Below are 53,061 nucleotides of genomic sequence, written 5' to 3' on the forward strand. Positions count from 1 at the left end.
ATAGATGATGCGCGGCCCGAGATCACGCACCGGATTCAATGCTGCACCCGTCTGGCCGCCTGCAGCAAGGCACAGCATGAATACGATAAGGGCAACACCGAGATAGCCGAGTCCAGAATTGCCGAAGTTGAATACACCGCCTGCCACATACGAACGCGGCGAATCAAGAATCCAAGCAACCAGCACAGTCGTGCAAAGCGCCTCAATAACGACAGCCTGCACATACGACACACGCGAAACCGTGGCGAACCAGCCCACGAGATCCTTCTGCTCGCGGCGTTCACGGAGTTCAGTCCAAAACACCATCGCTGCAAATGCAGCGCCCGCGCAGGCTCCGAAAAATTGGCCACATAGATAGAACGGCACCTGCTTCCATACAATTCCGCCGGTCAGCACCTGAGCCAAGGTAATTGCTGGGTTGAGATGGGCACCACTGTGATCCCCTATGCTGGCACCGGCAAACACGGCGCAGGCCCAGCCGAGCGCCCCCACCGCCTGGTCTGCCTTCCTGAGAGCTACTGCGATGGAAACCATGACCCCAGTAAAAATCATGACCATCGTCCCCAAGAATTCTGACATGACGATACTGCTAGCGCTGATCATGCAATGTCTCCTCTACACCATTGGCAAACCCATGCACGCGACGAACCCGACCTAGCGATCTCACTCGTTGTCGCAGAAACTTGCGGCTACGATGCATCGCATGGGAACATGCATCGATTATCGTGCCGCGACATTGCTTCACCCTGCAAGGCTTGTGCAACGAAGCAGTCATACCCGCCACCATGTCCAAGATACCGCGTTCGACACCGCAACCCCAATTCATAACCCCTCATACCAGTCGTACCAGCCCTGGCATCGCTGGGGGCACTGCCGCAGTGCGGTCAGTGTCAATCAGCCATACCGCACGATTCGGCACAGCGGAATGTGAGCTGGACTCCGAAATCTCTGGTCAGCGTCATGACTACTGTCTATTGACCTATTGACCTGTTGACCTATTGGCATCACACTTGGTACGTCATCTCTTGCTGCAGCCTGATGACCACCAAGCTGCGTAAGCTGTCGGATATCTTCGCATCGCTCCAATTCACTGCGATACTGTTCCTTGATATCCGCAGCTACATGGCCGGTTTGCGGATCCATATGGATTGACTCCGTACCAGCTTCGATAGAGGTTTTGTAATACCATTTCTTGTATCTGAGAAAATCCAGCTGCCCCTGAAGCTCGGCAATGCGCCCTTCAAGAGCACGTTCCTCCCCGTCGAGATAGTCGTAGCGTTCATGCAGCGTGGCGTCGCCCTGCATGCAGAGACGAACAAAATGACCAATATCCTTGATCGGCACACCGCTTTTCTTCAGACAGCAAATGGCTTCGATAAAATTCAGATCGTCCTGCTGGAACACTCTTCTTCCGGCTGAATCACGGTGAACAAAGGGAAGCAAGCCCTTGCGGTCATAGAAACGTATCGCAGAGGTGCTCAGACCCATGATCTGCGCAACCTCACCGATTGAATATCCTGTCATGGAATACCCTTTCATCTATCACTCCACAGCGCCATATGCACCACAGCATCATTTGACTTTAACCTTAGTATAAGTCGTAGCGTTTTCTGTGAAAGGTAGGTACACACTATGACACAGCAAACTTGGTTCGTCACCGGCACTTCAACCGGTTTCGGAAAATCATTGGCCACTCTGCTCGCAACGAAGGATGACGTGAATCTGGTCGCTACGGCCAGAAAAACTGAGCAATTGGATTATCTCGACCAGTACGATCACGGCCAGATTCTTCGTCTCAAACTTGATGTCACCAATCCTGACGAGATCGCGGCATCAGTGAAGGCAGCGCAAGAACGATTCGAGGGCATCGACGTTCTGGTAAATAACGCAGGTCTGGGATATTTCGGCACCTTCGAGGAAAGTGACGAGAAGACGGTACGTTACATGTTCGATGTCAATGTCTGGGGTCTGGTTGACATGACGCGAGCAGTGCTGCCACTCATGAGAGCGAAGCGTTCGGGCATCATCGTGAACTTCTCTTCAGTCGGCGGATTGTGCTCATTCCCGACACTGTCCTTCTATCACGGCACCAAGTATGCCGTGGAGGGGCTGAGCGAATCGTTAAGCCAAGAGGTCAGCGCCAGCGGCATCAAGGTACTCATCGTGGAGCCAAGCGGATTCAGAACAGACTGGGCAGGGCGCTCCTCCGCCAAGAAGGAACCGGAAATCGAAGATTACAAGCAATTTGCTGATTTCATTCAGAGCAATGCCACAGGAGCTCACCATGAGGCCGGTGACCCCGATAAGGCTGCCGAGATTATCTATGACCAGGTTGCGCATCACACTGAGTCTCTGCCCTTGAGACTGCCTCTCGGTAAGTTTGCAAACGACGCTGCAACGAAAAAGTTCAAGGACAACTTGGAGTTGTTCGGACAACTCAAGGATCTCTCCGAATCGGCGGATCAGCCGGAGTAAGGACCGCACAACAGCAATAAGCCGCACGAGATAAGCAATAATGCCTGCCGGTCAGACCATCAGTTCATGAGGTCTGACCGGCAGGCATGTGCTATATGGGCTCAGTACGCAGCGCTGCCTCACCACTGCCCCGCAGCTCTACTGCTCTACTGCTTTACTACTTCACAGCTTCACAGCGATTTGATAACCCGCGCCGGAACCCCCGCAACGATGCAGTCGCTTGGAACATCCTTGGTTACCACCGCACCTGCGGCAATAATCACGTTATCGCCTACATGCACGCCGGGAAGCACCGTGGCGCTACCGCCAATCCATACATCGTTGCCTATGCTGACAGGCACGGCCTTGGCGAGGTATTCCCTTCTTTTCTTGGCGTCCAAGGGGTGAGTAACTGTGAAAATATTGACGTTCGGGCCGATCATCACATGATCGCCTATGCGCACTTCAGCTATGTCAAGAACGGTGAGATTGTAGTTGCTCAAGAAATTGTCGCCCACATGAATGTTCTTGCCATAATCACAGTTGAACGGTGCCTGGACGGAAACGTTCTCCCCAGAGGAACCGAGTATCTCACGTATTTTCATTTCCTGCTTATCAGCTTCAGCGGCAGATATGGAGTTAAATTCCTGACAGAGACGAGCAGCACGAGCCTTGCGTGCAGCAACCTCGGGGTCGAGGAAGTAATACCAATCGCCATGCTTCAACTTTTCTAATTCACTTACCAATCAACACACCTCCACTTTGAGCAAAGCACTTATACCAAGGATGAAGTCAAGCTCTTCATACGATGCAGCCAATTTGTCGTCCATGCGAGCGCTCCTTACAACTCCGCATAGCCACCCCCAGTGCAATGGCTGCTGACATTGGCTGCACTGTTCATCGTAACGCAATCACATATCCAGCAGTCAACGATGGGTCGGGCATGCAGCATCCCAACGCAGACTGTTGTAGGCCCAATGCGTATGGGCGTGTCCCGTGGTGTGCATAGGCTTTGTGTATCTTGATGAAACAGCCGCGCGGGGGAGGATGTTTTGGAGCATTCGCTGTTCTTTGGTGTTAAGGACAACCATGCGATGGATCAGTTGGCATTTTCGTACTGTGGCATCTCGCAAACCGAAGCAGGACATGCCTACGGACCTTCACTGAACAGCGCTTGGGTGTTCCACGTCGTTCTCAGAGGCCAAGGTAAAGTTTCAACCGAAGATTTTACTTACAAACTCGGGGCGGGCGATGGTTTTTTGGTGCGTCCACAATCCTCGACACGGTATTCATCATCGGCTTCCGACCCTTGGGGATACCTATGGTTCGGCGTTCAAGGCGATTTGGTCGGCAAATACCTCAATGTCATCGGCATGCGCTCCGAACAGACAGTATTTACGGTAAAGAACGTCTATCCTTTTCTTTCGATATTGTCACGTTGCTTGAAATACACGTCGGGAAGCATCAGCGATGAGCTGGAACTCAATGCGCTTTCGTTGAGTTTCCTGTCGTCATTCGCTCGCGAGCTGAGTACCACAGAGCACGAGCCCATTGCCACCGCGCATAACGAACTCGTGCGTGAAGCGGTGCATGTGATCATCCATGAGTGGCGTCCTGGCATCACGGCAGCGTGGGTGGCGAATCGCGTGAATGTGGATCGCAGCCATCTTTCCCGTGTATTCCACCGCGATACCGGCATGACCATCAAAGCGTACATCGAGCATATCCGTCTCTCACGCGCCCATGATCTGTTGGGCATGACGGAAATGAGCGTGGCCGATGTCGCACAGGAATGCGGCTATGCAAGCGTTGAAGCACTCACGAGGAATTTTCATGAATCTCAGGGCTTCTCACCGAGCGAATTCCGTAAGGCCAATACGGGCGTTCTCAATAATCTCGGCGTTGGCATCGATTTTTTGTCGGCTGCATTCTCACTCCCCCCATCGCACTGATTCGATAGGGTGCTGCACACTATTCGCCACCTACTGCTTGCCGTCAGAACAGGTCATCATGGCTTCCAGTGGTGACCAGAATCAGGGTAAGCGTTTCATGCTCGATACTGTAAATGAGCAGCCAGTCATCTTGAACGTGCAGTTCACGAAACCCCGCAAGATTCCCAGCGAGGGCATGATCCTTGTACCGCGTAACCAGCAAGTCAATATTTCGAGACATGATGCAACGAATGGCTGACTCAAGTACATCGAGATCGTAATGTTTGCGCTTCATTTTTTTCATTTGCCGCAGGAATGAGGCCGGTCGCTCGATGTGCTTAAGCATCGCGCACTTCCTTCATCAAAGCTTCAACGCTGTCAACTCGTTGCATTGGTTCGCTGGCGGCCTTGAGCACAGAACGCTCGAAGGGAGTCAAACCCGGCTGAAACGGCAACCGATGCTCACTGATGGTCTGGCGCAAAAACATGTTGATGGCCGTCGTCATATCCATCCCCATATCCTTAAAGAGCTCCTGAGCCTCACGCTTGGTCTCGACATCGGTACGAATCGCTATCGTCGCAGTATCACTACTCACACTGCATCACCTCCCTCCCACACATAATCAATGACAACTCTCAATATACATGCTTATGTATATCTATCATATATATTATAGACATACAGCAGCATGCATAACAGTGTTGCACACTACAGGCAGGAAGAGCAACACACAAAGAAAAAATGCGGGTAGTCACCTTTGCCAGGTGACTACCCGCATCACTATCAACGATCCGCTGCATCAAGTCTGCGTATTAACAAGGCGTTGCTGCCTCAGTAGCCTCTCTTGCGGCAGATATCATCGTCAGTGCATCCTAGTCGGCGATTTTCTGCGGCTCCTGTGTTGAAGATTCGCGCGATGACTCTTTATGAGATACCTTGCTGCGTGCATCGTGAACGATGATCCCTATAAGGATGATGCCGAAAATGGCTGCAAATACGGGGAATGGCGCAACCAGCGCGTCAGTGCCCAAGATGGCCTGGATCAGTCGCATCGTCAACGGTGCAATGAATGAACCGGTATTCGTACCGATGAAAATCATGGATGTAGCGAAGGCGATGGTTTTCTTGCTCGTGATATCGCCCATGCCATTGAAAATGTAAGGGAAGCACCATGCGCATGGAATGCCTGAGATCAGCATGCCCAGAATTACCAACACGAGGTTGCCGTTGGAAAGTCCGATGCACAGGTTGGCAACGATGTATGAGATCAGACCGAGATAGAGCGCGCCCTTGCCCGTCCACTGATAGAGTTTTCCGAAAACGATGCCGGCGACGATGCCGACGAGCGGCATCAAGGAAAGTACCAGCCCTGAATTGAAGCCTATTCCCTCGATGCTGTCCATGATTGAGGGGAAACGCACCTGAATGGCAATGGAGTTGAGCACAAGCAGCACAGCAAACAATGCGAGTGCATATACAAAGGGATTGGTTTCCTTGATGATGGAAGCATATCCTGCCTTCGGCTGCTCTTCGCCCTCGTCATTGGCTTTCAGATCGATGTCAGGGACGATGAACCAGAAGAACACTGCAACAGGGAATGCGGCGAAGTAGATGGCGAAGGACCAGTGCCAGCCCAATGTCAGCAGGAGTCCAGCCAAGGCCATGAAGATTGACTGTCCGACATTCTCAGCAGAACCGCGCAGACCAAGAAGATTGGCACGAGTATGACCGGTGTACAAGGCATTGATTATGGATACTGCCAAAGCGTTATACAGACCCAAGCCCACGCCCATGATGAGTCGGCTCATGAGAATAATCGGGTACGAATTCACAAAAACAGGCACGATACCGCCGAAGCCCAGAAGCAGAATGCCCACCATTATGGTGCGCTTCACCCCGAAATGTTCCGCAATCCAACTGGACAGCAGCACGAAAACAGCCATAGCGATATTCGGTACCGTCGAGAGCATTTCGCTCTGCGTGGTGCTGATGCCCAGAGACGCACGTAACTGAGGCAGGGCACTGCTGATGGCAACAGAACTCGTGAGAATCAATGAAATTGACAGAACAGCAGACTTGGTAATAAGACTCTGCGGTTTGATGGTCATTATTTACTTCCTTGTAGAAGCAGCGCTGCGCCATGCAGCGCTGCATTAATCATTACTCTTGTGTTCACTCACACACTGCGACTGCTGTATTCACCGAGCAGTCAGCACGAACAGACGTGAATCGAAATCATGGGATGCACCAAGATCGTTCGCATCCTCAACTTCACCACTGGACGAACCAGTTGAAGCATCGGAGTCAATCATGCCGATATTCATCAGTTCATCACCATGGAAGGCATGACCGCGGATGGAACTGGCCCCACCAATGACATCGACGTCATACTCCAGTTCAGGATCCAAGCCCTCAAGATACAGCCTGCTGAATGGAGACATCGGATGGGAAAGCATGGTGTAGTCACCGACAATCGCCGTGCGCTTGTCCTGTGAAACGACCATCCATGCGACCTTGCCGCCATTGTGTCGGTTGCTTTCAAACGGAGAGACAAGGCGATAGAAGCTTCCGGTGTGGATGACTTCGCGGTAGCGCTTGCAGAATGCGACATTCTGCTTGACTTCCTCGAACTCTTCCGGTGAGAGCTTCGCCAGGTCAAGTTCGTAGCCGAAGGTGCCGAACAGGGCGACGTTGGTACGTGTGTTCAGCGTGGTGATGCGGTTGGTCTGATGGTTCGGCACGATGGAAACGTGAGCCCCAATGGAACTCAGCGGGTACACCATGCTGGTACCGTACTGGATGCTCATTCTCTCTACTGCGTCGGTGTCATCGCTGGCCCAAACCTGTGGGGAGTAATAGAGCATGCCCAAATCGAATCTGCCGCCGCCTGATGCGCAGCCTTCGATGATGAGATTCGGGAAGGCCTTCAGCAGACGCTCATTGAGGTCATACATGCCGAGAATGAAGCGGTGGTACACCTCGCCCTGATGCTCGCTGCCGCGCGAATTGTCGAATGCCTCGGTGATGTAACGATTCATGTCCCACTTGATGTAGGCGATATTTGCGCCCGACAGCACCTTGTACATCTGTTGGAAGATGTTATCGACCACATCCTTGTTGGCAAAATTGAGCACATACTGGTTGCGGCCGTGGCTCATGCTGCGCCCTGGCGTTGCCAGCACCCATTCGGGGTGATTGCGGTAGAGATCCGAATCCTTGTTGACCATCTCTGGCTCGAACCACAGGCCGAACATCATGCCCATATCGTTGATGCGGTCGGCAAGACCCTTCAAACCATCGGGCAGACGCTTGGTGTTCGGCGTCCAATCGCCCAAACCGGCAGTGTCGCCGTTACGTGCGCCGAACCAGCCATCATCCAGCACGAAGAGTTCGACACCGGCTTCCTTTGCCTTCGAAGCAATGGCTACCAGCTTGTCTTCATTGAAGTTGAAATAGGTGGCTTCCCAATTGTTGATAAGAATCGGGCGTTCCTTGTCTCTCCAAGGGCCGCGCACGATATGACGATGTATCAACGTGTGGAAGGCTTGGCTCATGCCGTTGAAGCCTTCATCGGAGTAAACCAGCACTGCCTCAGGTGCCTGGAAGTTCTCGCCCGGTGCGAGATGCCAGTCGAAATCGAAATCGGCAATGCCCATTTGCATGCGTGAAACGGCGAAGGAATCGACCTCCACCTGCGCATCGAAGTTACCGGAATATACCAGTGCAGCGCCCAATACCTCGCCACTGGCTTCGGTGGTGGAAGGTCTGGAAAGCATGATGGCAGGGTTATGCTCATGTCCTGATGCCGATCCACGCAGCGAACCAATCTGCTGAATGCCGGGATGCAGTGGGCTGCGGATGATGCTGCGCTCACGAGCCCATGAACCGCTGAGCTGGGTGAACTCGTAGTTGTCGTCAGGCAGGTCAAGGTTCATGCTCATTACGCGTTCGATGTCTACGGCATCGGAACCTTGGTTGGCAATGTTCACCGAACGTGCGATAACCGGAATGCCAGCGAAGACGGTATACGACAGCGTTGCCGTGACACCGAGCAGATCGTCGCTGAGCTCGATACGCAGGGTGGCGGCTTGATTGTCCTCGTCCACATAGGTCGATGGCAGCCCTTCCAAAGTGGGTTTGCCGGAAAGCACGCTGTAGCCGCGGTAACGGAAGTTCGTTATGCGCGAACCATTCGGCTGGGCGATGCTGATCGCAGGCATGCGATAGTCGCTCGTGCCATATTCGGGATATTCCTGACGCAAATGCTCAAGCGAATACGAGGCGTTGCCTTCAATCGGGCAGGATGCCGTTGTGCGCCGCTGCACCTCGACAAGGTAACCGAAATCTTCCCTGTCCGCTACTGCCTTGCCGTAATAAAGCTGCATGAGATGGTCTTGGTCATCTGCCTTGATGATATAGCTGACCAGGCCATTGCTGATATGAAATTCGCGATTCTTCTCATGAACGAGAATCCTTGGATCGTTACGTGCCATATGCTGTCTCCTTTGACCGTATTGTTTCGAGTCTGTTTCACTGCACCGGATACCAGTATGCCTCGGTGCATGTGGGGATGACAGTCAAAGTTGTGGGAACAATAATCGATTGTGTGACGTATTCTCTGAGTCCCGTGAAACTCGCATCGCACAAGGACTGCACTGGAATTGCATTGAGACAGCATGGACCTTCGTGCAGGAACGATGCGTGCAATGGACAGCTTTGTGACTTCTGTGCGTAGAAGTGTGAGGTAGGGCACACTGTATTTTTCCACACTCTATATATTCAACAGTGGAGTTATCCAACAGTGGGGTGCGCGCGTTGCCCAGTTATTCCGTCGGCACCGACGGGGACAGGCCGAGCACCATTCTCAGCGTCTCAAGATCAATGGGAATGTTGGAAACCCGAGCCTGCATATCGTGCAATTGCCGATAATTTCGGGGAGACATCGAGTGCACGCGTTTGAAATTATCCGCAAACACTTCCACATTGCGATATCCCGTCTGCTTGGCGATGCTTTCCAGACTGATATCAGACATCAGCAGCAGATCAGTGGCTTTCGTGATACGAATGTGGTCAATGTACTGCTTGATGGTCATTCCTGATATCTTGTGGAATTCACGGGATAGATAGCTGCGGTTGCTGTGCAATGCGTTCGATATGTTGGCTATGTTGATCTGCTCGCTGTAATGCTGGAGGATGAATTCCTTGACACGATTGATGTTGGGGTTGGATTGCGCGACGATCCGCATGCCGCTTTCGAGCGTCATTTCCTTCGATAGCAGGTACAGGAAATGATAGGCTATGGCGTTCAGTTCCAGTTCGTCGGTCACACTGCCGCTGGTATGCGACAGACAGTCCACGACCAGACGAAGGAACTGCATGGGATATCTGACAAAAAACACGTCATGTCCATGAGTAAGACCGATGTTCTGCAGCAATGGCTCACTCAGCTGATCGGCAAAGGACATCCAAATGAATACGCACGAATGCAGGGAGAAGGACTGTTGGATTTCCACAGATTGTGGACGGGTGAGAAAGCCGTTGCCTCGCCTGAGCATAAAGCGCATTCCCGAGGTATAGAGTTCATCCTCACCACTGAGCATGAGTCGAATCATGTTGGTATTTTTCCCGCGATTCAACGGATCATGCGTATGCTGGGCGTTGGCCCCTGACAGCCCACAGGAAACGAACAGCGTGGGGTGTGCAATTTTTTTAGGATCAAGCGAGTATTGGATGAGTGAACTATTCATATCATTGGCCTCTTCGCTCTACGATGGACTGCTCATTAATCCTCTGGCTTGCCAGCACAACACCTTCCACCAGAAAATCGCTTGAGCCGCACAGTTACCATCGTATATGCCTTGGCACATTTACGCTTGTTGACCAAAGTGTATGGACAGTATCTAGGGCGTTGCGGCTCAAGCGTTCATCTCGGACTATCGACTCATATGGCTTGCTCCACCATTGTCTTCTGAGGCTGCTTGTCTTCGACACCCTCCGCCGAATCCTGCCTGTCTTCGGCAGCCCGTTGCTCCAGATCCTTCATGATCTGAGCATGGAAGGCGGTGTTCAGCTTGAACTTCTTCTGGTACACGAACATGGACAGCAGCAACAGCGCAATGGGCAAACCGCACATGATGGTCTTAAACACCACGATGTTGCCCGATGTGATATCAGCGATAGAAGCCGCTCCTGTCATGCCGCAAACCAAGGCGACCAAACCGACCACGCCATTTGATAAAGCTCCGGCGAATTTGTCGAGCAATGGACGAACCGCCAAGGTGATACTCGCATTGCGCTTCCCGGACTTCCATTGCCCATAGTCAATGGTGTCGGTGAGCTCAAGCAGGAAGGAGGTGAAGATGATGGGCTGCGGAAGCAGGAACAGCACCGAAGCGATCACCACCATCACCGTATTGTTTCCTGCGAAGGTGAAGAATGCGAGTGAAACAATCATCACGGACAGGGCTACGAACAGTACCTGCTTGCGTGAGAATCGACGTGTGAGCCACGGGTAGAACAGGATGGACACAACAACGACCAGTGTGGCGGTGCCGAAAATCGTCGAATAGCTGGCGGCATTGCCATACACATACTGGAAGTAGTAGGTCATCAAGGTCGATACCAAGGCAAGCGAGAAGTAGTAGCACCAGTTTGGCAAGGCCAGCCAGGCGAGCTGATCATTCTTGAAAATGACGCTGAACACTTCCGTAAACTTGGTCTTCTCATTAGGCGTGTCAATGGCCGATTCATGTTCCTTGACGCCGATGCATGTCAGCAGTGCGGTCAAGCAGGTGCAGACGAGAACAATAATGGCGAAGAACAGCCATCCTGCTTGCTCGCTGCCGAACAGATTCTTGCCGAGAATGATGCTGGGCATCACGAAAATGGTCAGCAAGGCTTGGCCGATGCCGGCACCAAGACGCGCGACCGTACCGATTCTGTTACGTTCTTCGTAGGTGGTGGAAATCGCGGGAATCATTGACCACATGGCAATGTCATAGAGCGAATACGATCCATCCATGATCAGGAACAGAACGAGGAACATGCATAGATACAGCACCGGATGCGTGAGGTTCGTTCCGCCAAGAGTGGTGAACAGCAGAACGAAGCTGCTTGAGCAGACCACGCCTCCGAGCATTATCCAAGGCTTGTACCGGCCAAAACGTGATTTCGTGTTGTCAATCAATGCCCCAAGGAACGGGTCAAGCACCAGCTCAACCACACGTATCGTCACTATTGCGCCAGAAATGGTGGCCACCATCGTATCGGTGTAATGGCCGTCAGCGCCGGTGAACAATGCACTGGTGATGAACTTGATGATATAGAGAGTGAACGCGAAATAGAAGAAATCGTGCCCAAGCAGTCCTATGAGATAAAAAATACTATTCCGAAGATTTGAATGCTTCATTGTTTCCCGCTTACTATGATTGCCATCCGCATATGAATGTCCAGAAGCACTCAGTCAAGATGAAGGTTTCTTGAGGATATGCGTGGCGAATAATGCTTCGATCCGACTGCGGATATTATTCTGGAGAAGCTCACTCGCTCACATCCTTTGCCCCATCGCAAAGGGTGCACTTCTGGATAAGTTGTGCCATATGTCCTCGGACATATGTGAAGCGTTGCAATATTATGCAAGGGAGACCGGCCCAGTTCATGGCATACATGCCACTGTGGTGAAATCGTAGACCGGTCTCAAACTGCCGCTATTTCAGCGTGCTGTTACTGCTTGTTATCGCTATACTGCCTGTTATTCCTGGGTGATATCCGTAAGGACATCAAGGTTCTTGCCCTCAAGCCCAACAAAGGCATGTTGTTCCTTGGCCTCCGGGGAGTCTGGATGCGCAATCAGCCACTTGTTCTCAGCAAACAGCGCAACATCATCATCATCTTTCTTGGTGATAACCGGCTTCTCCGTGTTGGTTCCCTTGACGAGCATGATAATGGTTCTGAACGGACCATCGGCTCGTGCAGGAGCATAGTGCAAGGTGGTCTCGTAGTAGAGCACCGCCGTGCCCTTAGGAACGAGGAACGCCTCAATCTTGCTGGTGTCAAGCTTCCAATTCACGAGATCACCGCGATGAGCAAGCATCAGGATAATGTCATCAGCAGCCACCAGAACCTCTATGCCGCGATGGCATTCGAGGCAATTGAGCTTGGTATTGCTGCCATTGCAATATCCAACCTGAGTCTCAACGCCACCAAAGATATGATCCTTCAAATCAAGCGAAACCATTTGTCGTTCGAGTACTTCCACGCTGGGAACGTAGATCACTCCATCATCAGGAGCCTTCGTGGTTTCCTCAAGGACGGATAGTAGCCTGGAGAAATCGTAGTCACCAGAAATCACCGCACCATATGGCTTGAAGGCCTCGTCGTGTACTGTATGCAAAATCATGAGAACTCTTTTCTTCTGTCGAATATGCGTTACCTCTCCTGCGAATCATTCGTATGCAACAGATTCGCAGGAGAGCCAATGCAGCGTTCGCTCCTACCATTCCATAATCGTCATTGTTGCCAAGGGCATGAATCTCACCGAGGCACCATATAAGGGACGATTGAGAAGGACTCTGATGGGCGCGCTCTTAACGCAATTCTTCTTCCCAGTACTCGTTACTTCAGCTCTTCATCGAAGCATACGGCGACCTTGCCGCATTCTCCGCCATCCATGAGATGGTAGGCCTCGTCCGCCTTCTCAAGCGGGAAGCGGTCGGTTACGAGATCTTCAGGATGCAGCTGCCAACGCACGAGCTCCTCAACCAAGGTTTCCATGCGTGCCAGGCTGGTGACCCAGCTGCCGTAAATGGTCTTCTGACCGTGCAGCAAGTCGGGGCTTGGAGTGAAGTGCACCGTGCCGCCCTCACCAACGAAGGCAATGCGTCCCCAAGGACGAGTTGCACGAATCGCGGTGACACGAGCAGGATCGGCTCCTGACGTATCAAATGCGCGCTCGACACCATGTCCACCAGTCAATGCCAACACTTCGTCAACATTCTTGTCTGAAGGAGTCAGAATGTGGTCGGCAAGACCAAGCTTCTTGGCCAAGTTAATACGGTATTCGTTGGATTCAACACCAATCAGCATATTGGCACCCAGCTTCTGGCACATCATCAGTGTTGCCAGACCAACTGGGCCGAGGCCGGTAACGAGCACTGCGTCATTGCCGCTCACTCCAACCTTTTCGATGGCTTCGTAGGCAGTGCCGAAACCGCAGGCCACCTGTGCGCCATCAGTGTATGTAAGGTAATCGGGAAGATCGATCAGATCTTGCTCGTCGCAGAGCACGTAATCTTCCATACCGCCATCGCGCTGCCATCCGTATGCCGCACGCTCCGGTGAGGTACACGAAATCTGGTATCCCATACGGCAGTCATGGCACAAGCCACAGCCGTGAATATGATAAACGATAACGCGTGAACCCTTCTTGAAGCGCTTGACGCCTGGGCCTTCTTCAACAACCTGGCCGCATGGTTCATGACCTGCTACTTTATTCTGATATCCCTCAGGGCCTTTGCCGGTGTGCTCTCTATAGATAGCGCGAATATCGCTACCGCAGATGGTGGAAGCCTTCATCCGAACCAATACCTGTCCGTAGCCCGGAGTTGGAATAGGAATCTCTCGAATATCCACGGTGCTGTTACCAGGAAGATATGCGCCTTTCATTGTGCCTTCCATAATCATCAATCTCCTTTGATATGTTCAAGCCAGAGACGAACGGTGCTGCCGCTCAATGTGTTCTGCATTGAACCCCTGACAATTCAGACTATACGTACCTTATCGTGACTCTAGATAACGGAATTCGCTTAGTTTTGTCACAATCTTTAGTAGTTTTGTGACCTCTGAAAGCCGTTCAACACTGTCTGAAAGCTGTATTTCATATCCATACCAACCCTCTGATACCGGGAAAAATCGATGGAGATGAACACGAAGGCGATAACCGCATCCTGCGATGCGAAAGGGTCAGACTCAATGGTATATGTCACAAATCTTCGTGTCGTCAAGAAAAGACCTTCGCGAACTAAACCTTCCGTATCCCTTGTATTGCAACGATGGCTGACTTCATAACGGTTTGTCGCCCACCATTCGTCGCTTCTCTTGCGCTTTTGCTGAAAACAATGTTTTGCTTCATCGAGTGTGGCAGGCTTATGTTGTACATGGTCAGCGACGACTAGCATCTACCGATACAGATGTGAATCTCATGTTTCCATTATTCTCAAGGAGGATAGGGTATGACAAGCACAACAGCAGTAAAGAAGCCCACAGGAGAACAAGCTCCATCGAAGAAGACTGACACCTCTCACCATGCTTCTGAAACCACGCATCAGCCCTCGGATGCCGAGCGCGAAGTGGACGCTCTGGTTACCAGGGGTCTGGTTGCTCTCAAAAAGTTTGAAGATCTCAATCAGGAACAGGTTGACCACATTGTGGCGAAGGCTTCGATTGCGGCGTTGAACAAGCATTTGGTGTTGGCGAAGATGGCTGTGGAGGAGACTGGGCGTGGTCTGGTCGAGGACAAGGCCACGAAGAACATTTTCGCGTGCGAGCATGTGACGAACTATCTGGCCAGGCAGCGCACGGTGGGCGTGATTGGCGAGGATGACGTCAACGGGATCGTGGAGATCGCGGAGCCGGTTGGTGTGGTGGCTGGGGTGACGCCGGTGACGAATCCGACGTCGACGGCGATCTTCAAGTCGCTGATCGCGTTGAAGACGCGCTGTCCGATAGTGTTCGGCTTCCATCCCTTCGCGCAGCGGTGTTCGGTGGAGGCGGCGCGCGTGGTGCGTGACGCGGCGGTCGCGGCCGGTGCGCCCGCGGATTGCATCCAGTGGATCGAGCATCCCTCGATCGAGGCGACGGGAGCGTTGATGAGGCATCCGGGCATCGCGACGATTCTCGCGACGGGTGGTCCGGGCATGGTCAAGGCCGCGTATTCGTCGGGCAAGCCGGCCTTGGGCGTGGGTCCGGGCAACGCTCCGGCGTATGTGGACAAGGACGTGGACGTCGAGCGTGCGGCGAACGATCTGGTCCTGTCGAAGCATTTCGACTATGGGATGATCTGCGCGACGGAGCAGGCGATCATCGCGCACGCGGACGTGTACGGCCGTCTGGTCGCGGAGCTGAGGCGTCGCAGGGCGTACTTCGTGAACGCGGACGAGAAGGCGAAGCTCGAACGGTACATGTTCGGCGTCACCTCGTATTCGGGCGGCAGGCCGAAGCTGAACAGCGTGGTGCCGGGCAAGTCTCCCCAGTTCATCGCCGAGGCCGCAGGGTTCACGATTCCCGGGGACGCGACGATCCTGGCGGCCGAGTGCCGGGAGGTCGGCGAGATGGAGCCCTTGACGATGGAGAAGCTCGCCCCGGTGCAGGCCGTGTTGAAGGCCAAGGACAGGGAGCAGGCGTTCGTCATGTGCGAGCGGATGCTCGAGCACGGGGCGGGCCACACGGCCGCGATCCATACCAACGACGAGCAGCTGGTGCGCGAGTACGGCATGCGCATGCACGCGTGCCGTATCATCTGGAACCAGCCGAGCTCGCTGGGCGGCATCGGCGACATCTACAACGCCATCGCCCCGTCATTGACTTTGGGCTGCGGCTCGTATGGCGGCAACTCGGTGTCGGGCAACGTGCAGGCCGTGAACCTGATCAACGTCAAGCGCATCGCGCGGAGGAACAACAACATGCAATGGTTCAAGATCCCGGCGAAGACCTACTTCGAGGCGAACGCGATACGCTATCTGCGCGACATGCACGGCATCAGGAAGGCCGTGATCGTGTGCGACAGGGTCATGGAGCGGCTGGGCATCGTGGACAAGGTCGTCGACCAGCTGCGCGCCCGAGCCGAGCGGGTGACGTTCCGCATCATCGACTACGTCGAGCCCGAGCCGAGCGTGGAGACCGTCGAGCGTGGCGCGAGGATGATGCGCGACGAGTTCGAGCCCGACACGATCATCGCGGTCGGCGGCGGCAGTCCCATGGACGCGGCGAAGATCATGTGGCTGCTCTACGAGCATCCCGAGATCACGTTCGCTGACGTGCGCGAGAAGTTCTTCGACATCCGCAAGCGCGCCTTCAAGATCCCCCCGCTGGGCGACAAGGCGAAGCTCGTGTGCATCCCGACCTCGTCGGGCACGGGTTCCGAGGTGACCCCGTTCGCGGTCATCACCGACCACAGGACCGGGTACAAGTATCCCATCACCGACTACGCGCTCACCCCTTCCGTGGCGATCGTGGACCCGGTGCTGGCACGCACCCAGCCACGCCGGCTCGCCTCGGACGCGGGCTTCGACGCGCTGACCCACGCGATCGAGGCGTACGTGTCGGTGTATGCGAACGACTTCACCGACGGCATGGCCCTGCACGCGGCGAAGCTGATCTGGGACAACCTCGACCCCTCGGTCAACGAGAAGGACCCCGAAGCCAGGAAGGCCGCGCAGGAGAGGATGCACAACGCCGCCACGATGGCCGGCATGGCGTTCGGCTCCGCGTTCCTGGGCATGTGCCACGCGATGGCCCACACCATCGGCGCGCTGTGCCACATAGCGCACGGACGCACCAACTCGATCCTGCTGCCCTACATCGTGCGATACAACGGGCAGGTCCCCCAGGAACCCACCAGCTGGCCCAAGTACGGCAAGTACATCGCCCCGCAGCGCTACCAGGACATCGCCAGGAACCTGGGACTGAAGGCCGACACCCCCGAACAGGGCGTGGAAAGCCTCGCGAGCGCCCTCGAGGACTACCGCGACGACAGGCTCGGCATGGACGCGTCCTTCCAGGCCGCGGGCGTGGACGAGGACCACTTCTGGAACATCCTCGACCAGATCGGCATGCGCGCCTACGAAGACCAGTGCGCGCCAGCCAACCCCCGCATCCCCCAGATCGAAGACATGAAGGACATCGCCATCGCCGCCTACTACGGCATCAGCCAACAAGAAGCACACAACAAACGCGTCGAACGCGAAGGAGTCACCGCAACAGAAGAAGCCTCGCAACGCGCCTGAACTGAACCCACGTCCTGCATCCAGCTCACCCATAGGAGAGCGGGCGTAGGACCGGGCTTTCGGCTTCTTCCTTAAGAGATATCCTCTGCACACTTCATAACCGGTGTGCAGAGGATATTTCATATCACCGTTGTCTGCTGCTCAGCTCCACCGCTCAGCTCTACTGCTCTACTGCTCTGCTCCACTGCTTAGCGCAACTTCTCGTTACGATAGAATGGCCGTATGAGTGAACGTAGTCGGAAAGAGGTCGAGCGTCGTGAGCTTATGGCCTCCATCGCCCGCGCATATTATCTGGAAGGCCATTCTCGAATTGAAATAGGGCAGCAGCTCGGCATTTCCCGACATCGCGTCGGCCGCATGCTCGACGAAGCCCGCGAAGAAGGCATGGTCAGCATCACCATCAATGACGAGGGGTTTTCCGACCCCCTGCTCTCTGAGCGTCTGGCAAAAATCTTGGGGCTCCGAAGCTGTCATGTCATACGCACACACGGCAATCAGGATGCGGTACGCGACCAAATCGGCAATGCGGCGGCAACGCTGCTCAGCTCACTGCTGCACGATGGTGAAGTGCTGGGACTCACTTGGGGCAGGACACTCACCGCACTGGCTTCGCATCTGCGCGAACTCCCACGTTTGACGGTGGTCCAACTCACAGGAACGCTGAGCGCCGATTTCACCGAATCACCAATCGAAATCGTACGCAAGACTTCGCAATACGCGCGAGGTGCCGTATACCCGATTTTCGCGCCAATGATTGTGGGAGATGAACATACCGCTCGAATATTGAAGGCCAATCCTGCGGTCAGCAAGGCATTCCAACTCTTCCCCGCCATCACCACCGCAGTGCTCTCCGTCGGATGCTGGGATCCGCCCGACACGCAGATCCAATCCCTCATTGACGATGACATAGCAAAAGACATGGCCCGAAAAGGCTGCATCGCAGACATCGCCGGCATCCTTGTCAATGAATATGGCGAAATGGTTGACCCTTCGTTCCAGAGACGCTGCGTATCGATCAACTATGAGGAGCTGAACTCCATTCCACAGGTCATCGCCGTGGCAGGTGGAGCACTGAAAGCCCCTGCGATTCAAGCCGTTTCACGGGCGGGCATCATCACCGATCTCGTGACTGACGATGCCTTGGCCACCGCCATCTTGGAACGCTGAAAGGTGCAGCCACGAATATTCGTTCCATGGCTGCACCAGATTGCTTTTCATTCGCTCGCCTATCGTCAACCCTGCAGCACGCCTATCGCCAACCCATTGCCTATCTATAGTCATCTATAGTCACCTATAGTCATCTATCGCGTGACGAGTGGGCAATGAGTAGGCGAGACTACGAGAATTCCGGGGACTTCAGGACATGGCAGGAAGCACAACCTCGAAGTTTCCATCGCCATGCTGCATATTCCAGTATGTCGTCGCAATATCATCAGGATCGATTGACGGAATCTGTGCAAGCTGGCTCTCTGGAATGGTTTCGGCAGTCGCGCTACGCTTGATCAACGCTGTGATCACCGCCGATCCGAGCACGATATCCGTATCCGCCAGTTCGGTCTTGAGTGACATGAGGTAGTGTCTGACAGATGCCTGAAGCGTACCGATTCCCGAGAGATTGGGCGACGGGTGCAGCACTGTAGCACCGTGCGTGAGGAATATTGCACCGGAATTCCGCTCGACCATTTCTGGCAGCACCTCGTGAATGATGCTCACTGGGCTGAGCAGAAAAATCCCAGACATCGTTTCGATGGTGTGGGCATCCAACTGCAATGCTGGCACAAAACCCATCTGTGCAGGCAGCGGGCTGTATTCCAGAACGTCGATGCGACCGAAATGCTCACGTATCGCAGACACAGCGGACAGAGCGCTGTCCACTTCCCTTAAGTCGGCAGTGACGCCGAAAGTCTCGATACCCTCTTCTTCAAGCTTTTCGGTCAAGTCTTTGAGATGTTCCGGGTTATGACCCACCAAGGCAACGTGGTACCCTGCCCGTCCGTATCGCTGTGCCAGCGACAGTCCAAGACCGGTTCCAGCTCCGAAAATTGCAATAACGTTTGTCATGAAGGCTCCTTACCAATATTGTAATTGTAGATACAATTTGAAATTGTATCTACAATATACACTATTAAGTTGTAATTACAACTTGAACGAATGGAGTTGATACACTGTGGGCATGGATACCAGTACGTCACCCGATTCAAATTTTCTTCATTGCGCATTGCTTCTGGCAGGAGTGAGCGAATTGCTGCCAGGCATAGTCAATGCCGAACTTCAGCATGATACAGGTATCAGCCAGTTTGCATTCTTCACATTGTCGGAACTCTCCAAACAACCGTGTCACGGCATGCGACTGAAGGAACTTGCAGCCTGCACCAACACCACAATGGCACGCCTGTCACGAGTCATCACTCAGCTCGAAAGCGAGCACCTTGTCCGCAAGATCAAACTCGACGGTCCGGGACGCGCCGTGGAGATCCACATTAGTGACGAGGGGAAGGCGCGGTTGGAACATGCCACGGTAAGCTTCGTGTCCGTCATGCATAGCAAGGTGCTGGCAGATTTGAATGCTGAAGAGCTTCAAAATCTTGAGAAGATCACCACTCGTCTCATAGCAACAATGCATCCATAGCCCTGATTTGCTGCAGTGAGCGCAGCTGCGTTGGCGCGCTCAGCAGAACCAGTGCGGGCGGCAATACTATTTCACCATTGGGAGAATCCCAGCCTATTGAAGAACGGCCATGCTCATGGGGCTGTAAGCACCATTGCCACAACTGTTAGCTGCATATTGGAACTGCTTCATGCTCGCCCCACAGAACGAGGTCCCACAACGCGAGATGTTGAGTTTTGCGGCAATTCCAAAGTAAGAAGAGCTATGTAGCGCATAATTTCAATAGAAATTCAACGATTTCGCCTATTGATACTTTGGAATTGCCGCAAAACTCAACATCTCCCGATAATGCAATGCAATATCGCGCAATTTCGAAAGAAATTGCGCGATATTGATACTTCTGGAAAGGAATCAGTTGAGAATCTGCTGTACCGATCCACGAATCTTGGAAGTTGCGTCATCAACGGCGGAACTTGCATGCTTCACGGTCTGATCAACGGCTGAACCGGCATTTTTAACCGTCTCATTCACCGCTGCGGTCGCATTGTTCAGAGACTCATTCACTGCCCTACGAACCTGCTTGTTGCCACGGTCGATGGTCTTCTGCCAATCCTTCGGAATCTCTACCTTTGCTTCACGGCAATACTTGAAGTAGAAGAACAACGCAATACCCACAATCACAGCAATGGCACAGAACAGTTTCATATGCCCATGCTGGGGTTCTTCGTCGTCACCCCACCCGTAGGTATCATTGGTTTGCTCGGAATCTCCGAAGTCTTCCTCATCGTCGCGGTCTTTGTTCTTGTTTTTATTCTTGTCGCTTGCCATAGTCATCCCCCTTTCGCACAAGGGTACTCCCATCTTGCAGCTTTCATCCGTAGCACACTCTTAGAGAAATTATTTTTTCTGAACCTTGGCACACAAGCTTTAGACTCGCACGACGCTTTCGGAATCGTTATGAATCACAATCGCTTCACGATTCGATATGGCATGCAGATCATAACGGTGCGAGTAGTCACGCTGAATTGCCTTGGCAGCTGCCTTGTATGGAAAGTTACCAACATGCGGCAAGAGGTAGAAGTCAAGCACGCCAAGTCCGGCATAATCACCATGAAGTTCGGGAGCGGCATCTGTGGAATCCATATGCGAAATGTAATCGATGTTGGGAGAAAGAACCACTGAACCTGCAGAAGCTCCGATATATGTTTTCCCCGCATTGATATGGTTGATTATTGCCTGGTCCGCGCCACTCTTGCGCAGCTCCTGCAGAAGATAGAAGGTGTTGCCACCGGTGACCACAACATAATCGCTCATGGCGATGCGTTCTTGAACTTCCTTGGGAGAAGCCTGAGTGACTTCCAGATCCGACACGCTGATGCCCAAGGCAGTCAGCGCCTTTCGTTCCACATTCTCAAAATGTTTGAAGGTCTGGTGCGAACTCGCAGTAGGAATAAGGCATGCTGTTTTCCCCTTGCAGTCGCCGCCTGTGAATTCAGAGAACTCAGCAGCCAGAGGTGCAAACCTAGAGGTGAGAAATAGCGAGCGCATATATCCTCCAATTGACTCTGCCCATCTTATTCCCCAGATACTCGAGATTGCGATGCAACACGAAGCAATCAGCTCACACCGGAATCATGAGTCGAGGCACGACGACAAGAAGACATTCTTGTAGCGACGACACGGAGACACCAGAAAGACGTGCATATGAGGATTAAGCGAGTTTGAGATGCTCGTGCAGATACGTGCCGGTAATGCTGTTTGGGTTGGAAGCAAGGTCATCCGGCGTACCCGATGCCACTATGCGTCCACCTGCCTGACCGCCACCAGGACCCATATCGATGACGTAATCGGCATTGGCGATCATGTCGAGGTCGTGTTCGATGAACACAACGGTCGCACCCTTGTCGATAAGGCGTTGCAGCACCTTGAGCAGCGTCCTCACATCGAGAGGATGCAGCCCGGTTGTCGGCTCGTCAAGCACGAACATTGTGCTCGAATGCCGTTTGCCTAATTCATTGGCGAGCTTCAGCCGTTGAGCCTCTCCGCCAGAAAGCGAAGGGGTGTCCTCCCCGAGTTTGACGTATCCAAGTCCCAGATCGCTCAGTGTGGCAAGCGCTTTGTGAATACGTCGTAGACTTGCCTGCGGAATCAAAGCATCGGGTGCAGTCCGATCTTTGGGCTCATGGCTTGCAAGTCCATTGTGAGCAAGCCCATGGTTGGCTCGCTCGTACTCGGCAAAGAGCGTCAACGCGTCGTCAACACCCATATCGAGCAGTTCGGGAAGCGTATAGCTGTGCGAAGCTTCAGCCGATGCAAGCCGCACATGGATATCGTTGATTTCCGGCTTGTAGCGAGAGCCTTCGCACACCGGGCAGGTGATCGTTGCATCAGGCAGGAACTGCTCGTCCAGACTGATCTGACCCGTTCCATCGCATTCCGGGCAACGCAGTGAACCGGTGTTATATGAGAAATCTGAGAGCTTGAGCTCTCGCTTGCGGGCATCGTCGGTTGCCGCAAACACACGTCGCAATGCATCCATGATGCTTGAGTATGTTGCAACCGTTGAACGCACATTGATGCCTATCGGCGTTGAGTCAACAACCCGAATACGTGTTATCCCAGCGTTTTCAAGAGATGTTACATGTGCTGGCAACTTGTCATTCTGCGATAGTGCTTCCAAGCCAGGCACCAGCGATTCGAGCACCATCGTGGTTTTGCCTGAGCCTGATACGCCGGTAACTGCAGTCATTCTGCCTTTCGGCACTCGCACGTCCAAGGCATGCACCGTGTGAATAGGCGAGGTTGTCATATGGATGCATGGATCATACTGCAAGTCGACTGTGCTTCGAACTCGACATAGCACAGCTTCGGAATCGTCCAGAAAACCGCCGATTCGAGACCTTGGGTTCACAGCGATTTCGCTGGGCGTCCCCTGAGCTATTACCTCGCCACCCAACCGGCCTGCACCCCGCCCCATCTCGATGAGATGGTCGACGCGCTTCAACACACCGGTGTCATGATCTACCAGCACGACTGAATTGCCATCGGCCAGCAAGTCACGCATGACGCCCATCAAACCCTCAATATTGCTGGGATGCAGACCGGTTGATGGCTCATCAAGCACATACAGCACACCGGTCGTCTCGTTGCGAACCGCACGCGACAGCTGCGCGCGCTGGCGTTCGCCTGTGGAAAGCGAAGCGGACGAGCGGTCAAGCGTCAGATAGCCTAGGCCCAACTGTTCCAGCCTTCGACTCATCAGCATGAACGCATCAACGAGATCCTGTGCCATCGTTCGCATGGAAGCCGGTAAGGTATCAGGAATCGTCGGAACCCACTGCCGTATTGTCGTGAGCGGCCAGGCTGTCACTTCTGCCAGATTGTGCCCTTCAATCCTTGGAGCTCGCGCTAATGTGCTGAGCCTTGTGCCCTTGCACATTGGGCATTCGCGCTCAACCACAAACTTGGAAACCTTGGCCAGACGCCTTTCATCGTTGGCTCGCTTGAGTTCATCCAACACTGTCAGACGTGCATTGCGGAAGGTGAAATCCAGCTCGTGCACGCCTTTGACCGACGTGAAGGTAATATGCTTCTTCTCCTCAGGACCGTTGAAGACGATGTCTTTTTCACGAGTCGTGAGCTGATTCCACGGCACGTCAATGCGAACGCCGAATTCATGCACTATGGCAGGTTGCACGTTGAATCCGAATGTGCGCCAAGGAACCACGGCTCCTTCGTCAATGGTCAGCGTGGGATCGGGAACGATCTTCGAGTCGTCAACGTCGCGAACGATTCCCGTTCCCTGACATGTCGGGCATGCCCCGAGAGTATTGAACGCCAGTTCTTCGGCGCCCGGTGCGTGTATCGGCTTGCCGCACACTTCACAGTTGAATGCGATCTCGGCAGCCACCTTCATTGAGGGTGCATGGTAATGCCCGTTGGGGCAACGATGAGATGCCAGGCGCGAGAACATCAGGCGCAGGACGTTCAGCAGTTCCGTCGAAGTTCCGAAGGTCGAACGCACTCCCCCGACACTTGGCCGCTGACGCAATGCCAGGGCTGGCGGAATGTACGCCACCGAATCCACCAACGACTTTGCAGTCTGGGTCATGCGTCTGCGCGTATACGTGGACAGCGCATCCAGATAGCGTCGTGACCCTTCTGCATAGAGGACTCCCAGAGCAAGCGAAGATTTACCAGAGCCAGAGACTCCAGCAATCCCGACAAGCTGGTGCAAGGGAATGGAAAGATCGATGTTCTTCAAATTGTGGACGCGAGCTCCGCGGATTTCTATTGCCTTGGGTTCGCTCTGCTGCTGAGCTGCGCTCGATGCTGTCATATGCTGCTTGACTTCGTGCCCTTCCTTGGCTTCACTGCAACCGTTTCAGTCCTAACAACTACATAAGCTACTCCTCATTCTTTGTGTTGATATGACTTCAGCAGTGAGTCGAAATCGTTCGGCGTTTCTCAGCTCACTGCTGATTACACGCCGATTTATAGCAATTACAACACTTTTGAGCTGTGAACCTGTATATTCGACATTGTTATGTTCAACAAGCGAAGGGGGTTGCAATGGGATTAATGGATGATGCCAAGAAAGCTGCCAGAGACGCTGGTGATAAGGTTTCGGATGCTGCAGCAGACTTGAAGGATGCAGTCAGCGAAAAGTTTGCAGATGCAAAGAAGGCTGGTTCTGACAAGGTCGACGAGGCAAAAGACATTGCCTCGGATAAAGGCGACGAGCTGAAGGCCAATGCAAAAGTCGCAGGAGCCAAGGCTGAACAAAAGGGCGTCGAGTTCAAGAACGATGCCAAGGATGCAGCCCGCTGAAGCATCTCGTGTAATCGGATAGGATCGTCGGCAGATTCATGTGAATGATAGCCGACAGACTTCCGGTGAGTTCTATGAATGCCCGTTCACGTCATGTGGACGGGCATTTTCATATAGTGATGTAATCGTCGCTGATCTGATAGTTGTTGATCTCATACTCTGTGCTGTTATGATCTGCACCCAAGTCGGGTGCGTGTCCTTGCATATTGTTGTCAATATCGAGTTACCATGTGATTATCCTTCTACACAGCAGAGGTGATCACGATGATGTGTCAACCTTTTTACACCGAGACTGGTGGCCGACGCAGATTTTATCATGACGATGACGAGTGCCCGTTCGGCAGGGCGATACCGATTGGTGCTCGATGCGAAGGCATGGGAAATAGGCCGCATTGCTGGCTTTGTGCGGGTCTTTTACGAGATCAGCAAGCCATTGCTCAACCAGAGCCAAATATCGTAGAGACCTTTTCCTAAGTCTGGAAACCCTCCACGGGCAGCACGCTCTCAGTCATGCGCATGGAGCATCGATCTGAATCAGTCCTGCTGAATGCAGCGCCTCTCAATGAGCTCGGACAGCATCTTCACACTGGTCTGCGCATACGTTTCAATCGAAGCGAACTCATGACCGTATGCATTCGGGCTCTTTGAATACCCCGTAATCGCAACGGTAGTTGCGCCGGAAGCTAGTGCTGACTGCAATCCTGGCCGAGAATCTTCAAGGGCAATACATTGTTGAATGTCGGACAGAGGCACGTTTGCCACCTTGCATGCCTGAAGGTACGGCCCTGGATCGGGCTTCTTGGGTATGTTATCGTCACCACAGACGAATCCGGCAAAGACATTGTCCGGAGCCTGACGAACGGCTGCCTCAGCCATGCGCCGAGGTGATGCCGTGACCAGAATCGATGGAATGCCGTGCTTGGCGAGTTCGATAAGCAGTTCGACGGTACCGGGAATCCATGGCATGCGCTCTTCTTCAAGCTGCGCAACTCGCTCGATCAGCATCGTGACGATGACAGGGGCAGCGAGTTGTGTGCCATGGTCAATCATGGCCTGAGCGCACAGGGGAACCGGAAAACCTGAATGCTGCCAGCCGAGCTCTTCGTCCCATTCACCACCATGCTCGTGCGCGATTTCAATTTCAGCCTGATGCCAATAAGGCTCAGAGTCGATAAGGGTGCCATCCATATCCCAGAACACGGCTTTGGGCTTCATCGATCATGCCTTTCATCGTTCGCCAATTGCGCACTTCGGTGTGATACCGCCTGTGGAATATGTCATGTCACCGAGCACATTCCCTCGTGCTACAGAATACACGAATGGGTATCATCACTGCCTTGCCATCACTGTCTGATGAAGCGGCGATGATGCCCATTGAAACTCATCTCAGCGGCCAGAGATTCTGAACGGTGCGCGATTCTTCTTGCTGTACCTGCGTGGTGCAGATCCGCGAGAATCGCTGCCGCGCATTGAACTGTGCTCTGAGCTGTGCTGATGCTCGGAACGGCGGCTACGGGTATGCTCGTTGCGAGATCCTGGGCGAGAAGAAGAGTTGTTCTGACCATGTCTGCGGCCGGAACGCTCACCACGGCCGCCGCGATGGTGGTTGCCTGAACCTTGAACCGGCTCAAGCGGTTCAAGAGTCCAGCCATCGACACGCGCGGCGTGCTGACCAACGAGAGACTCCACGACTGGCGAGTCGCTGGTCACCGAAACGGGCTTGCTGGAAATGTTGGCCATACGAAGCATCCGGCGCACATCTCTGCGCTGCTCAGGCAGCACCAAGGTCACCACATCACCTTCGTGGCCTGCTCGAGCGGTTCTGCCCGAACGGTGCAGGAATGACTTTGCATCTGCCGGTGGATCAACCTGTACCACCAGCTCGACGCCGCTGACATCCACGCCACGAGCCGCGACGTCGGTTGCAACCAGCACGCGAACCGAACCGTTGCTGAATGCATTGAGATTTCGATCACGCTGATTCTGTGAAAGATTGCCATGAAGCTCGGCTGCCGGAATACCACTGTTGGTAAGGTTCTTTGCCAGTTTCTTCGCCTGGAACTTGGTTCTGGTGAAGAGAATGCGCTTGCCCTTGCCGGATGCCAAGGTGCGAACGAGTTCGTGCTTGGTGGCCTGAGTGGTTTCAAAGATGTGATGCGTCATGGTCGAGACATGCGCTGTGGCATCGTCAACCTCGTGCACCTTTGGATTGTGCAGGAATCTATGCACCAGTTCATCGATGCCGTGGTCAAGCGTTGCAGAGAAGAGCATGTGCTGCGCTTCGCTAGGAATTTGCTCAAGCAGACGCTCGACAGCAGGCAAGAAGCCCATATCTGCCATCTCGTCAGCCTCATCAAGGATGGTCACTTCGACGGCATCAAGCGACAGCAGACGCTGTCTGAGCAAGTCTTCGAGACGTCCTGGGCATGCGACAACGATATCCGCACCGGAGCGGAGAGCATCGACCTGGCGCTGCTGACGCACACCACCGTAGACGGTTGTGGTCTGCAGGCGGCACAGTGCTGCCAGAGGTTCAACGACCTCATTAATCTGGTTTGCAAGTTCACGCGTAGGAGCGAGGATCAAACCGCGTGGCTCCGGCAAAGGCATGTGCCTTTGATTCTTGCTGGAACGGCGATTGCCACCGCCACGCCTTGCATTGCGGCCACCGTCTTCGGGCTGACCGCCGCGCTTGCGCATTGCACGCTCATAGCGTTCAAGAGCTTCGTCGTCTTCAACTCCGCCCTGCATGCCGAGTCGAACGATCAGCGGGATTGCAAACGCGAGTGTCTTGCCGGAACCTGTTTCTCCACGGCCAAGAATGTCTCTTCCTGCGAGTGAATCTGGCAGGGTGTCCTGTTGAATTGGGAATGCGGTTGCCTTGCCCTCTGATGCGAGAGCCCTGCAAATCATCTCGGGAACGCCAAGTTCTGAGAATGGAACTGGCTGCTTGTTGGAATTGCTCGAATTGTCGTCTTGTGTTGCGTGTGTTTGTATTCTTGAATGTTGTGAAACCGAAGTAGACACCGGTTACCTTTCGTATGTGGGCATGAACATATATGCAGCAGACATGCCGAAGCCTTGCCGCGTAGTCGCAAGCAAGGCAAAAAATTCGTGAATTGAATCCCGATAATCAGAGCGTTCCAGCGACGAGGGCTTAATGCAGCCCCAAACGGGTATTAACTATACAGCATCGTGTGTATTTCGCTACGAATCGCAACATTGCGCACAGTTTAGGCGCACATTGCCTGTCATTGTTTAGAAATCTTGATCCGAACCCCAAATAACCAAGGAACGCGATGAACCAAGGTTGTCGGTGTCATCAAAAACGACGAGTTCCTCATTGTCACGGTGTATCTCATGTCGCCAGAGACGCGCCCGCTCTGAACGCTGCACTTCTATGACTTCGCCATTGCGCCCTGCAGCGAAGACGCTTGAACCGCTAGGTGCGCTCATGCGTCTGATTTTGCGCCAAAGCTGACGATTTTCCTCTTGCAAGGCAAGAATGCGCGTGACTCCTGCCAGATTAATCGACTCATCCTGACTCAGATGCTGGGCTTGGCACAGCCTGTCGATGTCGCGAAGCGAATATCGTCGAGCACCGCCTTGCGTTCTCTTCGGCACTACCAAGCCCAATCGGTCGTACTGCCGTAAGGTCTGTGGATGAATATGCGCGAGTGTCGCGACCTTGCCTACGGTGAACACGGGCAGGTCGCTGTCGAAGCCTGAATCCTCGACATTGTCGAGATCGAGTCTTCCCTCGACGAGTGAGCGAGCGCAGATGATATACATCTGTCGCATGTCTCGCGTTACCTTCTGCAATTCGCTCACCTCCCAAGTTTCTGTCTCAGTCTCTGGTTCCCCTCACGCGCCACTGCCGAACACCACTCCAGCGGGCGACGAAGCCGCTGACTGAACTTATTGCTTCAACCGTTCTTCGGCGATGTTTTGAGTAAAGCTTTCGCTTGCCTTTTCGAATTCCTTCAGCGCCTTCTTTTGGGCAATGCTCAAGCGACCAGGCATGCGTATTTCAATCTTCGCGAGCAAGTCACCGTTTCCACGCCTTGATTGCACACCCCTGCCCTTGATGCGAACCGCGTCTCCGGCAGAGCTGCCCGATGGGAGTTTGAACGTGACACTCTCACCGTCGAAGTCCAATGCTTCCACCTTCGCTCCAAAAGCCGCTTCGGTCACAGTTACGGGAAGAGGCATGACGATGTCACGCCCCTCAAGGCTGAACTTCGGGTCAGTGCGCACATGCACGCTGAGGTACAAATCGCCGCGCGAACCGCCATTCTTGCCAGCAGCGCCTTTGCCAGCCAAGCGGATGCGCTGACCGTCATGCACGCCAGCCGGAACATGAGTCTTGAACTTCGAGCCTGCGGCGCTCAGCGAAACGGTCGCGCCTTTGACTGCCTGGCGGAAAGTCAGCGTGATATCCGACTTCAGATCCTTGCCCGCTGTAGGCGTAGCAGGGCGTGCCTGATCATATGCCGAACCGGTGAATCCGGCACGACGGTGACCCGGGCCTCCCCCAAACGCAGAGAAGATATCAGAGAAATCGCCCTGCTGTCCGCCTCCGGACGTGGTGAAACGAACGTTTCCACCGTTGCCACCGCCATTGCCGAACATGGTACCGAACATATCCTGGAATGAATCTGCAGAGAATCCTCCCTGTCCGGATCCACCCGAGAATCGAGCGCCGCCCATGCCGAACTGGCGGATTGCATCATACTTTTGACGCTGTTCCTTGTTATTCAACACGTCGTAGGCTTCCGAAATATCCTTGAACCGCTCTTCAGCTTCCGCCGTCTTGTTCAGATCGGGATGGTATTTTCTAGCCAGCTTACGATATGCCTTCGTGATCTCCTCGGCACTTGCGTCCTTGGAGATACCAAGGACACTGTAAAAATCCTTGTTCAGCCATTCATTCTCAGCCATGTAATCTCCTTGTGTGGACTGTTTGACGTGAGCTCAATGCTGTGTGATGATGTTTCGCCGCCGTCACTGCTCCTTCGGGGATGAAACCACAACGCGAGCTGCACGGATCACACGATCACCCATTCGATATCCAGCCTCTACGACGGTATCCACGGTTTCCTTCTCAGCATCGGCATCAGCTTTGTGCAAGATTGCCTCATGTTTGGTCGGATCGAAGTCCTCGCCCTTTTCGCCGAACTTCTCGACGCCAAACTTCTTGAAGGTTGCATCGATCTTGGTCGAAACAGCTTTGAAGGAATCGTCAATCTCGCCGTGTTCCTTGATGCGATCAATGTCGTCGAGTGCTGGGAGCAGAGCCGTCAAGACATCGGTGATGCCATGCTGACGGAACAATGTCTGCTCCTTCAACGCGCGATTGCGATAGTTCACGAACTCTGCACGCTCACGCTGCAACGCTTCGAGATATTCTGCAGCTTCCTTCTTTGCCTTGCCCAATGGCGTCAACTCCCCGTCGTCGGTATCTGCTGTGGCTGATGAATCGGACTGCTTGGAATCGTCACCCTTGTCGGATTTGGCCGATTCGGATTTCTCGTCTCCTGAGCCCATGTCATCGGAGGACTTTGCATTGTCTGAACCGGTTGAAGGCGCGTTGGGATCTACGTTCGTTCCCGCTTCTGGCGATGGTCCTTCGGCAGCATCATCCGCTGCAGCGCTAGGCGCATCGCTGGAAGCTGGCGTCTGGGATCCTTCATCGGCGCCATGCCCCGACTTACCGGCAGATGCCGGGCCGTTCTTCAACGACTCGACATCTTCCATATTGCGCAAGTAATCGTCCTTATCGAAATCGGACATCACTCGCCATCCTTCTTCTTGTCGTCGTCGTCAACGACCTCGGCATCTACAACATCGTCATCGTCGGACGAAGCCCCATTGCTGGAAGCCTGACCAGCGCCAGCACCTGCAGCGCCCGCTGCACCGGCCGCACCGGCCGCCTGCTGCTGCGAGTACAGTGCCTCGCCGATCTTCTGTGCAGAAGTGGTCAGCTCTTCTTGGGCGGACTTGATCTTTTCGATGTCGTCACCCTTGAGGGCTTCCTTCAAGGCATTCACCTTGTCAGTGACTTCCTTGGCGACGTCATCGGAAAGCTTGGCCTTGTTGTCGTTGACGAGCTTCTCAGTCTGGTATGCGAAGGATTCTGCATTGTTACGGGTTTCCGCATCTTCACGACGCTGCTTGTCTTCGCCTTCGTGAGCCTCGGCCTCCTTGACCATGCGGTCAATCTCGTCCTTTGGCAGACCGGAGCCACCGGTGATCGTCATCGACTGTTCCTTGCCTGTGCCCTTGTCCTTTGCGGAAACGTGCACAATGCCGTTGGCATCGATATCGAAGGTGACCTCGACCTGTGGCACGCCACGTGGAGCTGGAGCGATGCCGGTCAACTCGAAGGTTCCGAGCGGCTTGTTGTCGCGAGCGAACTCACGTTCACCCTGATAGACCTGAATCAGCACGCTTGGCTGATTGTCCTCAGCGGTTGAGAAGACTTCCGAACGCTTGGTAGGAATTGCGGTGTTGCGGTCGATCAGCTTGGTCATGATGCCGCCCTTGGTCTCGATGCCAAGGCTCAATGGCGTCACATCGATCAGGAGCACGTCCTTGCGGTCGCCCTTGATAACGCCGGATTGCACGGCTGCGCCAACGGCCACAACCTCATCAGGGTTGACGGACTTGTTGGCTTCCTTGCCGCCGGTAAGCTCCTTGACGAGCTCCTGCACGGCTGGCATACGGGTTGAACCGCCAACGAGCACGACATGGTCGATGTCCTTGACTGAGATGTTTGCATCGGAGAGCACGTTGTTGAACGGTGTGCGGCAGCGACCAAGCAGATCCGAAGTCATCTCTTCGAAGTGCGCGCGTGTCAGCGTCTCGTCCAGGTGCACTGGAGTGCCGTCCTGGGTCATTGCCAGGTACTGCATCGAAATGTTGGTCGAAGTCGAGGAACTGAGTTCCTTCTTGGCCTGTTCTGCGGCTTCCTTCAAGCGCTGCAGTGCAATCTTGTCCTTGGCAAGATCGACTCCATACTTGTTCTTGACTTCACCGACGAGCCAGTCGATGATCTTCTGATCCCAGTCGTCGCCACCAAGACGGTTATCACCGTTGGTTGCCTGAACCTGAATGGTCGAGAAGCCATCGTCATCCTTGCCAATCTCAAGCAGGGACACATCGAAGGTGCCACCACCGAGATCGAAGACCAGAATGCGCTCGTCTTCCTTGCCCTTTTCAAGGCCGTAAGCCAGCGCTGCCGCAGTTGGCTCGTTGATGATACGCAGAACGTTCAATCCTGCGATCTTGCCGGCATCCTTGGTTGCCTGACGCTGAGCATCGTTGAAGTATGCAGGGCAGGTGATAACCGCATCGGTCACCGGGCCGCCCAGATATGCTTCTGCGTCTCTTTTGAGCTTGATAAGGATCTGTGCGGAAATCTCCTGAGGAGTCCACTTCTTGCCGTCAATGTCTACGGTCCAGTCAGTGCCCATATGACGCTTGACCGAGCTGATGGTGCGGTCAACGTTCGTGACTGCCTGACGCTTGGCAACTTCGCCCACGAGAATCTCACCGGACTTGCTGAATGCAACGACCGATGGCGTGGTGCGAGCGCCTTCTGCGTTTACGATTACTGTTGGCTCTCCACCTTCGAGCGTTGCAATGCAGGAATTTGTGGTTCCCAGATCGATGCCTACTGCACGTGCCATGTTATGTATTCCTTCTGTTGTCGTTGTGCATTGCGGTTCTGGCGCAATGCCTGTTCTACGGTTTCCCGCTCATGTTCTCGACCAGCTGTCGAAGCTCACCCCAACAGCCCTTCCAAAACTTGAGCCTACATCACTCAAGTTCTGAACGCAAACTATTATTCCCATCTCGTGGAAAAAATCGCCAGAATTGAAAGAATTTGGCATGAAGGTGCCAAGAAAGAGCTTCCATGGATATCAGCCCACCACATAAGCCGATCCTGATCGAGTGGATAAGCACGAGGCCGATCCGCACAACGCGTGGAAGAAGCATCCGGTTCACGCGTCTTCGCAAGCGCCTTGGTGCGTCATTGATTCCAAACCTGTATCACATTATCGCCCTTATACTGCGAAAGCGTTGAAAAATGGGCAGTGTCCATTCTCAGGAGACGAGCAGCAGATGGATCAAGCCCAAGCCAGCATGTGGTCAGAATGCGCAGAATATGGGCATGGGCAACCAAAACAACCATCTGGCCATCGTTCACCAACGGTTCGATGGCATCGACAACACCCTGTGCGCGCCTGGCCACCTGCTTGAGCGTTTCGCCTTCTCCGTTGCGAACGGTGATTCGCTCACCGCTGGGAAGCGTCGTTTCCCATTCACCCAGCAACTCGCGGGTGATTCCTTCGGTGCCCTGATGCCACAGATTCCATTCCTTACCGTTGGCATTGCGGATATCGGTACGGGTGCGCCCTTCTGCAGGGCCGTAATCCCATTCCATAAGGTCGTCAAGAAGACGGGTCGTATGCAATCCTGCAAACAGGGCGGTTTGGCGCGCACGTTTGAGAGGACTGCTGAATACATATTCGGGAGCGCGGTCAGCGAAAACCGCTCGCAGTCGTTTCCCCGCTGCCACGGACTGTCTCTCGCCTTCCACCGTAAGAGGAATGTCGGTGCGTCCCGTGTGTTGGCCGGAAAGGCTCCATGCAGTCTGACCATGGCGCAAAAGAACGATGAGCCCCGAGTTCGATGCGACTTTGCTACCGATAAATACGGATTCTGCCATGTCTATACTGTACTCTCCAACACTGAATGTGGAATAATGGCCGCATGAAGGATTCAGATGAGGCAAAGCTCAAGGACCTGGCAGATAAGGTCGGCACTCAGTTGGGAACCATCGACAGTAAGGTCAACGATATGCGTAAACAAGTCGAGAATGACCCCGAAACAGTTGGGGATAAGCTCATCAAGATGCTGATACCAGCGGTTGCAGCAATGATCATTGGTCAACTGTTCAAGATGTTTTGGAACAAGACCACCAAGAACTCCGAAGATGGCGTGGATGACGACAGACAGGGCATTCTTATGACCATCCTCTTCTCGGGCCTTTCGGCCGCGATATCCAGCGCAGTTCAGCAATTTTCCGGCATCGGTTCAGCCGCATTCGTGAAGCACCGCCAGCATAAGCGCGGCGGCACGAAGTAAGCGTCAAGCAAGTATCAAGCAACCACCAAGCAATAGCGCCAACGCCGAGCGGATATAGCAAAGTCCTCGCGCCTATGCATGCAGCCCGTGCCCTTTCTCGGCACGGGCTGCTTGCATATGCGCTTGCCGTGAAGCTCAAAATCCCAGCGCAGGGAAGCGTTGCCACAAAACCGGGCCATATCTTGGAAAACAAAGGCGCGCAGCAGGATTCTCTGCAAACGTTGTATATCCGATAACAATATATTTTTATGGATATAATTTGAATAAATCCCATAGATAATGCTATCGTTGTCAGTCTGGATCGCAATCACGATAACAGACGATTCACCATGAACGATGAGGTTCGCACATCCCATTTTCTGCGTCCTTTTCGTATCATGCGACAACGTCGAAACTGCCTACGAGGGGAAAGACCATGACAGACAACAATCTGAGAGATGACTGGTGGAAGCAGGCCGTGGTGTATCAGATATATCCGCGAAGCTTCAAGGATGTCAACGGCGACGGTCTGGGCGACATTGCCGGGGTCACCGAAAACATTCCGTATCTGAAAGATCTCGGTGTCGATGCCATCTGGCTCTCTCCGTTCTATCCATCAGCTCTGGCCGATGGAGGATACGACATCATCGATTACCGAAACGTGGATCCGCGACTCGGCACAATGACGGACTTTGATGCGATGGAAGCTGCCGCTCACAAGGCCGGCATCAAGATTGTTGTAGACATCGTTCCCAATCACACATCCAATGACCATATCTGGTTCAAGCAAGCTCTTGCGGATGGCCGTGGATCCGCTGCCCGCGAGCGCTATATATTCAAGGAAGGCGCTGGCACTCACGGCGAACTGCCTCCGAATAACTGGGAGTCGCTCTTCGGCGGATCAGCCTGGGAACGCGTTGATGACGGCCAATGGTATCTGCACATCTTCGCGAAGGAACAGCCGGACCTGAACTGGAACAATCCAGAGGTACACGAAGAGTTCAAGAAGACTTTGCGCTTCTGGGCCGACCATGGAGCTGACGGTTTTCGCGTCGATGTCGCGCACGGTTTGGCGAAGAAGCTTGACGGGGCATCCATGACGGACCTCTCCCGCTGGACTGTCCACGATTCGCTGAACCACGATGGCACGCATCCGCTCTGGGATCGTGCGCAGGTTCACGACATCTATCGCGAATGGCGACATGTATTCAACGAATACACGCCGCATCGCTTTGCCGTTGGGGAAGCATGGGTTGTTCCCGAGCATCAGTATCTGTACGCTTCACCCGACGAACTCGGTCAGGTCTTCAACTTTGAATTTGCAAAGGCAAACTGGAACCGCTCTGACATGCGCGCAGCCATTGTCGAAGGACTCAAGGCAGCGGAACGGTCTGGGTCCACTCCAACATGGGTTATGAGCAATCACGATGTTCCACGCCACGCATCACGCTACGGTCTGCCGCAGATTGCGAGCAGAGCACATCATCAGCTCGCCAAGGACTGGATTCTGCGCGACGGCAGTAGCTACTACGAGGATCGAAAGCTTGGCACCACACGGGCGAGGGCGGCAATCATGATGGAAACCGCGCTCCCCGGCTCCGTGTATGTGTATCAGGGCGAAGAGCTTGGACTGTTCGAGGTCGCCAACATCGCGTGGGATCGACTGGAAGATCCTACGCCATTCAGGACGCGCAATAACTTTACCGATAAGGGACGTGACGGTTGCCGCGTACCGCTGCCTTGGGATTCCAACGATCTTCCGCATGAAGCCGGATGGGATGAATCATTCGGGACAGGGGCATCATTCGGGTTTTCCCCAAGCAGCAGGCCTGACGGTTCACCCGCCGCTGACCCGCACCTTCCACAACCGCTATGGTTCAAGGATTTCGCCGTGAATCGCGAGGATGGCGATCCTGACTCGATGCTCACCCTCTATCGAAAATGCCTGAAGTTGCGCGCTCAATTGCTCACCCCGACCCAGCTCACCACGATTGATTGGCTTGATTACGGTGACCAGGTGATCGCTTATTCCCGAAAGGCAGCCGAAGGGAGCGGCTTCAATCGCATCGTATCCATAACCAACTTCGGGGCGGAAGCCATCGAAGCTGCAAAGGGAACAATCCTGCTCAGCTCGCACGCACTGACACCGCACGGGATGATTCCACAGGACGTAACCGTTTGGATAGCCGACTAGAGTCGAAAACTTGCAAGTTTTGATACCGTGGCGAGTAAACTCAGTGGCTGGGCCGATCTTCAGACACGAGAGAAGTTCAGCATGGCAATGCAGCGGAGCATCGTTGCCGTGCTGCAGCATTGTTATTCGGCAATGTCGTTATTCGGCAACGCTGTTATTTATGCAGCAACGTCATAATAATGGAGTACAGAGATTTGACGACGTTTCGATTTGAGATAGAGAGTGAGCAATGAGCGCAACCATTCATGATGTCGCCACCAAGGCGGGCGTATCCATCTCAACGGTTTCACGGGCATTCACCCATCCAGAGATGGTTTCGGCGGCAACTCGTAAAACGGTCATACGGATTGCGGATGAACTGAATTTTTCAATTTCACGTTCTGCGGCAGCACTGAAATCAGGGATGTCGCTCCGCATTGCGCTACTGCTCAGCGGTCGCAGCAGTTCATGGTTCAACGCAACGGTGAGCGAAGGCCTCAACGACGTGTTTCATCCAGCGGGATACGATCTTTCAATCTTTCAGATCAACAGTCGTCAGGATCGCAAGGTCTTCTTCGACACTTTGCCGACCCGCAGCAACGCTGATGCAGTTATCGTCAGCTCCTTCGACGTTGATGACAACGAAGTTGCGCGTCTCAGCTCCCTCCGCGTCCCTCTAATCGGCATCAACTCGGCCAGCACGAACGCATTCTCGGCTTCAGTATCGATTGACGACAGCCAAGGGGAAGCTATTGCCGTCAAGCACCTGATTTCACTCGGGCACCGACAGTTGACCTACGTGCAGACGCAAACCGCTAACTCGTTGTTCTTCAGCGTTCAACAGCGCAAGGAAACGTTCATGGAGCTCTGCAAGAAACAGTCACTCCCCCAACCTCACATCATCATGTCTCTTCAGCCGCGCAATCAGATTGCCGATATCGTGTCGCAAATCATTGCAATGGATTCCTTGCCGACTGCAATCGTGTGTCAGGAAGACAGCATTGCAGTCCCACTCATATTTCAATTGAAACGTAGCGGCGTCAGAGTCCCAGAGGACATTTCGATCATCGGATTCGATGACAGCACTTTCGCCGAAGACATAGGGCTCACCACGATGCGGCAGGATCCGCTGAGCATGGCGAAACTGGCTGCTGAGATGACCTTGGAACTGCTGAACGACGAGCACATTGAAAGTGCACAGCGCATCTTCACTCCGCAGCTCATTCTCCGCTCCAGCACAGGCGTTGCAAGGCAGGTATCCTGATGCTGCCCTGGCTGCGAACTGCAATATTCTATGAAATATATCCACAGAGTTTCTCCGACTCGAACGGCGATGGCATTGGTGACATTCCGGGGATTATCAACAAACTGGAATATATTCGGAGTCTGGGCTGCAATGCGTTATGGCTCAATCCCTGTTTCGATTCGCCATTCAAGGATGGTGGATACGATGTGCGCGATTACACCACAGTAGCGCCTCGCTACGGCAGCAATGACGATCTGGAACTGCTGTTTGAACGCGCACATCAGCTGGGCATGCGCGTATTACTTGACTTGGTCCCTGGTCATACGAGCGAGGAACACGCGTGGTTTGTCCAGAGCAAACAGCCCGAAGCCAATGCGTATTCAGACCGTTACATCTGGACCAACGGAATCTTCGACAACGCGGACGGCATGCCCTTCATCAGCGGTGAAAGTCCGCGCGATGCCGCGTATATCCTGAACTTCTTCAAAAGCCAGCCAGCACTGAACTATGGTTTTGGCTCACGCTCATACGCCTGGCAACAATCCCCGGACTCTCCCGCTGCCAATTCGACAAAAGATGCGATGATGAGCGTCATGCGTTTCTGGCTTTCTCGTGGATGCGACGGGTTCCGCGTCGATATGGCAGACTCGCTGGTCAAAAAAGATGATGGCGAGAAAAGCGGCACTATTCGCGTGTGGCAGCAGATGCTCAGACCCATTCGCAAGGAATTCCCCGATGCCGCCTTTGTCGCAGAGTGGGGTCGACCATGGCAGGCCTTCAAGGCGGGCTTTGATATGGACTTCTATCTTGATTGGCGTTGGAATGGCAAGCCGAACGGATACAGCTTCCTTGTACGTAACACCGACGATCCGCTGAGCAGAAACGCTGACATGAGCTTCTTCGCACGCAGCAGCCCAACGACAATCGCCCCATTTCTAGCTGACTATCTCCCGCAATACTACAGGGTGGAGGGTCAAGGTGCCTTTTGCTTCATCACAGGCAATCACGATTCACCAAGGCTGGCACCTCGTCTGGACCCCGACGAAATCGCAGTCGCATATGCCATGTTCCTAACCATGCCAGGAATCCCATTCATCTATTACGGCGATGAAATTGGCATGAGATATCAACATCTGCAAAGTCTGGAAGGCGGATATCACAGAACGGGATCGAGGACTCCAATGCAGTGGAACGCCGGTCGCAACCGTGGCTTCTCGACCGCGGATCCCAGCGCTCTCTATCTGCCCACCGACCCGTCTCCCGATGCTCCAACTGTTGAATCACAGAACAGCGATCCAAAGTCGCTTCTCAACATGGTGAAAAGACTTATCTCGCTTCGTCATGCCAGTAGTTCGCTCAATGCAGATGCGGCGTTCAGCGTGGTTGCAGCTCCCCATGACAGCAAGACATTCGCATATCGTCGTGGAGAGGCCTTAGGGTCTCTCGTCATTGCCCTGAATGCCGGGGACACCGTGCAGGAGCTCAACTACGGCGCACTTTCCTTCGACCACCGCCCTACCCTGGTGGAGGGGCGCAGGGCGACGTTAACCGACGTTTCCGTCACGCTGGAACCGTCAAGCTTTGCCATCCTGTCTCAGTGAACCCATCTGGCGAGAACGAACACGACAAGAATCAACGCGTACGCGGCCAGAAGGTAAATATACAGGCGATTCCTGGAGTTCTCAGCCTCCTGCTCGTTCCTGCGAAAGTGAACGGCAAGCAGCCCAAGCGATGGAATCATGAAACCGACAAGCCCAACAAGGGTTGCCAACAGCATCATCGTGTTCTCATGACGAGCAAGAAAGTGGAAGACGAGGCAATAGAGCAGAAACAGCACTCCACCCTGCATGATTCCAAGTCGTACATCCACGTTGAGCAGCCACATCCAAGCCAAGCCCGCACCAACAATGACCACGCGCACCATCATTGTCTGGGCTGTGCTCAATGTGTGATTCGAGGGGGATGCAATCGCCTCAAGAATAACCAGAACAAGCAACGAGATAGGCAACGCACAAGCGGGATTCTGCGAATCGAAGTCCCACACCTTACCTGAATTTGCCAGATCGTATGGCACTTCGCTTACGACGGCGACCACTGTTGTCAGAATCAAGCCAATCAACTTGGCACGTCGAGCAGCCGCAGGCTGAGCATCTGCCAAACCGTTGACCGAGCGCAGCCATGCCACAAGCATCCATGCGATCATCGGCAGCGCACACCAGGACATGACCTCCAACACCAGAGCAAGCGTCAACGCACCCACCGGCGACTTCTCCAAATTGCCTAACGTTGGCACCATGATCGAAGAACTCAGCAGACCAGAAGCAATAAGAAGCAGTGCAACACTACCCAGCTGCAATGAACCGAATCCTCGAAAACGGCGATTCGTTGCGCCCTTTGCGCTTCGAGAACCATGGTCCATTGCATCTGGATAGCGTTTCATTCCACTCATCAGACTTCTTAACCCTTTACTGAGCCAGACATCGACTCCTGATAGAAGCGCTGCATCACGATGAACAGCAGTGCAATGGGGATTGAAACACACACCGCGCCCGCCGCGAATCGCGCATACCAATCCTGGATGTATTCCTTCTGCAGCATCATCCACAACCCCAGAGACACCGTATAATTCTCCTGCGTTCGTGCAATGGCTTTCGCCAGTACAAAGTCAAGCCATGGGGTCAGGAACCCTACGATTGCTTGATACACGATCATCGGTCGCGCGACGGGAATCACGATCTTCGTGAACACTTGCCATCTCGTACACCCATCAATGTAGGCAGCCTCGTCTAGCGACATCGGAATCGTATCCATATATCCCTTCATCACATAGAAGCCGGCACCACTGCCCGCCGAGTACACGATAATCAAGGCAATGTTCGTCATCCCGCCACTGGTAAGTCCAAGCGCCTTCAAGATGAAATAGATCGCCACGACTGCCATGATTCCCGGAAACATGCCAAGAATCAGCGCGATGTTCATGAAGGGCTTGCGGAATCTGAAGCGCAGACGACTCATGCAGAATGCAACGCTGAGCACGAAGAAGGTGCTGATGATGCAGGTGAAAATCGCGATGATCAGCGTATTCATGAACATTCTGGGAAAGTTCAGCACATCGGTCTGCATGAACAATTCCTTGTAGTTATTCAGCGTATATTTCGACGGAAAGAAGGTCGAAGAATATGGTGCCGTATTCTGATTGAAGCTCTCTGCGAGCACCCAGATGATCGGCGCGAGCCAAATAACGGCCATGACTGTCAGAAACACATGCGTTGCCACATCACCGACAATCCGCTGGGTTCGAGTGGACGTGAATAATTCCAGATGCTTGCGTTGCGCCAGACCTATGGTCTCATTCACTGAGTTCTCCATTGATTTGCCGGTCACATTGCTCTGTGAATGCTTGCTTGTCCTGTTCACTGGAATCCCTCCTCATTCTTGTATGAACCGCTGCTTCTGTATGCCACAAGTGAGACCACGGCAAGTACGATAAAAGTCAGAATGCCGATAACGGCACCGAGGTTGTAATTGCTTTTATCCACAGTCAGCTTGTACAGCCATGTGATAAGAAGATCGGTCTTGCCTGCAGATGCTCCGACAGGTGTCGGATCGCCGTTTGACAACAGATAGATGACGTTGAAGTTATTCACATTGGCCGTGAACGTCGTAATCAGATATGGCGTCATCACAAAGAACATGTATGGCATCGTCACATTTCTGAATAGCTGCCAAGAATTTGCACCATCAAGACGTGCCGCTTCATACAGTTCACCTGGAATGTTTTGCAAAATTCCAGTGACCTGCATAATCGTATACGGAATGCCAACCCAGAGATTGATCAGAATGACGGTCACTCGTGCCCAATTCGCATCGGTAAAGAATGGCAATGCCGTATCGATCCAACCCCATTGTTGAAGCAGACGATTGATGGCACCTGTCGGCTGCAGCATCGTGTTCATGACGAGCAGCGAAACGAACTGCGGTACGGCAATGGACATGGAGAACGATGCACGCCAGAATCCCTTGAGCTTCGTACCTTTGCGATTAATGACCATGGCCATGAACATGCCGAGGAAGTAGTTCAGGAAGGTCGCGAAGAAAGCCCACACCAGCGTCCACGCCAAAACCGACATGAACAGTTGGATGTTGACGTCGCCAGCGCCGTTACCAAGCACCCTGGCAAAATTTTGCAGTCCAACCCAACCGAACCGAGTGACATGGTTGGAATCATAGCTCGTGAATGCCATCGTGATCATGAAAACGAGGGGCAGAACGGTGAAGATGATTATCCCAGCTGTCGGCAGAGACATCAGCAAGGTTTGGACATTCACGTTGCTCAAGCTGCGCACGTCCTGCACCAAGCTCGGCACCTTGCCGTCATTCTCTGCAGCGACAAGCTGCGCCTTATATGCGCTTCGAACGGCGACCCAAGCCAAGACCAGGAAGACCACGCACAGAACGATTGAGGAAATCCCGTACAGAAGAATGACAACCGACGGATGGCCAGCCTGGTAGACCCAGAAGCCATTCACCTTAGTTTTGGTCTGACCAGAACCTTCAAGCTTTATCAATGCCTTGATCTTCGAGAAGCCTTGTACAACCATGAAATAGATGAATCCCATCTCCAGCGCAAAGAACATGATTCCTTTGGCAAATTGGCGATGAGCTACGTTGCCCAGTCCAAAGATGAGGAGGGACAGTCGGGTCGCCGTGTTCCCTTGGCTCATTCCTTTGGAAAATGAATATGGAGAAGGCTGGATGAAGTCTTTCTTTCTCTTGTGCAGCTTGGGCGAAGGCTGCACTATCTCACGTGATTCAATAGTTACCGACATGAACCCTCCAGATAACATTCGTGACTGGTATGACAATTCTGACTGCCCTGCTGCGAAGCACTGCAGAAGGTGCAGCGGCGCTATCCCCGACTCAGGTAAGAGGCTTTTGCCCTCTTCAGCACCGAAAGACAGCGCTGCTGCAAGACGACGGTCAGCCAATTGTATATGGATTGCATGCAGTCCATATACAATTGGCTGAGTTCAATTCCTGAACATCACTTGGTGTTGGAATAAGCCGAATTCCAAGCTTCTGTTTTTGCGACAGCATTCTCTGCCGTGACATCGCCGTTCATGATGGCCTTACCGAAGTTCTCCGCAGGTGTCCAGAAGTTTGACATGGCTGCAACGGTGGGTTGCAGAATCGATGTTGCGTTAATCGTGTCATTCTGAGCAACTGCAACTGGGTCTGCGGTAATCGCCTTATCCTTCAGCAGACTTTGGTCAGAAGGTATAATGCCGCGCATCGTGTAATGAAGCTTCTGAGCCTGTGAGCTGCCAAGGTACGCGGCAAACTCCGATGCTGCCTGGGGGTACTTGGTGTTCGGATTGTACGCGACCGCCTTTGATCCTGCGAATGCCTCCATCTGGACCGACTTGCCATTGAGGTCATACTTTGGAAGCTGCGCCGCTGCGTAGTTATCTCCCAAGGCTTTCTTGACGTTTTCTGAATCCCAAGAACCTGAGAACAGCACATCGACCGAGCCATTGCCCAATCCTGCAAGTCCCGAACCATTGGCATCAGAGACAAAGTTCGGATTCTTAGACAAGCTCACCAGATACTTCGTCACATCGCTAGCCTTGGACCCTGAGAAATCGACTCCAGCTTTGGAATCAGTACCGTTCTTGCCAAACAGCGTATTTCCGTTGCCAAGGTAAAAGGCGGGCAAATACCAGGAATTGGTGATTGGGAACGAAACCTTTCCCTTCTTCAGCATTGCATCAAGGGAACTGACATCATTCGCGGAAAACTTGCTCTTGTTGTAATACATGAACCATGTGTTGCCGGTATAGGGAACTCCGTACACCTTGCCACCTTGAGTGACAGAGGTGAGCATCTGCTTCGAATTCTGCTTCTTCACCTGTGCGAGCGCAGAATCGCTGAGTTCACCAATCGCATCAGCAGAGACGAGGGTTCCCAGCTGATCATTCGAAAACATATACACGTCTGCAGCAGCGCTGGGATCCTGCTTCACGGTTGTACCTGCATCACCCTCTGACACCACTGAATTCTTCCAAGTAATTTTATACTCCGGGTGTGCTTTTGCAAAAGATGCTTCGAGGGTTGGAAGCCACGAAGAAGCGTTCTGTTGATCTTCCTGTGGTGCCCAAACCGTCAACTGTACGTTAGATGTGCCCGTTGAACTTGAACTACTCGAAGCTGAAGAAGATCCGCATGCTGCAAGTGGACCAATCAACATGGCAGCAGCAATCCCCAAGCCACCTATTTTTTTGAAATCAGTCATCATTGACCTCTCAATATCGTTGTGTACTGGTTGTGGAATCAATACCTGCATTCCATCGAGACGACCATGTCTGCAACCGTTATCAATGGTAACGTATTTTATGCAAAATTTGCAACTTCACTAGCTATGAATTTCTATGTTTTGTTTCATGCAAACCTTGTCATTGCATATATGCTCTGAAGGGTTTGACTCACTATCGAACACTTCGTTCAGAGATGAATTCCTATAAATTGAAACCCTTTCTTCATGAAAGCTTGGCACAATGTATTGAATGAGCGCAACAAACGATTTCATATCCTCGTCTTCCGAAGAAGTTCCAACATCTGTCTCAAGCAAGGTAGGTGTCTCCGAGCCTCTGCAGGAGGAACAACCCGAAGAGCGTAGCCACGCTGTCGGGAACAACGACACCATCGACACCCTGCTCAACCGCAGATCAATACGTCGCTTTGAGCCAACACCCATTCCCAAGGAAACAACGGATCTGATCGAACGAGCGGCACAGCGTGCGGCGAGCAGCCAGTTCCTTAATGCCTGGTCTGCTGTGAGAATCACCGATCCCACCATCAAAGCGGAGTTGGCCGCCATCGGCAATCAGACGTATATCGCCGAAGCTCCGCTACTCTACGTATTCATACTCGACCAGCGGCGCAATGCTGCGATTGCAGCTAAACAGGGGATTGACATCACGTCTGAAGACTTGAGTCTGAGGGCCAGCTACCGCTTCATTCAGGCTCAGAACGATGCCGTTCTTGCTCTTCATGCGATGGAGACCGCAGCTGAATCTTTGGGTCTTGGATGTGTTATTCTCGGCTCCGTGCTGAACGATCTCGATAGACTGATCACTCTGCTGCACTTGCCACAATTCACCTTCCCCGTGCTGGGCCTTGCGCTTGGCAAGCCTGCGCAGAAGCCAAGCCTCAAGCCTCGTATGCCCCGATCCATGCAGTTCTTTGACAATCAATACCCATCCGATTTCAATGACCCTGGATTTGACCAATCACTCAAGGATTTTGATAGCACGGTGCATCAATACTACGATCTACGCCAAGCCGACCGTCCAGTCGATGCATTCAGCGCGCAAATCAAGAGAATCGCTTCGACACAGCCATCGAAGCTGAACGACATCATGACCTTTGCCCCGAAACAGGGCTTTGACGTCACACCGCGCGAGCAATAACGCGAGCGATAACGAGTTTTGCGGCAATTCCACAGTACAAAAGCATCAGAACGTTGAAACAACGGCGAAGAACGGCACATTATTGGCATGCATACTTGAGAATTGCCGCAAAACTCGTATTACCATCTCGGCTTATAACCACGTTTGCGAGAATGAGGCTTTCGTGAACGCTCAATGTGGTGATGCGGCAACGTTGTCGCTGGGTCTCGGCTCGTCAGATGCCATGTGCTGCAATATTCGCATTGGTACACCCATAATCTCACCCCGCGGCTGACGAAACTCTGGTCAGCCGCACGCTCAGCCATTGCCTTATCGTGATACATGATCTTCGACGTTGTCTGGCATCGTTGTGGAGTGAAAAAGTGCATACCGCTATCGTAGGCCGGAGTTCCTATTACGGCAGGTCGTTGCCCGCAGAAGTATAGAGGTCATACCATTCCTGCCTCGTAAGCTCAACATCAGCGCCCGCGAGCATCTTGGTCAGTCGAGAAGGAGTCATCGAGCCCAATAGCACCTGCATGCGCGCTGGATGGCGCAGAATCCATGCCACAGCGATAGCGCTAATATCCACGCCGTACTGGTGTGCCAGCTCATTAAGCTTCGCATTGAGTTCAGGGAACTTAGGGCTGCCTAGGAATACACCTTCAAAGAATCCGTACTGGAATGGGCTCCATGCCTGAATCGTCATCTTATGCAGGCGGGAATAAGAAATGATCCCGCCATCGTGATCCACGCTTGCGGGATCATTCATGTTGACATGCATCTCTTGCTGCACCATGCCTGTGTGTCCAAGCCCGAACTGCAGCTGGTTGACCTCGAGCTTCTCATCAAGTGCACTCTGGAGTAGGTCAATCTGACCAGGATTGACGTTGCTCACGCCAAAGTGGTGTACTTTGCCAGCATTGCGCAAAGTTTGGAAGGCATCAGCCAGTTCATCAAGATCAACCAAGGTATCTGGTCTGTGAAGCAACGCAAAGTCAACATAATCGACCTGCAGGTTCTCAAGTTCCTTATCAAGTGCAGCGATAAGGTGCTTCTTGGAAAAGTCATAGCCTGTTATATGTCCTTCGTCGTTGCGCGAAATACCAAACTTGGTCTCCAGCACAACATCGCGACGAGCAATTCCAAGATTTACCAGAGAACGACCGAATGTTCGAGAACTCTCTCCACCGGCATATACATCAGCGGTATCAAAGAAGTTGATGCCGCCATCCAAAGCCGCCTTCACCACTGCGTCCGCTTCATCCTGAGATTTGTCAGCAATGCGCATCACACCAAGCGCTGTGCGCGAAGCGTGCACGCCGGTTGTGCCAAGATTCATAAACTTCATTGTTTCTCCCTCATGAGTATCAACTATTCGGTTCAACCTTATCGGCAGCCTTGCCTTCAGGTATAAGGGAGATAAAAAATATTCACTCAGCTAAAGAAGTCCAGTTCGTGGTTGTTTTTGGATATGTGTGGGCCTCGGGGAGCTGTGCTCTACCCGAGGCCCGTATCGTGTGAAGCGACGACGTGCTACTCTCCCACACCCTAACGAGTGCAGTACCATCGCCGTGCTAGGTCTTAGCTTCCAGGTTCGGAATGGAACTGGGCGTTTCCCCTAGGCTATGGTCGCCGCAAATCTTTGATTATCCACACCCTTTCAAGGGGCATGGGACTGTGGTCGCTTGGGAACCGGACAGTGGACGCTTTGCTATTTCATCGATCGCTGCAGTCAACAAGTGCTCCTTGTCGCCGAGATGATGCCAGAAGGACCTGCACACCCACCCATCCTAGAAGATGAATGGAGTATGATTGCCTTTCGACTGTTAGTACCGGTCAGCTCCGACCCTTGCGGGTCTTCCACATCCGGCCTATCAACCATGTAATCTACATGGAGTCTTCAGAGACTCGAAGGTCTCACGGAATTCTTATCTTGGAGAAGGCTTCCCGCTTAGATGCTTTCAGCGGTTATCCCTTCCGAACGTAGCTAACCAGCCGTGCCGCTGGCGCGACAACTGGCATACCAGAGGTTCGTCCACCCAGGTCCTCTCGTACTATGGGCAGGACTCCTCAAAATTCCAACGAGCGCAGAGGATAGAGACCAAACTGTCTCACGACGTTCTGAACCCAGCTCGCGTGCCGCTTTAATCGGCGAACAGCCGAACCCTTGGGACCTGCTACAGCCCCAGGATGCGACGAGCCGACATCGAGGTGCCAAACCATCCCGTCGATATGGACTCTTGGGAATGATCAGCCTGTTATCCCCGGGGTACCTTTTATCCGTTGAGCGATGCCGCGTCCGTACACCGGCACCGGATCACTATTTCCGACTTTCGTCCCTGCTCGACCTGTCAGTCTCACAGTCAAGCTCCCTTGTGCAATTACACTCAACACCCGATTGCCAACCGGGCTGAGAGAACCTTTGAGCGCCTCCGTTACTCTTTAGGAGGCAACCGCCCCAGTTAAACTACCCGCCAGGCACTGTCCCTGATGTGGATAACACATCGAGGTTAGATATCAAATGAGAACAGAGCGGTATTTCAATTGTCGACTCCACCCAGGCTGGCGCCCAAGCTTCGAAGTCTCCCGCCTATGCTACACAGTTCGCACCTAATACCAATACCAAGGTATAGTAAAGGTCCCGGGGTCTTTTCGTCCTTCTGCGCTTAACGAGCATCTTTACTCGTACTGCAATTTCGCCGAGCTCCTGGTCGAGACAGTGGGGAAGTCGTTACGCCATTCGTGCAGGTCGGAACTTACCCGACAAGGAATTTCGCTACCTTAGGATGGTTATAGTTACCACCGCCGTTTACCGGGGCTTAAATTCACCGCTTCGCCGAAGCTGACGGATCCTCTTAACCTTCCGGCACCGGGCAGGCGTCAGTGCATATACAGCGACTTTCGTCTTCGCATGCACCTGTGTTTTTGGTAAACAGTCGCTACCCCCTGGTCTGTGCCACCCGCTCCAGCTCGCTCCGTGAAGGAGTCCACCAGGACGGGTCTCCCTTATACCGAAGGCACGGGAGTAATTTGCCGAGTTCCTTGACCAGGATTCTCTCGATCGCTTTGGTATTCTCTACCTGACCACCTGTGTTGGTTTAGGGTACGGGCGGCTATGAATCTAGCACCGAAGCTTTTCTTGACAGCCTGGATCACCGGATTCGAGCTAGAAAGCTCCCATCATCACACCTCGGACTTGCACCCGGCGGATTTGCCTACCGGGCATCCTGCGTGCTTGACCACGGAATACCACCTCCGCAGCCGGCTACCATTCTGTGTCACTCCTGTGCTGTCCTACTGTAAGGAAAGGTCGGAACCATGACGCCATCCACAGCCCGAAGGCTGCATCAGACGACACGGGACCTTAGTACTCCAAATCTCGGATTGGGCGATTCAAAGCCGGTAGGAGAATATCAACTCCTTCATCCATTCGACTACGCCTGTCGGCCTCGCCTTAGGACCCGACTAACCCAGGGACGATGAACGTGGCCCTGGAACCCTTAGTCATCCAGCGTGGGAGATTGTCACTCCCATTTCGCTACTCATGTCTGCATTCTCACTTCCGTACAGTCCACGGCCGAGTTCCCTCGCCGCTTCGCCCCGTACGGAACGCTCTCCTACCCATCAGCCACAAGGGCCGATGCCGCGTCTTCGGTGGTGTGCTTGAGCCCCGCTACATTGTCGGCGCGGAACCACTAGACCAGTGAGCTGTTACGCACTCTTTCAAGGGTGGCTGCTTCTAAGCCAACCTCCTGGCTGTCTATGCGACTCCACATCCTTTCCCACTTAGCACACGCTTAGGGACCTTAGACGACGATCTGGGCTGTTTCCCTTTTGACTACGAAGCTTATCCCCCGCAGACTCACTGCCGCAATACGCTTCACAGGTATTCGGAGTTTGGTTGCTGTTAGTACCCTATACGGGCCCGCAAGCATCCAGTAGCTCTACCCCCTGGAAGTAATCAAGCGACGCTGCACCTAAATGCATTTCGGAGAGAACCAGCTATCACGGAATTTGATTGGCCTTTCACCCCTAACCCCAAGTCATCCCCTCAGTTTTCAACCTAAGTGGGTTCGGTCCTCCACGCAGTCTTACCCACGCTTCAACCTGCTCAGGGCTAGATCATCCCGCTTCGGGTCCAGGACATGCGACTAAAACGCCTTTTAAGACTCGCTTTCGCTACGGTTGCCCCACTCGGGTTAACCTCGCCACATATCACTGACTCGCAGACTCATTTTTCGATAGGCACGCCGTCACCCCGAAAGGCTCCGACGGTTTGTAAGCACATGGTTTCAGAAACTATTTCACTCCCCTCCCGGGGTACTTTTCACCTTTCCCTCACGGTACTCGTACGCTATCGGTCAGATAGAAATATTTAGGCTTATCCAACGGTCTGGACAGATTCGCACGGAATTCCTCGAGTTCCGTACTACTTGGGAGAAACGATCGACAGGCAGCATGTCTTCAACTACGGGGCCATCACCCTCTACGGCCAGGTCTTCAATCCTGTTCGTCTATCACACTGCTTTATCACTGCCGCCGGCCATGTCAGCAACCGGACACATCTTCCCACGACACCCAATGCGCAACGCCTGACAGCTATCACGCGCACTCGGTTTAGCCTGATCCGCTTTCGCTCGCCACTACTCACGGAATATCTTTTCCTGCAGGTACTGAGATGTTTCACTTCCCTGCGTAGCCCCCGCATAAAGCGGTACCACCCCATGACGGGCGGTGTGTTTCCACATTCAGAAATCCTCGGATCAAAGCCCTGTTGGCGGCTCCCCGAGGCTTATCGCAGCCTCATACGTCTTTCATCGGTTCTATCTGCCAAGGCATCCACCATATGCCCTTGCAAGCAACACATACGCACAAACATATGCACTGTCACAAGCCTCTACTAGCAAATTCCCAGACAACAAATCATCACACTAATTGATCACAAACGATCGACACAAACTCCAAACGGAGTTCGGTCTGAAATATACAGCAAACAGGGAAAAACCCTGCTTGCTCGCGTCCACTATCCAGTTCTCAAGCCACCACGGCACCACCAGGCCACCCCATCCACAAGGAACGAAGCACCCCAGAAGGCCTCGAATCGCCGAGTGGCAATCCGGGAGCCCAAAAGCGTATCTGCACGAAAGCCAATCACCGTTCCACGCCAGCATGCCCACGCGGCCACCAACATGATGACCCATAGGCTCGTTCGCTACACACGGTAGCAATATTCTCCGTAGAAAGGAGGTGATCCAGCCGCACCTTCCGGTACGGCTACCTTGTTACGACTTAGTCCCAATCACGAGTCTCACCTTAGACGGCTCCCCCCAAAAAGGTTAGGCCACCGGCTTCGGGTGCTACCCACTTTCATGACTTGACGGGCGGTGTGTACAAGGCCCGGGAACGCATTCACCGCGACGTTGCTGATTCGCGATTACTAGCGACTCCGCCTTCATGGAGCCGAGTTGCAGGCTCCAATCCGAACTGAGACCGGTTTTCAGAGATTCGCTCCATGTCGCCATGTCGCATCTCGTTGTACCGGCCATTGTAGCATGCGTGAAGCCCTAGACGTAAGGGGCATGATGATCTGACGTCATCCCCACCTTCCTCCGAGTTAACCCCGGCGGTCCCTTGTGAGTTCCCACCATAACGTGCTGGCAACACAAGGCAAGGGTTGCGCTCGTTGCGGGACTTAACCCAACATCTCACGACACGAGCTGACGACGACCATGCACCACCTGTGAATCGGCCCCGAAGGGAAGCCCCATCTCTGGAGCGATCCGAAACATGTCAAGCCTAGGTAAGGTTCTTCGCGTTGCATCGAATTAATCCGCATGCTCCGCCGCTTGTGCGGGCCCCCGTCAATTTCTTTGAGTTTTAGCCTTGCGGCCGTACTCCCCAGGCGGGATGCTTAACGCGTTAGCTCCGACACGGAACCCGTGGAATGGGCCCCACATCCAGCATCCACCGTTTACGGCATGGACTACCAGGGTATCTAATCCTGTTCGCTCCCCATGCTTTCGCTCCTCAGCGTCAGTAACAGCCCAGAGACCTGCCTTCGCCATTGGTGTTCTTCCCGATATCTACACATTCCACCGTTACACCGGGAATTCCAGTCTCCCCTACTGCACTCTAGCCTGCCCGTACCCGGCGCAGATCCACCGTTAAGCGATGGACTTTCACACCAGGCGTGACAAACCGCCTACGAGCTCTTTACGCCCAATAATTCCGGATAATGCTTGCACCCTACGTATTACCGCGGCTGCTGGCACGTAGTTAGCCGGTGCTTATTCAAAAGGTACACTCACTCTCGCTTGCTCCCAATTAAAAGCGGTTTACAACCCGAAGGCCGTCATCCCGCACGCGGCGTCGCTGCATCAGGGTTTCCCCCATTGTGCAATATTCCCCACTGCTGCCTCCCGTAGGAGTCTGGGCCGTATCTCAGTCCCAATGTGGCCGGTCGCCCTCTCAGGCCGGCTACCCGTCAAAGCCTTGGTGAGCCATTACCTCACCAACAAGCTGATAGGACGCGACACCATCTCATACCGCTAACACTTTCCCGAAAATCCATGCGGAAAATCGGAACATCCGGCATTACCACCCGTTTCCAGGAGCTATTCCAGAGTATGAGGCAGGTTAGTCACGCATTACTCACCCGTTCGCCACTCTCACCACCAAGCAAGCTTGATGGATCCCGTTCGACTTGCATGTGTTAAGCACGCCGCCAGCATTCATCCTGAGCCAGAATCAAACCCTCCACAAAAAAACCATGAAGAGCCAAAAACGACTCTCAAAAATAATTCATATTGACGGATTCGTCAAAAAAAACGAACCACACAAAAAATCGGCAATCATTAAGTCCTCCCAGACACCCAGCAAAACCAGGCTCATGCCGAACTGGCAATTAATTGACTATAAAAAGTAGTACAAATACGCTCTTGAGTTCTCAAACCACCACCACACCAACACCTTGAACCAATCTCGAAGATTTGTTCTCGCTGTCGGGCAGCAAGGGATAAACTTACACGTCATCTCACTTCAGCGCAAATTGCTTATCTCCAACTCGCAGCGAAAGCTTGCAATCATTAGGGTTTGTCGGCGTGTTGTTTTAGGCGGAATCATCTGCTACCGACTCGTTGTTCACGCTTGGATCCTTAAAATTGCTCGAAAAAACAGCTTTTCGGCGTGTCTTCACTATGCAGACCCACTACCGATATGTTCATACGCACTCTGTTGGCATCCGGCCCAAACCTCGCCTAGTGCATTCTGCTGTGATGGAACATATGGTGATGGAACACATTATGAAGCCCCACGAGGAATCCCTGTCCCATATCGAACAATTGCTATACAATGTAAGACAATTGACGTCAATATGTGATTGTGCACAGAGAAAGGTTGTGAAAAGACCATGGGTATGTCTTCAGTAACGATCCGAGTGGATAGTGACACGAAAGCACAGGCGGCTGCAATCGCAGAGGAACTGGGTACGGATCTTTCTGCTGCAACGCGGATGTTCTACAAGCAGATGATTCGTGAGCAAGGTATTCCGGTAAGCCTTCATCTCACAGATGTTCCCAATGAAGAAACACGTGCATCAATACAAGAGGGTAGATCGATACTCGCTTCGGATACACCTGGCAAACAGTCATCCGAAGAGCTCTTCGACTCTTTGGGAATCTGAAGGTTATGCTGCAATCCGAAAGCACCTCAAGTTTTAAGCGCGATGTCAAGCGTTTGCTGCGCAAACACAAAAACATGTCAAAGTTGAAGGATGTGATGAGACTTATCATCGAGGATTCAGCCGAATCCAAGATCATGCTTCACACCCGCCATCGTGCACATGCGCTCACCGGCCAATGGTCAGACTGCTCAGAATGCCACATCCACAACGAAGGAGACTGGCTGCTTATCTGGCAAAGGAATGATCAGATGGTCGTGTTTTTACGGACGGGCTCTCATGATGAACTCTTCAAGAGCATCTGAGATTCGTATGTGGTATGGCACTGTTCGGTATGTTTGCTAGCAGAGTTGAGTATTGTATCTGGTCTGTGTACTGAAACGCGCAGACCTCTTTCGACCGATAAGGTGCATTATGTCAGAATACGCTGCAGGTGCCTTTGTTTCTTCTAGGTGCTTTGCAGATGTTCCACGTCATCGTGGATAAAGTTCAATATTTTCTGGCTTCCACACCCATACTCTTTTGTACGCCTTAGCGTTGCTCTTTGAGTTGTGTG

Annotated in this window: 42 protein-coding genes, 3 rRNA genes and 1 pseudogene (1 of these 46 only partly in view); 13 read left to right on the forward strand and 33 right to left on the reverse strand. The window is 53.3% G+C overall.

Annotated features, from left to right (window positions below; translation table 11 throughout):
* On the reverse strand, positions 1-579 hold the 5' portion of the coding sequence (locus QN215_RS09835) for an MIP/aquaporin family protein (protein WP_369344107.1). The gene continues 129 nt to the left of window position 1, outside the view; the window shows 579 of its 708 coding nt (coding positions 1-579); it begins with the start codon at positions 577-579; the stop codon falls past the left edge of the window.
* 315 nt (positions 580-894) lie between these two features.
* Positions 895-1,524 carry a MerR family transcriptional regulator gene (locus QN215_RS09840; RefSeq protein WP_369344108.1) on the reverse strand — a complete coding sequence of 210 codons (630 nt, stop codon included), beginning with the start codon at positions 1,522-1,524 and terminating at the stop codon, positions 895-897.
* Positions 1,525-1,632: 108 nt separating this feature from the next.
* Here QN215_RS09840 and QN215_RS09845 point away from each other — a divergent pair, with 108 nt between their 5' ends.
* Positions 1,633-2,475, forward strand: a complete 843-nt coding sequence (locus QN215_RS09845; RefSeq protein ID WP_369344109.1) for an oxidoreductase — start codon at positions 1,633-1,635, stop codon at positions 2,473-2,475.
* 170 nt (positions 2,476-2,645) lie between these two features.
* Here the strand turns inward: QN215_RS09845 and QN215_RS09850 are convergent, their stop codons facing one another.
* Entirely contained in the window at positions 2,646-3,200 is a 555-nt protein-coding gene (locus QN215_RS09850) for a sugar O-acetyltransferase (RefSeq protein WP_369344110.1), read from the reverse strand.
* A gap of 306 nt (positions 3,201-3,506) precedes the next feature.
* On the opposite strand from QN215_RS09850, the gene QN215_RS09855 reads away from it, so the two are divergent.
* Positions 3,507-4,406 (forward strand): helix-turn-helix domain-containing protein, encoded by a 900-nt coding sequence (locus QN215_RS09855; RefSeq protein ID WP_369344111.1) that lies wholly within the window; start codon positions 3,507-3,509, stop codon positions 4,404-4,406.
* A 43-nt stretch (positions 4,407-4,449) separates the two neighbouring features.
* Here the strand turns inward: QN215_RS09855 and QN215_RS09860 are convergent, their stop codons facing one another.
* The 9 genes from QN215_RS09860 to QN215_RS09900 all read right to left on the reverse strand — a co-directional run bounded on the left by QN215_RS09860 (position 4,450) and on the right by QN215_RS09900 (position 14,561).
* On the reverse strand, positions 4,450-4,731 hold the full coding sequence (locus QN215_RS09860) for a type II toxin-antitoxin system YafQ family toxin (RefSeq protein ID WP_369344112.1): 282 nt from the start codon (positions 4,729-4,731) through the stop codon (positions 4,450-4,452).
* Positions 4,724-4,981, reverse strand: coding sequence for a type II toxin-antitoxin system RelB/DinJ family antitoxin (locus QN215_RS09865; RefSeq protein WP_369344113.1), 258 nt, complete (start codon positions 4,979-4,981; stop codon positions 4,724-4,726). The genes QN215_RS09860 and QN215_RS09865 overlap by 8 nt, the downstream gene beginning before the upstream one ends.
* Positions 4,982-5,258: 277 nt before the next feature.
* A complete protein-coding gene (locus QN215_RS09870) occupies positions 5,259-6,494 on the reverse strand; it encodes an MFS transporter (RefSeq protein ID WP_369344114.1) in 1,236 nt (411 codons plus the stop codon).
* Between the two features lie 90 nt (positions 6,495-6,584).
* Positions 6,585-8,879, reverse strand: a complete 2,295-nt coding sequence (locus QN215_RS09875; RefSeq protein WP_369344115.1) for an alpha-galactosidase — start codon at positions 8,877-8,879, stop codon at positions 6,585-6,587.
* 330 nt (positions 8,880-9,209) lie between these two features.
* Entirely contained in the window at positions 9,210-10,133 is a 924-nt protein-coding gene (locus QN215_RS09880; RefSeq protein WP_369344116.1) for a helix-turn-helix transcriptional regulator, read from the reverse strand.
* Between the two features lie 194 nt (positions 10,134-10,327).
* A complete protein-coding gene (locus tag QN215_RS09885) occupies positions 10,328-11,794 on the reverse strand; it encodes a glycoside-pentoside-hexuronide (GPH):cation symporter (RefSeq protein ID WP_369344117.1) in 1,467 nt (488 codons plus the stop codon).
* Positions 11,795-12,136: 342 nt separating this feature from the next.
* The gene (locus QN215_RS09890) at positions 12,137-12,784 is read right to left on the reverse strand and encodes a DUF4867 family protein (protein WP_369344118.1); all 648 of its coding nucleotides are present in this window, start codon (positions 12,782-12,784) and stop codon (positions 12,137-12,139) included.
* 215 nt (positions 12,785-12,999) lie between these two features.
* Positions 13,000-14,061, reverse strand: a complete 1,062-nt coding sequence (locus tag QN215_RS09895) for a zinc-binding dehydrogenase (protein ID WP_369344119.1) — start codon at positions 14,059-14,061, stop codon at positions 13,000-13,002.
* A gap of 146 nt (positions 14,062-14,207) precedes the next feature.
* On the reverse strand, positions 14,208-14,561 hold the full coding sequence (locus tag QN215_RS09900) for a hypothetical protein (protein ID WP_369344120.1): 354 nt from the start codon (positions 14,559-14,561) through the stop codon (positions 14,208-14,210).
* Positions 14,562-14,615: 54 nt separating this feature from the next.
* Between QN215_RS09900 and adhE the strand changes: the two genes are divergently transcribed.
* The gene (gene adhE / locus QN215_RS09905; protein WP_369344121.1) at positions 14,616-17,387 is read left to right on the forward strand and encodes a bifunctional acetaldehyde-CoA/alcohol dehydrogenase; all 2,772 of its coding nucleotides are present in this window, start codon (positions 14,616-14,618) and stop codon (positions 17,385-17,387) included.
* A gap of 222 nt (positions 17,388-17,609) precedes the next feature.
* Positions 17,610-18,554, forward strand: a complete 945-nt coding sequence (locus QN215_RS09910; RefSeq protein ID WP_369344122.1) for a sugar-binding transcriptional regulator — start codon at positions 17,610-17,612, stop codon at positions 18,552-18,554.
* A 189-nt stretch (positions 18,555-18,743) separates the two neighbouring features.
* Here the strand turns inward: QN215_RS09910 and QN215_RS09915 are convergent, their stop codons facing one another.
* On the reverse strand, positions 18,744-19,448 hold the full coding sequence (locus QN215_RS09915; RefSeq protein WP_369344123.1) for an SDR family NAD(P)-dependent oxidoreductase: 705 nt from the start codon (positions 19,446-19,448) through the stop codon (positions 18,744-18,746).
* 112 nt (positions 19,449-19,560) lie between these two features.
* Between QN215_RS09915 and QN215_RS09920 the strand changes: the two genes are divergently transcribed.
* On the forward strand, positions 19,561-20,016 hold the full coding sequence (locus tag QN215_RS09920) for a MarR family winged helix-turn-helix transcriptional regulator (RefSeq protein ID WP_369344124.1): 456 nt from the start codon (positions 19,561-19,563) through the stop codon (positions 20,014-20,016).
* 390 nt (positions 20,017-20,406) lie between these two features.
* Here the strand turns inward: QN215_RS09920 and QN215_RS09925 are convergent, their stop codons facing one another.
* The 3 genes from QN215_RS09925 to QN215_RS09935 form a co-directional block, all read right to left on the reverse strand.
* Entirely contained in the window at positions 20,407-20,823 is a 417-nt protein-coding gene (locus tag QN215_RS09925; protein WP_369344125.1) for a hypothetical protein, read from the reverse strand.
* 99 nt (positions 20,824-20,922) lie between these two features.
* Positions 20,923-21,543, reverse strand: a complete 621-nt coding sequence (locus QN215_RS09930) for a Type 1 glutamine amidotransferase-like domain-containing protein (RefSeq protein WP_369344126.1) — start codon at positions 21,541-21,543, stop codon at positions 20,923-20,925.
* Positions 21,544-21,706: 163 nt separating this feature from the next.
* Positions 21,707-24,334 carry an excinuclease ABC subunit UvrA gene (locus QN215_RS09935; RefSeq protein WP_369344127.1) on the reverse strand — a complete coding sequence of 876 codons (2,628 nt, stop codon included), beginning with the start codon at positions 24,332-24,334 and terminating at the stop codon, positions 21,707-21,709.
* Between the two features lie 233 nt (positions 24,335-24,567).
* Between QN215_RS09935 and QN215_RS09940 the strand changes: the two genes are divergently transcribed.
* On the forward strand, positions 24,568-24,825 hold the full coding sequence (locus QN215_RS09940) for a hypothetical protein (RefSeq protein WP_369344128.1): 258 nt from the start codon (positions 24,568-24,570) through the stop codon (positions 24,823-24,825).
* A 534-nt stretch (positions 24,826-25,359) separates the two neighbouring features.
* Here the strand turns inward: QN215_RS09940 and QN215_RS09945 are convergent.
* The 7 genes and pseudogenes from QN215_RS09945 to QN215_RS09975 all read right to left on the reverse strand — a co-directional run bounded on the left by QN215_RS09945 (position 25,360) and on the right by QN215_RS09975 (position 33,559).
* A complete protein-coding gene (locus tag QN215_RS09945) occupies positions 25,360-26,040 on the reverse strand; it encodes an HAD family hydrolase (protein ID WP_369344129.1) in 681 nt (226 codons plus the stop codon).
* Positions 26,041-26,462: 422 nt separating this feature from the next.
* Positions 26,463-27,738, reverse strand: a pseudogene (locus tag QN215_RS09950) (DEAD/DEAH box helicase); the annotation flags it as partial.
* Positions 27,739-28,083: 345 nt separating this feature from the next.
* Positions 28,084-28,626 carry a heat shock protein transcriptional repressor HspR gene (locus QN215_RS09955; protein WP_369344130.1) on the reverse strand — a complete coding sequence of 181 codons (543 nt, stop codon included), beginning with the start codon at positions 28,624-28,626 and terminating at the stop codon, positions 28,084-28,086.
* A gap of 117 nt (positions 28,627-28,743) precedes the next feature.
* Positions 28,744-29,766, reverse strand: coding sequence for a DnaJ C-terminal domain-containing protein (locus QN215_RS09960; RefSeq protein ID WP_369344131.1), 1,023 nt, complete (start codon positions 29,764-29,766; stop codon positions 28,744-28,746).
* 63 nt (positions 29,767-29,829) lie between these two features.
* Positions 29,830-30,618 (reverse strand): nucleotide exchange factor GrpE, encoded by a 789-nt coding sequence (gene grpE, locus QN215_RS09965; protein WP_369344132.1) that lies wholly within the window; start codon positions 30,616-30,618, stop codon positions 29,830-29,832.
* Positions 30,618-32,516 carry a molecular chaperone DnaK gene (gene dnaK / locus QN215_RS09970; protein WP_369344133.1) on the reverse strand — a complete coding sequence of 633 codons (1,899 nt, stop codon included), beginning with the start codon at positions 32,514-32,516 and terminating at the stop codon, positions 30,618-30,620. Before dnaK ends, grpE begins: the two co-directional genes overlap by 1 nt.
* Positions 32,517-32,860: 344 nt before the next feature.
* Positions 32,861-33,559, reverse strand: a complete 699-nt coding sequence (locus tag QN215_RS09975; RefSeq protein WP_369344134.1) for a histidine phosphatase family protein — start codon at positions 33,557-33,559, stop codon at positions 32,861-32,863.
* A 44-nt stretch (positions 33,560-33,603) separates the two neighbouring features.
* On the opposite strand from QN215_RS09975, the gene QN215_RS09980 reads away from it, so the two are divergent.
* On the forward strand, positions 33,604-33,978 hold the full coding sequence (locus QN215_RS09980; RefSeq protein ID WP_369344135.1) for a DUF4235 domain-containing protein: 375 nt from the start codon (positions 33,604-33,606) through the stop codon (positions 33,976-33,978).
* 14 nt (positions 33,979-33,992) lie between these two features.
* On the opposite strand, the gene QN215_RS09985 is transcribed toward QN215_RS09980, so the two are convergent.
* Entirely contained in the window at positions 33,993-34,334 is a 342-nt protein-coding gene (locus QN215_RS09985) for a hypothetical protein (protein ID WP_369344136.1), read from the reverse strand.
* 59 nt (positions 34,335-34,393) lie between these two features.
* Between QN215_RS09985 and QN215_RS09990 the strand changes: the two genes are divergently transcribed.
* The 3 genes from QN215_RS09990 (at position 34,394) to QN215_RS10000 (ending at position 38,977) form a co-directional block, all read left to right on the forward strand.
* Positions 34,394-36,151: a glycoside hydrolase family 13 protein gene (locus QN215_RS09990; RefSeq protein ID WP_369344137.1), complete on the forward strand. Its 1,758-nt coding sequence runs from the start codon at positions 34,394-34,396 to the stop codon at positions 36,149-36,151.
* 229 nt (positions 36,152-36,380) lie between these two features.
* Positions 36,381-37,394: a LacI family DNA-binding transcriptional regulator gene (locus tag QN215_RS09995; protein ID WP_369344138.1), complete on the forward strand. Its 1,014-nt coding sequence runs from the start codon at positions 36,381-36,383 to the stop codon at positions 37,392-37,394.
* A complete protein-coding gene (locus QN215_RS10000) occupies positions 37,394-38,977 on the forward strand; it encodes an alpha-amylase family glycosyl hydrolase (protein ID WP_369344139.1) in 1,584 nt (527 codons plus the stop codon). Before QN215_RS09995 ends, QN215_RS10000 begins: the two co-directional genes overlap by 1 nt.
* On the opposite strand, the gene QN215_RS10005 is transcribed toward QN215_RS10000, so the two are convergent.
* From QN215_RS10005 to QN215_RS10020, 4 genes are all read right to left on the reverse strand, one after another.
* Complete coding sequence (locus tag QN215_RS10005; RefSeq protein WP_369344140.1) at positions 38,971-39,825, reverse strand: hypothetical protein; 855 nt, start codon at positions 39,823-39,825, stop codon at positions 38,971-38,973. The two genes, QN215_RS10000 and QN215_RS10005, sit on opposite strands and share 7 nt — an antisense overlap.
* 8 nt (positions 39,826-39,833) lie before the next feature.
* Positions 39,834-40,745, reverse strand: a complete 912-nt coding sequence (locus QN215_RS10010) for a sugar ABC transporter permease (RefSeq protein WP_404978534.1) — start codon at positions 40,743-40,745, stop codon at positions 39,834-39,836.
* A gap of 44 nt (positions 40,746-40,789) precedes the next feature.
* Positions 40,790-42,205, reverse strand: coding sequence for a carbohydrate ABC transporter permease (locus QN215_RS10015; RefSeq protein WP_369344143.1), 1,416 nt, complete (start codon positions 42,203-42,205; stop codon positions 40,790-40,792).
* Between the two features lie 215 nt (positions 42,206-42,420).
* Entirely contained in the window at positions 42,421-43,671 is a 1,251-nt protein-coding gene (locus QN215_RS10020) for an extracellular solute-binding protein (protein WP_369344144.1), read from the reverse strand.
* Positions 43,672-43,939: 268 nt separating this feature from the next.
* Between QN215_RS10020 and QN215_RS10025 the strand changes: the two genes are divergently transcribed.
* Complete coding sequence (locus QN215_RS10025; RefSeq protein ID WP_369344145.1) at positions 43,940-44,845, forward strand: nitroreductase family protein; 906 nt, start codon at positions 43,940-43,942, stop codon at positions 44,843-44,845.
* Between the two features lie 119 nt (positions 44,846-44,964).
* On the opposite strand, the gene QN215_RS10030 is transcribed toward QN215_RS10025, so the two are convergent.
* The 5 genes from QN215_RS10030 to QN215_RS10050 all read right to left on the reverse strand — a co-directional run bounded on the left by QN215_RS10030 (position 44,965) and on the right by QN215_RS10050 (position 51,590).
* Complete coding sequence (locus tag QN215_RS10030) at positions 44,965-45,213, reverse strand: hypothetical protein (protein WP_369344146.1); 249 nt, start codon at positions 45,211-45,213, stop codon at positions 44,965-44,967.
* A gap of 26 nt (positions 45,214-45,239) precedes the next feature.
* Entirely contained in the window at positions 45,240-46,175 is a 936-nt protein-coding gene (locus tag QN215_RS10035; protein WP_369344147.1) for an aldo/keto reductase family oxidoreductase, read from the reverse strand.
* A 172-nt stretch (positions 46,176-46,347) separates the two neighbouring features.
* A 5S ribosomal RNA gene (gene rrf / locus QN215_RS10040) occupies positions 46,348-46,464 on the reverse strand.
* 168 nt (positions 46,465-46,632) lie between these two features.
* A 23S ribosomal RNA gene (locus QN215_RS10045) occupies positions 46,633-49,693 on the reverse strand.
* Between the two features lie 374 nt (positions 49,694-50,067).
* Positions 50,068-51,590, reverse strand: a 16S ribosomal RNA gene (locus QN215_RS10050).
* Together the 16S, 23S and 5S rRNA genes form the textbook arrangement of a ribosomal RNA operon.
* Before the next feature lie 651 nt (positions 51,591-52,241).
* Between QN215_RS10050 and QN215_RS10055 the strand changes: the two genes are divergently transcribed.
* Both QN215_RS10055 and QN215_RS10060 read left to right on the forward strand, forming a co-directional pair.
* Positions 52,242-52,508 carry a type II toxin-antitoxin system RelB/DinJ family antitoxin gene (locus QN215_RS10055; protein ID WP_404978495.1) on the forward strand — a complete coding sequence of 89 codons (267 nt, stop codon included), beginning with the start codon at positions 52,242-52,244 and terminating at the stop codon, positions 52,506-52,508.
* A 5-nt stretch (positions 52,509-52,513) separates the two neighbouring features.
* Entirely contained in the window at positions 52,514-52,810 is a 297-nt protein-coding gene (locus QN215_RS10060; protein ID WP_369344149.1) for a type II toxin-antitoxin system YafQ family toxin, read from the forward strand.
* The last annotated feature ends 251 nt before the right edge of the window (positions 52,811-53,061 follow it).

This window comes from Bifidobacterium sp. WK041_4_12 (assembly GCF_041080795.1).
Taxonomy (GTDB): Bacteria; Actinomycetota; Actinomycetes; order Actinomycetales; family Bifidobacteriaceae; genus Bombiscardovia; species Bombiscardovia aquikefiricola.

What these genes read in the sequence shown, in the direction of transcription:
- grpE (WP_369344132.1), bottom strand. Translation starts at nt 30,618, where the DNA reads ATGTCCGATTTCGATAAGGACGATTACTTGCGCAATATGGAAGATGTC.
- QN215_RS10025 (WP_369344145.1), top strand. Translation starts at nt 43,940, where the DNA reads ATGAGCGCAACAAACGATTTCATATCCTCGTCTTCCGAAGAAGTTCCA.
- QN215_RS09920 (WP_369344124.1), top strand. Translation starts at nt 19,561, where the DNA reads ATGGATACCAGTACGTCACCCGATTCAAATTTTCTTCATTGCGCATTG.
- QN215_RS09875 (WP_369344115.1), bottom strand. Translation starts at nt 8,879, where the DNA reads ATGGCACGTAACGATCCAAGGATTCTCGTTCATGAGAAGAATCGCGAA.
- dnaK (WP_369344133.1), bottom strand. Translation starts at nt 32,516, where the DNA reads ATGGCACGTGCAGTAGGCATCGATCTGGGAACCACAAATTCCTGCATT.
- QN215_RS09880 (WP_369344116.1), bottom strand. Translation starts at nt 10,133, where the DNA reads ATGAATAGTTCACTCATCCAATACTCGCTTGATCCTAAAAAAATTGCA.
- QN215_RS09900 (WP_369344120.1), bottom strand. Translation starts at nt 14,561, where the DNA reads ATGCTAGTCGTCGCTGACCATGTACAACATAAGCCTGCCACACTCGAT.
- QN215_RS09845 (WP_369344109.1), top strand. Translation starts at nt 1,633, where the DNA reads ATGACACAGCAAACTTGGTTCGTCACCGGCACTTCAACCGGTTTCGGA.
- QN215_RS09885 (WP_369344117.1), bottom strand. Translation starts at nt 11,794, where the DNA reads ATGAAGCATTCAAATCTTCGGAATAGTATTTTTTATCTCATAGGACTG.
- QN215_RS09990 (WP_369344137.1), top strand. Translation starts at nt 34,394, where the DNA reads ATGACAGACAACAATCTGAGAGATGACTGGTGGAAGCAGGCCGTGGTG.
- QN215_RS09915 (WP_369344123.1), bottom strand. Translation starts at nt 19,448, where the DNA reads ATGACAAACGTTATTGCAATTTTCGGAGCTGGAACCGGTCTTGGACTG.
- QN215_RS10030 (WP_369344146.1), bottom strand. Translation starts at nt 45,213, where the DNA reads ATGCACTTTTTCACTCCACAACGATGCCAGACAACGTCGAAGATCATG.
- QN215_RS09840 (WP_369344108.1), bottom strand. Translation starts at nt 1,524, where the DNA reads ATGACAGGATATTCAATCGGTGAGGTTGCGCAGATCATGGGTCTGAGC.
- QN215_RS09895 (WP_369344119.1), bottom strand. Translation starts at nt 14,061, where the DNA reads ATGGAAGGCACAATGAAAGGCGCATATCTTCCTGGTAACAGCACCGTG.
- QN215_RS10055 (WP_404978495.1), top strand. Translation starts at nt 52,242, where the DNA reads ATGTCTTCAGTAACGATCCGAGTGGATAGTGACACGAAAGCACAGGCG.
- QN215_RS09975 (WP_369344134.1), bottom strand. Translation starts at nt 33,559, where the DNA reads ATGGCAGAATCCGTATTTATCGGTAGCAAAGTCGCATCGAACTCGGGG.
- QN215_RS09995 (WP_369344138.1), top strand. Translation starts at nt 36,381, where the DNA reads ATGAGCGCAACCATTCATGATGTCGCCACCAAGGCGGGCGTATCCATC.
- QN215_RS10020 (WP_369344144.1), bottom strand. Translation starts at nt 43,671, where the DNA reads ATGATGACTGATTTCAAAAAAATAGGTGGCTTGGGGATTGCTGCTGCC.
- QN215_RS09870 (WP_369344114.1), bottom strand. Translation starts at nt 6,494, where the DNA reads ATGACCATCAAACCGCAGAGTCTTATTACCAAGTCTGCTGTTCTGTCA.
- QN215_RS09980 (WP_369344135.1), top strand. Translation starts at nt 33,604, where the DNA reads ATGAAGGATTCAGATGAGGCAAAGCTCAAGGACCTGGCAGATAAGGTC.
- adhE (WP_369344121.1), top strand. Translation starts at nt 14,616, where the DNA reads ATGACAAGCACAACAGCAGTAAAGAAGCCCACAGGAGAACAAGCTCCA.
- QN215_RS09925 (WP_369344125.1), bottom strand. Translation starts at nt 20,823, where the DNA reads ATGGCAAGCGACAAGAATAAAAACAAGAACAAAGACCGCGACGATGAG.
- QN215_RS10005 (WP_369344140.1), bottom strand. Translation starts at nt 39,825, where the DNA reads ATGAGTGGAATGAAACGCTATCCAGATGCAATGGACCATGGTTCTCGA.
- QN215_RS09940 (WP_369344128.1), top strand. Translation starts at nt 24,568, where the DNA reads ATGGGATTAATGGATGATGCCAAGAAAGCTGCCAGAGACGCTGGTGAT.
- QN215_RS10010 (WP_404978534.1), bottom strand. Translation starts at nt 40,745, where the DNA reads ATGGAGAACTCAGTGAATGAGACCATAGGTCTGGCGCAACGCAAGCAT.
- QN215_RS09960 (WP_369344131.1), bottom strand. Translation starts at nt 29,766, where the DNA reads ATGGCTGAGAATGAATGGCTGAACAAGGATTTTTACAGTGTCCTTGGT.
- QN215_RS09860 (WP_369344112.1), bottom strand. Translation starts at nt 4,731, where the DNA reads ATGCTTAAGCACATCGAGCGACCGGCCTCATTCCTGCGGCAAATGAAA.
- QN215_RS10060 (WP_369344149.1), top strand. Translation starts at nt 52,514, where the DNA reads ATGCTGCAATCCGAAAGCACCTCAAGTTTTAAGCGCGATGTCAAGCGT.
- QN215_RS10015 (WP_369344143.1), bottom strand. Translation starts at nt 42,205, where the DNA reads ATGTCGGTAACTATTGAATCACGTGAGATAGTGCAGCCTTCGCCCAAG.
- QN215_RS09985 (WP_369344136.1), bottom strand. Translation starts at nt 34,334, where the DNA reads ATGGGATGTGCGAACCTCATCGTTCATGGTGAATCGTCTGTTATCGTG.
- QN215_RS10000 (WP_369344139.1), top strand. Translation starts at nt 37,394, where the DNA reads ATGCTGCCCTGGCTGCGAACTGCAATATTCTATGAAATATATCCACAG.
- QN215_RS09935 (WP_369344127.1), bottom strand. Translation starts at nt 24,334, where the DNA reads ATGACAGCATCGAGCGCAGCTCAGCAGCAGAGCGAACCCAAGGCAATA.
- QN215_RS09955 (WP_369344130.1), bottom strand. Translation starts at nt 28,626, where the DNA reads ATGCGACAGATGTATATCATCTGCGCTCGCTCACTCGTCGAGGGAAGA.
- QN215_RS09930 (WP_369344126.1), bottom strand. Translation starts at nt 21,543, where the DNA reads ATGCGCTCGCTATTTCTCACCTCTAGGTTTGCACCTCTGGCTGCTGAG.
- QN215_RS10035 (WP_369344147.1), bottom strand. Translation starts at nt 46,175, where the DNA reads ATGAAGTTTATGAATCTTGGCACAACCGGCGTGCACGCTTCGCGCACA.
- QN215_RS09890 (WP_369344118.1), bottom strand. Translation starts at nt 12,784, where the DNA reads ATGATTTTGCATACAGTACACGACGAGGCCTTCAAGCCATATGGTGCG.
- QN215_RS09945 (WP_369344129.1), bottom strand. Translation starts at nt 26,040, where the DNA reads ATGAAGCCCAAAGCCGTGTTCTGGGATATGGATGGCACCCTTATCGAC.
- QN215_RS09910 (WP_369344122.1), top strand. Translation starts at nt 17,610, where the DNA reads ATGAGTGAACGTAGTCGGAAAGAGGTCGAGCGTCGTGAGCTTATGGCC.